At 46.4% G+C, this 57671-nt stretch carries 48 protein-coding genes, 1 pseudogene and 1 other annotated feature (1 of these 50 running past the window's edge); of the genes and pseudogenes, 33 read left to right on the forward strand and 16 right to left on the reverse strand.

From position 1 onward, the window contains the following. The 3 genes and pseudogenes from QZZ36_RS05405 to rfbC form a co-directional block, all read left to right on the forward strand. Positions 1-191: pseudogene (locus QZZ36_RS05405) on the forward strand (dTDP-glucose 4,6-dehydratase); the annotation flags it as partial. A 3-nt stretch (positions 192-194) separates the two neighbouring features. After that, on the forward strand, positions 195-1082 hold the full coding sequence (rfbD, locus tag QZZ36_RS05410) for a dTDP-4-dehydrorhamnose reductase (protein ID WP_295078018.1): 888 nt from the start codon (positions 195-197) through the stop codon (positions 1080-1082). Beyond that, positions 1082-1690, forward strand: a complete 609-nt coding sequence (gene rfbC / locus QZZ36_RS05415) for a dTDP-4-dehydrorhamnose 3,5-epimerase (RefSeq protein ID WP_295078021.1) — start codon at positions 1082-1084, stop codon at positions 1688-1690. Before rfbD ends, rfbC begins: the two co-directional genes overlap by 1 nt. A 42-nt stretch (positions 1691-1732) precedes the next feature. Here the strand turns inward: rfbC and QZZ36_RS05420 are convergent, their stop codons facing one another. Next, complete coding sequence (locus QZZ36_RS05420) at positions 1733-3034, reverse strand: GGDEF domain-containing protein (RefSeq protein WP_295078024.1); 1302 nt, start codon at positions 3032-3034, stop codon at positions 1733-1735. A 498-nt stretch (positions 3035-3532) separates the two neighbouring features. On the opposite strand from QZZ36_RS05420, the gene QZZ36_RS05425 reads away from it, so the two are divergent. The 3 genes from QZZ36_RS05425 to QZZ36_RS05435 are packed head-to-tail and all read left to right on the forward strand — an operon-like array spanning position 3533 to position 6142. Next, positions 3533-4534, forward strand: a complete 1002-nt coding sequence (locus QZZ36_RS05425) for an ATP-binding cassette domain-containing protein (protein WP_295078027.1) — start codon at positions 3533-3535, stop codon at positions 4532-4534. Beyond that, the gene (locus QZZ36_RS05430; RefSeq protein ID WP_295078030.1) at positions 4531-5334 is read left to right on the forward strand and encodes an ABC-2 family transporter protein; all 804 of its coding nucleotides are present in this window, start codon (positions 4531-4533) and stop codon (positions 5332-5334) included. Before QZZ36_RS05425 ends, QZZ36_RS05430 begins: the two co-directional genes overlap by 4 nt. Positions 5335-5338: 4 nt before the next feature. Then, positions 5339-6142: an ABC-2 family transporter protein gene (locus tag QZZ36_RS05435; RefSeq protein ID WP_295078033.1), complete on the forward strand. Its 804-nt coding sequence runs from the start codon at positions 5339-5341 to the stop codon at positions 6140-6142. A 59-nt stretch (positions 6143-6201) separates the two neighbouring features. On the opposite strand, the gene QZZ36_RS12940 is transcribed toward QZZ36_RS05435, so the two are convergent. After that, a complete protein-coding gene (locus QZZ36_RS12940) occupies positions 6202-7284 on the reverse strand; it encodes an NADAR domain-containing protein (protein WP_365685733.1) in 1083 nt (360 codons plus the stop codon). A 546-nt stretch (positions 7285-7830) separates the two neighbouring features. Between QZZ36_RS12940 and QZZ36_RS05450 the strand changes: the two genes are divergently transcribed. The 4 genes from QZZ36_RS05450 (at position 7831) to QZZ36_RS05465 (ending at position 13900) form a co-directional block, all read left to right on the forward strand. After that, a complete protein-coding gene (locus QZZ36_RS05450) occupies positions 7831-10200 on the forward strand; it encodes a glycoside hydrolase family 11 protein (RefSeq protein ID WP_295078036.1) in 2370 nt (789 codons plus the stop codon). A gap of 281 nt (positions 10201-10481) precedes the next feature. Next, entirely contained in the window at positions 10482-11510 is a 1029-nt protein-coding gene (locus tag QZZ36_RS05455) for a 3-deoxy-7-phosphoheptulonate synthase (RefSeq protein ID WP_295078039.1), read from the forward strand. Positions 11511-11760: 250 nt separating this feature from the next. Beyond that, the gene (locus QZZ36_RS05460) at positions 11761-13242 is read left to right on the forward strand and encodes a polysaccharide biosynthesis tyrosine autokinase (RefSeq protein WP_295078042.1); all 1482 of its coding nucleotides are present in this window, start codon (positions 11761-11763) and stop codon (positions 13240-13242) included. Next, on the forward strand, positions 13232-13900 hold the full coding sequence (locus tag QZZ36_RS05465) for a CpsB/CapC family capsule biosynthesis tyrosine phosphatase (RefSeq protein WP_295078045.1): 669 nt from the start codon (positions 13232-13234) through the stop codon (positions 13898-13900). Before QZZ36_RS05460 ends, QZZ36_RS05465 begins: the two co-directional genes overlap by 11 nt. Positions 13901-13962: 62 nt before the next feature. On the opposite strand, the gene QZZ36_RS05470 is transcribed toward QZZ36_RS05465, so the two are convergent. Further along, on the reverse strand, positions 13963-15570 hold the full coding sequence (locus QZZ36_RS05470; RefSeq protein ID WP_295078048.1) for a CotH kinase family protein: 1608 nt from the start codon (positions 15568-15570) through the stop codon (positions 13963-13965). Positions 15571-15733: 163 nt separating this feature from the next. Continuing rightward, a complete protein-coding gene (locus tag QZZ36_RS05475; protein WP_295078051.1) occupies positions 15734-17425 on the reverse strand; it encodes a bifunctional diguanylate cyclase/phosphodiesterase in 1692 nt (563 codons plus the stop codon). Between the two features lie 373 nt (positions 17426-17798). Here QZZ36_RS05475 and QZZ36_RS05480 point away from each other — a divergent pair, with 373 nt between their 5' ends. After that, the gene (locus tag QZZ36_RS05480; protein ID WP_295078055.1) at positions 17799-19889 is read left to right on the forward strand and encodes an Mbeg1-like protein; all 2091 of its coding nucleotides are present in this window, start codon (positions 17799-17801) and stop codon (positions 19887-19889) included. Between the two features lie 39 nt (positions 19890-19928). On the opposite strand, the gene thiM is transcribed toward QZZ36_RS05480, so the two are convergent. The 3 genes from thiM to QZZ36_RS05495 all read right to left on the reverse strand — a co-directional run bounded on the left by thiM (position 19929) and on the right by QZZ36_RS05495 (position 21906). Beyond that, the gene (gene thiM / locus QZZ36_RS05485) at positions 19929-20741 is read right to left on the reverse strand and encodes a hydroxyethylthiazole kinase (protein ID WP_295078058.1); all 813 of its coding nucleotides are present in this window, start codon (positions 20739-20741) and stop codon (positions 19929-19931) included. Positions 20742-20743: 2 nt separating this feature from the next. After that, positions 20744-21250, reverse strand: coding sequence for an energy coupling factor transporter S component ThiW (gene thiW / locus QZZ36_RS05490; protein WP_295078061.1), 507 nt, complete (start codon positions 21248-21250; stop codon positions 20744-20746). Between the two features lie 191 nt (positions 21251-21441). Further along, a complete protein-coding gene (locus tag QZZ36_RS05495; protein WP_295078064.1) occupies positions 21442-21906 on the reverse strand; it encodes a hypothetical protein in 465 nt (154 codons plus the stop codon). A gap of 347 nt (positions 21907-22253) precedes the next feature. Between QZZ36_RS05495 and QZZ36_RS05500 the strand changes: the two genes are divergently transcribed. The 11 genes from QZZ36_RS05500 (at position 22254) to panD (ending at position 33263) form a co-directional block, all read left to right on the forward strand. Continuing rightward, positions 22254-22976, forward strand: a complete 723-nt coding sequence (locus tag QZZ36_RS05500; RefSeq protein WP_295078067.1) for an ABC transporter ATP-binding protein — start codon at positions 22254-22256, stop codon at positions 22974-22976. Next, entirely contained in the window at positions 22969-23838 is an 870-nt protein-coding gene (locus QZZ36_RS05505) for a metal ABC transporter permease (RefSeq protein WP_295078070.1), read from the forward strand. Before QZZ36_RS05500 ends, QZZ36_RS05505 begins: the two co-directional genes overlap by 8 nt. A gap of 147 nt (positions 23839-23985) precedes the next feature. After that, positions 23986-24531 carry a cupin domain-containing protein gene (locus tag QZZ36_RS05510; protein WP_295078073.1) on the forward strand — a complete coding sequence of 182 codons (546 nt, stop codon included), beginning with the start codon at positions 23986-23988 and terminating at the stop codon, positions 24529-24531. Positions 24532-24570: 39 nt separating this feature from the next. After that, positions 24571-26247 carry an AMP-binding protein gene (locus QZZ36_RS05515; protein ID WP_295078076.1) on the forward strand — a complete coding sequence of 559 codons (1677 nt, stop codon included), beginning with the start codon at positions 24571-24573 and terminating at the stop codon, positions 26245-26247. 137 nt (positions 26248-26384) lie between these two features. Further along, on the forward strand, positions 26385-27107 hold the full coding sequence (locus QZZ36_RS05520) for a sigma-70 family RNA polymerase sigma factor (protein ID WP_295078079.1): 723 nt from the start codon (positions 26385-26387) through the stop codon (positions 27105-27107). Further along, positions 27104-28390: a hypothetical protein gene (locus tag QZZ36_RS05525; protein ID WP_295078088.1), complete on the forward strand. Its 1287-nt coding sequence runs from the start codon at positions 27104-27106 to the stop codon at positions 28388-28390. The genes QZZ36_RS05520 and QZZ36_RS05525 overlap by 4 nt, the downstream gene beginning before the upstream one ends. Positions 28391-28638: 248 nt before the next feature. Next, positions 28639-29676: a hypothetical protein gene (locus QZZ36_RS05530; RefSeq protein ID WP_295078091.1), complete on the forward strand. Its 1038-nt coding sequence runs from the start codon at positions 28639-28641 to the stop codon at positions 29674-29676. A gap of 357 nt (positions 29677-30033) precedes the next feature. Further along, positions 30034-30996, forward strand: a complete 963-nt coding sequence (locus QZZ36_RS05535; protein WP_295078093.1) for a hypothetical protein — start codon at positions 30034-30036, stop codon at positions 30994-30996. A 183-nt stretch (positions 30997-31179) separates the two neighbouring features. Further along, a complete protein-coding gene (gene panB, locus QZZ36_RS05540) occupies positions 31180-32019 on the forward strand; it encodes a 3-methyl-2-oxobutanoate hydroxymethyltransferase (protein WP_295078096.1) in 840 nt (279 codons plus the stop codon). Between the two features lies 1 nt (position 32020). Continuing rightward, on the forward strand, positions 32021-32869 hold the full coding sequence (gene panC / locus QZZ36_RS05545) for a pantoate--beta-alanine ligase (RefSeq protein ID WP_295078099.1): 849 nt from the start codon (positions 32021-32023) through the stop codon (positions 32867-32869). 10 nt (positions 32870-32879) lie between these two features. After that, the gene (panD, locus tag QZZ36_RS05550; protein WP_295078103.1) at positions 32880-33263 is read left to right on the forward strand and encodes an aspartate 1-decarboxylase; all 384 of its coding nucleotides are present in this window, start codon (positions 32880-32882) and stop codon (positions 33261-33263) included. Positions 33264-33316: 53 nt separating this feature from the next. On the opposite strand, the gene QZZ36_RS05555 is transcribed toward panD, so the two are convergent. Beyond that, a complete protein-coding gene (locus QZZ36_RS05555; RefSeq protein ID WP_295078106.1) occupies positions 33317-34162 on the reverse strand; it encodes a Rossmann-like and DUF2520 domain-containing protein in 846 nt (281 codons plus the stop codon). A 292-nt stretch (positions 34163-34454) separates the two neighbouring features. On the opposite strand from QZZ36_RS05555, the gene QZZ36_RS05560 reads away from it, so the two are divergent. From QZZ36_RS05560 to QZZ36_RS05570, 3 genes are all read left to right on the forward strand, one after another. Further along, on the forward strand, positions 34455-35021 hold the full coding sequence (locus tag QZZ36_RS05560; RefSeq protein ID WP_295078108.1) for a sigma-70 family RNA polymerase sigma factor: 567 nt from the start codon (positions 34455-34457) through the stop codon (positions 35019-35021). A 4-nt stretch (positions 35022-35025) separates the two neighbouring features. Next, on the forward strand, positions 35026-36525 hold the full coding sequence (locus QZZ36_RS05565) for a hypothetical protein (RefSeq protein ID WP_295078110.1): 1500 nt from the start codon (positions 35026-35028) through the stop codon (positions 36523-36525). A 130-nt stretch (positions 36526-36655) separates the two neighbouring features. Then, positions 36656-37915, forward strand: a complete 1260-nt coding sequence (locus tag QZZ36_RS05570) for a hypothetical protein (protein ID WP_295078112.1) — start codon at positions 36656-36658, stop codon at positions 37913-37915. A 133-nt stretch (positions 37916-38048) separates the two neighbouring features. Here QZZ36_RS05570 and QZZ36_RS05575 read toward each other — a convergent pair whose 3' ends face one another. Continuing rightward, on the reverse strand, positions 38049-38252 hold the full coding sequence (locus QZZ36_RS05575; RefSeq protein ID WP_295078115.1) for a hypothetical protein: 204 nt from the start codon (positions 38250-38252) through the stop codon (positions 38049-38051). 360 nt (positions 38253-38612) lie between these two features. Here QZZ36_RS05575 and QZZ36_RS05580 point away from each other — a divergent pair, with 360 nt between their 5' ends. Further along, on the forward strand, positions 38613-40040 hold the full coding sequence (locus QZZ36_RS05580) for a GGDEF domain-containing protein (RefSeq protein ID WP_295078118.1): 1428 nt from the start codon (positions 38613-38615) through the stop codon (positions 40038-40040). A 186-nt stretch (positions 40041-40226) separates the two neighbouring features. After that, complete coding sequence (locus tag QZZ36_RS05585) at positions 40227-41642, forward strand: sensor domain-containing diguanylate cyclase (RefSeq protein WP_295078121.1); 1416 nt, start codon at positions 40227-40229, stop codon at positions 41640-41642. A gap of 142 nt (positions 41643-41784) precedes the next feature. Here the strand turns inward: QZZ36_RS05585 and QZZ36_RS05590 are convergent, their stop codons facing one another. From QZZ36_RS05590 to QZZ36_RS05605, 4 genes are all read right to left on the reverse strand, one after another. Next, positions 41785-42267 (reverse strand): GNAT family N-acetyltransferase, encoded by a 483-nt coding sequence (locus QZZ36_RS05590; protein WP_295078124.1) that lies wholly within the window; start codon positions 42265-42267, stop codon positions 41785-41787. Positions 42268-42429: 162 nt separating this feature from the next. Further along, a complete protein-coding gene (locus QZZ36_RS05595) occupies positions 42430-42960 on the reverse strand; it encodes a flavodoxin domain-containing protein (RefSeq protein ID WP_295078127.1) in 531 nt (176 codons plus the stop codon). Between the two features lie 36 nt (positions 42961-42996). Then, positions 42997-44262 carry an O-acetylhomoserine aminocarboxypropyltransferase/cysteine synthase family protein gene (locus QZZ36_RS05600; protein ID WP_295078130.1) on the reverse strand — a complete coding sequence of 422 codons (1266 nt, stop codon included), beginning with the start codon at positions 44260-44262 and terminating at the stop codon, positions 42997-42999. Positions 44263-44289: 27 nt separating this feature from the next. Next, entirely contained in the window at positions 44290-44799 is a 510-nt protein-coding gene (locus QZZ36_RS05605; RefSeq protein ID WP_295078133.1) for an HD domain-containing protein, read from the reverse strand. Positions 44800-45130: 331 nt separating this feature from the next. Here QZZ36_RS05605 and gdhA point away from each other — a divergent pair, with 331 nt between their 5' ends. The 4 genes from gdhA to QZZ36_RS05625 all read left to right on the forward strand — a co-directional run bounded on the left by gdhA (position 45131) and on the right by QZZ36_RS05625 (position 48508). Further along, positions 45131-46498 (forward strand): NADP-specific glutamate dehydrogenase, encoded by a 1368-nt coding sequence (gene gdhA, locus QZZ36_RS05610; RefSeq protein WP_295078136.1) that lies wholly within the window; start codon positions 45131-45133, stop codon positions 46496-46498. 251 nt (positions 46499-46749) lie between these two features. Then, a complete protein-coding gene (locus tag QZZ36_RS05615) occupies positions 46750-47373 on the forward strand; it encodes a cytidylate kinase-like family protein (protein WP_295078139.1) in 624 nt (207 codons plus the stop codon). 53 nt (positions 47374-47426) lie between these two features. Then, positions 47427-48134 carry a DUF421 domain-containing protein gene (locus QZZ36_RS05620; protein ID WP_295078142.1) on the forward strand — a complete coding sequence of 236 codons (708 nt, stop codon included), beginning with the start codon at positions 47427-47429 and terminating at the stop codon, positions 48132-48134. Then, positions 48131-48508 (forward strand): DUF4363 family protein, encoded by a 378-nt coding sequence (locus tag QZZ36_RS05625; protein ID WP_295078145.1) that lies wholly within the window; start codon positions 48131-48133, stop codon positions 48506-48508. Before QZZ36_RS05620 ends, QZZ36_RS05625 begins: the two co-directional genes overlap by 4 nt. A 163-nt stretch (positions 48509-48671) precedes the next feature. On the opposite strand, the gene prfB is transcribed toward QZZ36_RS05625, so the two are convergent. Further along, on the reverse strand, positions 48672-49790 hold the full coding sequence (prfB, locus tag QZZ36_RS05630; protein ID WP_295078148.1) for a peptide chain release factor 2: 1119 nt from the start codon (positions 49788-49790) through the stop codon (positions 48672-48674). A 339-nt stretch (positions 49791-50129) separates the two neighbouring features. Further along, positions 50130-50369: a binding site (T-box leader), on the forward strand. 191 nt (positions 50370-50560) lie between these two features. On the opposite strand from prfB, the gene QZZ36_RS05635 reads away from it, so the two are divergent. Beyond that, positions 50561-53182, forward strand: a complete 2622-nt coding sequence (locus QZZ36_RS05635) for a valine--tRNA ligase (RefSeq protein WP_295078152.1) — start codon at positions 50561-50563, stop codon at positions 53180-53182. 73 nt (positions 53183-53255) lie between these two features. Here the strand turns inward: QZZ36_RS05635 and QZZ36_RS05640 are convergent, their stop codons facing one another. Beyond that, positions 53256-54725 (reverse strand): trypsin-like peptidase domain-containing protein, encoded by a 1470-nt coding sequence (locus QZZ36_RS05640; RefSeq protein ID WP_295078155.1) that lies wholly within the window; start codon positions 54723-54725, stop codon positions 53256-53258. A 398-nt stretch (positions 54726-55123) separates the two neighbouring features. On the opposite strand from QZZ36_RS05640, the gene QZZ36_RS05645 reads away from it, so the two are divergent. Continuing rightward, on the forward strand, positions 55124-56395 hold the full coding sequence (locus QZZ36_RS05645; protein WP_295078158.1) for a hemolysin family protein: 1272 nt from the start codon (positions 55124-55126) through the stop codon (positions 56393-56395). A 29-nt stretch (positions 56396-56424) separates the two neighbouring features. Here the strand turns inward: QZZ36_RS05645 and QZZ36_RS05650 are convergent, their stop codons facing one another. Continuing rightward, positions 56425-57671, reverse strand: partial view of a protein kinase gene (locus tag QZZ36_RS05650; RefSeq protein ID WP_295078161.1) — the 3' portion only. 70 nt of this gene lie beyond the right edge of the window; 1247 of the gene's 1317 nt are visible here — the last part of the coding sequence; its start codon lies beyond the right edge, outside the window; its stop codon occupies positions 56425-56427.

Here is a 57671-nt window from a genome sequence, read left to right on the forward strand (position 1 = left end):
ATATGCGCTACGCAATAGACCCTACAAAGATACACAACGAGCTTGGCTGGCTGCCTGAGACAAAGTTCGAGGACGGCATAAAGAAGACTATCAAGTGGTACCTTGAGAACCGCGAGTGGTGGGAGACAATCATCAGCGGCGAGTATCAGAACTACTATGAGAAAATGTACGGAAACCGTGCAGAGGTGTGAGGAATGAAAGCATTTGTAACAGGCGTGGGCGGACAGCTCGGACATGACGTAATGGACGAGCTGGCAAAGCGCGGCTATGAGGGCGTCGGAAGCGATATCCTTGAGTCAGTGGATACAAAATATCCCTACGTAAAGCTTGATATAACAGACGCGAAAGCAGTAGATAAGGCGATATCAGAGGCAAAGCCTGATATAGTTATACACTGCGCTGCATGGACAGCTGTTGATGCGGCTGAGGACGAGGAGAACCAGCCCAAGGTAAGAGCAATAAATGTGGACGGAACGCAGAATATAGCCAATGTCTGCAAAAAGCTGGGCTGCAAGATGATATATATTTCCACTGACTACGTTTTCAACGGTCAGGGAACAGAGCCGTGGAAGCCGGACTGCAAGGACTACGCTCCGCAGAACGTCTACGGACAGACAAAGCTTGACGGAGAGCTTGCGGTAGCGAATACCATAGACAAATACTTCATCGTCCGTATCGCATGGGTGTTCGGTGTAAACGGAAAGAACTTCATCAAGACCATGATAAACGTGGGAAAGACCCACGACGAGGTGAGAGTTGTCAGCGACCAGATAGGAACTCCCACATATACCCTCGACCTTTCAAGACTTCTTGTGGATATGGCAGAGACCGAAAAGTACGGCTACTACCACGCCACAAACGAGGGCGGCTATATATCATGGTATGACTTTACCGTTGAGATATACAGGCAGGCAGGAATGTCAACAAAGGTAACTCCTGTTACTACAGCAGAATATGGACTCTCAAAGGCAGCAAGGCCATTCAACAGCAGGCTGGACAAGTCAAAGCTTGCCGAGAACGGCTTCAGACCCCTTCCGTCATGGCAGGACGCACTTGCAAGATATTTAAAGGAGATACGGTAATGGGACAGATAACAGTTGAGAAGAACGTGGGAGGCATAGAAGGTCTTTGCGTTATAACTCCTGCTGTACATGGTGACAGCCGCGGCTATTTCATGGAGACCTACAGCCAGAGAGATATGGAAGAAGCCGGCATTGATATCGTATTCGTACAGGACAACCAGAGCTGTTCCACAAAGGGAGTGCTGAGAGGACTGCACTTCCAGAAGCAGTACCCTCAGACAAAGCTGGTGCGTGTTATAAAGGGAAGAGTGTTCGACGTAGCGGTCGATCTCAGAAGCGGAAGCGGGACCTACGGAAAGTGGTACGGAGTTGAACTCACTGAGGAGAACAAGAAGCAGTTCCTGATACCAAAGGGATTTGCACACGGATTCCTCGTACTCACTGATGTGGCAGAGTTCTGCTACAAGTGCGATGACTTCTATCACCCCAACGACGAGGGCGGACTTGCGTGGAACGACCCTTCCATAGGCATAAAGTGGCCCGAGCTCACAGGAGAGTATCCGGGCAGTGCTGACAGTGAGGGCTATGCTCTTGAGGACGGCACCAAGCTCAATCTTTCCGATAAGGACAAGAAGTGGGATACCCTTGGTAATACTTTCAGGTTCTGAAAATAAAAGGAACAGCATTTGCTGTTCCTTTTTATTATGCTGTTATACTGATTTTACGCAGTTTCTGCCGCTGGATTTTGCGTTGTAAAGCGCACGGTCCATGCGGTTGAAGGCATCGTCGAAGGTGTCGGCGGTGTTCAGTGTGGTAACGCCTATACTGCAGGTTATCTGACCGATATTGCCGAATTTTTCGGCTGCAACGGTGCTGCGTATATCTTCTGCGATTTTCTGCGCTTCTTCGCTGGATGTATCATACCATACGATTACAAACTCTTCACCGCCCCAGCGTCCGAGGACCGCATCGCGTCCGTTTATGTATCCTGATACTATATTCGTGAACTGTACAAGAGTTGCATCTCCTGTGGCATGTCCGAATTTATCGTTTACGTGCTTGAAGAAGTCGATATCAAGTATCATAAGAGAGATGTCATTGTTATGTGCCTTTTTCATGGTGATGGCGTTGCCTATCTCGGTCTCCATTCTTCCGTGGTTGAAAATTCCTGTAAGAGAGTCTCTCGATGCGAGCTGCTCATATTTTTTCAGCGTCTGGAGAAGCTCAATGGAGTTTTCATGTATGTTCTGTACCATGAATACAAATCGGAAGTCGTCGGCGTTACTTGTTTCAGCACGGCAGAATATGAGCTTTACCCATATATACTTTCCTTCAAGGTTCATCATAAGACAGTCGAAAGATGATGTGCGTCCCGGAGCGAAGTTCTTTTTGAGATATTCGGGATCAGTCCTTTCAAGGAAGAGAGGCTTATCCTTCTCGTCGATCATATTTACGATCATCATTCTCCATTCGGAGTATTTCAGCTGCTGGTTCATTACCTCGTCGGATATTTCGGTAACGCTTATGCTGCTGGTTGTATCCTTCACGAGGTCTATATACATCGAGAAAAGGTATGTATTCTGTATCGCAGCTACCTTTTTCGTTGTTAGCTCCTCGTCGATGAACATACTCTTGTCCAGCTCGTCGAGAATGAAAAGGTATACCTCTCCGTCTTCGATAGGATATATCGTCATCTGGACTATGTGAGTGATATCGTCAACGCTTATATTTATTCTTTTGCTGTATTTTCCCTGAAATTTGCCTGATGTTGGCATGAATACATGATAGCCCTCAGCTACGGTCTCGTCACTGTTGTTGAAATGATACCAGAGCTTTTCGATAAGGTCTTTATAAATTCCCTTGTCGGGGATAAATTCAGAAAACAAACCGCTTTTATGAAGTGCTATGTATTTATTTGCTTCGCCGTCAACGATAAGTACCGCGTCAACATTGTTGTTGATAAAGTCAACGGCATTTTCGTAAGAATACTTTTCAATATCAAAATTACTCATATGGCAGTCTCCTCCTAAAGATGTAAAATATTATACAGACACTGGCAGAAAAGCTTATACCGGTCTGTTTTTTATGAATAACGATCCCAAAAAGATCATTATATACCTATATTATAATATCATATTTTTTTAAATTAATTGGGAACAAATTGTGAACACGACAGAACGCGAGGATTATTTGTTGTTTTTGCTAATATCAGAGTGCGGGGATTGTTGAAATTGACTACCGTTTTTTTTCAATAAAATACAAAAAAGCTCCTGTCTGCTTTATATGTGCTTCATTGTTATAAATTATTTTTTTACTATTGTTCGGGTAGTTTTATGATTATATTGACGAACAGGAGAAAAAATGATACAATATGATGATAGAAAAACAGCAGGACATTTCAGGGGGATAAGATATACCGGTGAAAAGATGTATTTGGGAGCATCTGACAGGGAAGTGTGCCGCAGCGATCACGTTCAGATGATATTGAATGAAAGAGAGGAACAAAGAAGATGTCAGCAATAATAGAAATAAAAAACGTAACTAAGGAATTTAAGGTGCTGAACCGCCGCGAAGGTCTGAAGGGCAGTATCAAGGACCTCTTTTCAAGGAATTACAAAACGGTGCGTGCAGTAGACAACATAAGTCTTACTATAGATCAGGGCGAGATCGTAGGATACCTCGGACCCAACGGAGCAGGCAAGTCAACAACTATAAAAATGATGACGGGCGTTCTCGAACCGACCTCTGGAGAGATACTTACAAACGGTATAGTTCCCTATGCCAACCGCGCTAAAAATGCACAGGAGATAGGAGTGGTCTTCGGACAGCGCTCACAGCTATGGTGGGCTCTGCCGCTTGTTGAGTCCTTCAAGATACTGAAGGATATATACTGTATAAGTGATGAAAACTACAGCGGTATGATGGAGCTTTACAGTTCGCTGGTGGATATAGAGCCACTGCTTCACAAGCCGGTGCGTCAGATGTCACTGGGACAGCGTACCCTCAGCGATATCCTTGCGGCTTTCCTGCATGACCCTAAGATAGTTTTTCTGGACGAACCCACCATAGGTCTTGATGTTTCGATGAAATCAAAGATACGTAAGCTTATTCAGGCGCTGAACAGGGAAAAGAACACAACCGTCATACTGACTACCCATGATATGGGCGACGTTGACGCTCTGTGCCACAGGATAGTAATTATCGACAAGGGAAAAATGCTCTATGATAACGATATCGAGCACCTTAAAGGCTTTTTCGGCTCGTACCGCACACTGAAAATACGCACCGACGGTGAGCTCTCCGCTCAGGCTGAGAGCATAAAGAAGGAGTTCCCGGACTTTTCCGTAACGGCTGATGAAGAGTGGATATCCGTACTTGTGGACGAGGAAAAGTCAAAGGTGATAGATGTTCTCGGACAGCTGCAGAAATCCCATAAGATAAAGGATATGCAGCTTGAGGAGATCTCCACCGAGGAGGTAATAAAAAAGATATACGAGGAGGGTGTGGCATGAAGCTGAAAAAATATCTCACCCTTACCAAAGCAGGCATAATGGAGTCGCTGCAGTTCAGGCTGGGTACATTCGTCCTTGCTGCGGGCAATATCCTTTACCTTATTGTTGTGTACTATCTGTGGAAAGCTATATATGCTTCTGTGGGCGGCGGTACAGTCAACGGAATGTCTTTTTACGATACCCTTATTTATCTTGTGCTTGCGACTGCGCTTTTCAATTTCATGGAGATGTATACCGTCTGGGAAATGGGAAGATCGATACAGTCCGGAAAAATAGTCCTTGAACTACTGAAGCCCATGCCTTGCAGGAGCTATCTGTTCTGGTCTTATTCAGGTTCGTTCGTCACGAATTTTTTCCTTACATTTCTGCCTACCTTTATAGCTGTTACCATAGTTACTCACGGTGCCGTACATCTTGGAGCAAATCTGGTGTTTTTTGTTGTTTCTGTAATAATGGCGATATCGCTCAATTACAGCATTGACTTCATCGTAGGTACGATATGCGTGTACACTGAGTCGATATGGGGCATAAACATCATGAAACAGGTGATCGTAATGCTTCTTTCAGGTGCTGCTATCCCTCTTGCGTTTTTTCCGGAACCATTCAGGACAATAACCTATTATCTGCCGTTCCAGTCAATATATAATGCGCCGCTTTCAATACTTCTCAGCGCTCACCCTGAGCCTGAAAAGCTTGCGGCAACTCTCGGCACTCAGCTTATATGGTGTATCGTCATGTCAGCAGCCGGCAAGCTGTTCTGGAAGATATCCCTGCGGAAGATAACTGTGAACGGAGGCTGATGATATGAAAAGTAAGGGTTTAAGATTCTATCTCAGGATATACTTCAAGATACTTGCTCAGGACCTGAAAAGCAAAATGAGCTACCGTGCGGATTTCATCATCTCTACGATCGGAATAATATTCACGAATATCGCAGGCTTTGTAAGCTTCTGGATACTGTTCCGCAGCTTCCCTTCAATAAAAGGCTGGAGCTATTATGAGATGCTGTTCCTGTACGGATTCTCTCTGGTCGCCATTACTCCTACACAGTGCCTCTTTGACAATAACTGGAGCCTGAGAATGGCTGTTTACTCAGGAGATTTTATAAAATACTGCTTCAGACCGATAAATATATTCTTCTATTATCAGTCAGAGGTGTTCGATATCAAGGGGCTCGGACAGCTGGCGTTCGGTATCGGTACGCTTATCTATTCATGGAACAGGATAGGGCTCGGATTTACTCCGCTGATACTCCTGAAAATGACTGTATTTCTTCTGACGGCTTCACTGGTAATGATAGCCATGCAGAACGCGGCGGCTGCCACCTGTTTCTGGATCATGAATTCATTCTATGTCCTTGATTTTGTAATGCGCTTCCATGATTACGCAAAGTATCCCATAACCATATTCAGTTCGGTATTCAGGTTCATATTCACATTCATTATGCCTATAGCGTTTATTGCTTACTATCCGAGCCTTGTTATACTGAGACCTGACGACGTGCCGCTGCTTTCGTGGCTGTCGCCGTTTGCGGGGGCTTTCCTGTTCTGGGTGAGCTACAGGATATGGATGCACGGAGCTCTGAAATACAACGGAACAGGTTCCTGATATACTATATAATATAGTAAAAAAGCTGTGGAAGAATAACCGTTCCACAGCTTTGTTTTTTATTCGTGAGCTTTCAGCATATCCCGGACTTCCATAAGCGCGAATCCGAGAATGTTCTGTCCGGACCACTTGTCGGCGTATTTTCTGCTGTCGTCCCGCAGGTCTATGCCGCAGGCCCATATTTTATCCTTTACGGCACACTCTACAAGATAAGCGTCGCCGGTATCAAGGAGCTTCTTTTTTAGCTCGGTGTTCTGCGAGAATTTCTCATACAGCCCCTTTAACGCAATGAGCTGTCGCTTTCCTGCCCATACATTATCTATGTAGTTCTGAGCGTTCCTGCCGATATTCTTCTGCTCGGCAACATCGTCGGTGGAGAGTACGTCCTTTGCGGAAATGCTGTCCCCGAAGCAGAGACACTTGTTATACATTATATACTGCTCCATTGAGGTGAACTTTATCCCGTCAACTGTGAAATCAGACAGGTACCAGTTGCTGAGGAAGCCAAACTGTTCGTCGGCATTGTGGAAGAAGCAGGCGTCATATACCTGATCTCCTATATACAGTTTTTCATAAACGGGACTGTCATTATCGCCGGTGTTTTCAGCCTTGCAGCCGCATGAGGATATGCTGAGCTGTTTAATTATATCGTTTCCCATATCGTAAAGTTCGTCAAGAATAACTGAAAATACCACTTTGATATCTGAATTTTCATTCTTCTGGAAATCACAGCAGGCAGTAAGAGCAGTTTCCCATGCCGCCTTCTGAGGGTAGCCGTATATTCCCGCTGATACCAGCGGAAATGCTATGGACTCACAGCCGTTTTCCTTTGCCACCTTCAGCGACTCATAGTAGGTGCTGTAAAGCAGCTTCTCCTCATCCTGATCGCCGCCGCGCCAGATAGGACCTACAGCGTGGATGACATATTTTGCTTTCAGCGCAAAACCGGGTGTGATAACAGCAGAACCCGTATTGCAGAAACCGATCTTATCGCAGGCGCTTTTCAGCTCGGCATAGCCGGCAGCTGAGAAAATAGCTCCGCATACGCCGCCGCCTGCTGAAAGGTGGTTGTTTGCGGCATTTACTATAGCGTCGGTATCAAGGCTTGTTATATCGGCTTTAACGATAGATATATTTTTCACTGTATTTCCCTCCGTCTCTGACACATCATAATAATTCCTCCGGTATGGCCGGAGTCAACGGGCGGCAGAGCGTCCGTCGGATTTACAATTATTATACCATTCAGGCTCAGGAAAATCAATAGCCTGATTGCAGTTGGCTCAAAAAAATTGTTAGTCAAACACATCATGACATGAAATATCCACAAAAATACGGGCAGGTTCAGAGCTGTGCAATGTGATTATTCTTTATGGCATATTTGAGAAAAAATAAACAAACTGTTATATAAAATTTATATATCAAATTTTTGATATAAAAGTCCTTTCACAGTTAGCATACTGATTTATCACGATTTATCCACAGAAAAGCCATAGTTTTAACTGTAATTTTTTGCCTGAAAATTAAAGATACATAAGCAACTTTTGAATAAATTGCATAATAAGCGCAAATTTTGACTTGTTATTTGAAATTGGTCAGTATATAATGAGTTCAGATAAAAAAGATCAATTGGCTCATCGGGGATTACTGAAATCATTAATTTGCTTTAAAAAAACAAAGGAGTGATTGAAGTGAAATCAAAAATCAAAAAGGTCATCAGCGGTACTGTATCCGCATTGATGATCGCCTCCTCAATCCCGAGCGTAGCATCGGCTGCTGATCAGCAGACCAGAGGCAACATAGGCGGCTACGACTACGAGATGTGGAACCAGAACGGTCAGGGTAATGCTCAGATGAACCCAAGTGCAGGTTCGTTCACCTGCTCATGGAGCAATATTGAAAACTTCCTGGCTCGTATGGGAAAGAATTTCGACAGCCAGAAGAAGAACTACAAGGCTCTCGGCGATATCGTGCTCACTTATGACGTTGAGTACACACCAAGAGGAAATTCGTATATGTGTGTATACGGATGGACAAGAAATCCTCTTATGGAATACTATATCGTTGAAGGCTGGGGCGACTGGAGACCACCCGGAAATGACGGTGAGAACAAGGGCTCTGTAACTCTCAACGGAAACAAGTACGATATCCGTAAGTCAATGAGATACAATCAGCCTTCTCTCGACGGAACCGCTACATTCCCACAATACTGGAGCGTGCGCCAGACAAGTGGTTCAGCAAACAACCAGACAAACTATATGAAGGGCACTATCGATGTATCCAAGCACTTTGACGCATGGTCACAGGCTGGTCTCGATATGTCCGGTACTCTCTATGAAGTATCACTTAATATTGAAGGTTACAGATCCAACGGATCTGCTAATGTAAAGAGCGTAACTGTTGTTACTGACGGCAGCGGTGCAGGTGCATCAAGCACTTCCGAGGCAGGCGGCGGTAATGTTGGCGGCGGCTTCGATATGGGCGGCGGCCAGGGCGGCTTTGATATGAGTCAGTTCGGCGGCGGAAACGGCGGCGGATTTGACATGAGCCAGTTCGGCGGCGGCAATGGCGGCGGATTTGACATGAGTCAGTTCGGCGGTCAGGGCGGCTTTGATATGAGCCAGTTCGGCGGCGGAAACGGCGGCGGATTCGACATGAGCCAGTTTGGCGGCCAGGGCGGTTTCGACATGGGCGGCAGCACAGGCGGCGGCAGCGTAGTTACTACAACAACTACAACTACAAAGCCTGTAACAACAACTACTACGACTGTTACAACTATCAAGCAGGCAGATCCCAAGGAAGAGCTCAATGCTAAGGTTTCCAAGTGGGGCGACGCTAACGGCGACGGCACTATCGATATGGGCGACGCTGTAGCTATCCTTCAGGCACTCGCTAACCCCAACAAGTATAAGCTTTCAGATCAGGGCGCTGCAAATGCAGACGTTTATGAGGCTGGCAGCGGACTTACTGCAAACGATGCAAATTCTATCCAGCTGTATCTCTTAGGTCTTATAAAGACACTTCCTGAGAGCTATGCATCAAATGTAACAGCTACAACAAAGGCAACAACAACTACTACTACAACTAAGGCTACAACAACCACAACAACTACAGCTGTTAATAACGGCGGTCAGCAGGGCGGTTTTGATATGAGCCAGTTCGGCGGTCAGGGCGGCTTCGACATGAGCCAGTTCGGCGGTCAGCAGGGCGGCTTCGACATGAGCCAGTTCGGCGGTCAGCAGGGCGGCTTCGACATGAGCCAGTTCGGCGGTCAGCAGGGTGGTTTTGATATGAGCCAGTTCGGCGGTCAGCAGGGCGGTTTCGATATGAGCCAGTTCGGCGGTCAGCAGGGCGGCTTCGATATGAGCCAGTTCGGCGGTCAGCAGGATGCTGGTCAGCAGACAGGCGGCAACGGCGGTGCTCAGGTACAGTCAGGCAAGAAGCTCTGCGCTATCTCATTCGATGACGGTGCAAGCGCACAGAGCAAGTCAGACCCCGGCTACAGAATAATCGACGCTCTTATCAAGAACAACATGACAGCTACATTCTTTATCGTAGGTGACTGGATCAAGACAAACGACCAGATCAAGTATGAGTACCAGAACGGTATGGAAGTAGCTAACCATACACAGTCACATCCTCACCTTGGTTCAATGGGCGCATCCCAGATCAGAAGCGAGTGGGAGAACTGTAACAGCAAGCTCAAGGGCATCATCGGCACAGAGCCTTCACACCTTATGAGACTTCCTTACCTTGAGAGCAACGCAACAGTTCAGTCAGCTCTTAACGATGTACCGCTTATCAGCTGTGCGATCGATACTCAGGACTGGAACAATGCTTCCAAGGATCAGATCGTAAATACAATCAAGCAGGCAGCACAGAACGGTTCACTTGAGGGTGCTATCGTACTTTGCCACGAGAACTATGCTACAACAGCAGCAGCTATGGAAGAGGTTCTTCCCTGGCTCGCACAGAATGGTTACCAGAACGTAAACATCTCTGATATGGCAAAGGCTCACGGCAAGACACTTGCAGGCGGTCAGGTTCATACAAGAGCTTGATCGGATTCAAGAATATAAATAACGTGCCGATCGCTGTATCGGTGGTCGGCACACTTATTTAAGATTTCTCCAATTTTTAATATCCCCTGAAAGGCAGTCGGTAATAATCGGCTGTCTTTTCATTTTATATGGCAGCTTTTTTGTATCATATGCCGTATTTGAACAGCGGTGCGGCTGTTATTGTTGATTTCAGATAATTAATGTGATATACTAAGGATATATTAATCGTTAATGGTCAGACATTTAAGGAAGAAATAAGGATAAACAAAGAGGGTCATGCTATGAATATGAATTTTAAATGCAAATTACCGATACCTGCAGAAGTCAAGGGACAGTATCCTGTTTCGGAGGAGCTTCAGAAGGTTATCAATGCAAGAAACGCCCAGATAGCAGATGTTATCAGCAGCAAGGATGACAGGCTCATGCTTATAATCGGTCCCTGTTCCGCCGATAACGAGGACAGCGTAATGGACTACATTATGCGTCTCCGCGGCGTTCAGGAAAAGGTAGAGGAAAAGATCCTCATAGTACCGAGAATATACACCAATAAGCCAAGAACTACCGGAAAGGGCTACAAGGGTATGCTCCATCAGCCTGATCCGAGCCAGAAGCCGGATATGTACAAGGGTATTGTCGCTATCCGTAAACTGCACCTTCGCGCTATAGCTGAAACAGGCTTTACCTGTGCTGACGAGATGCTCTACCCGGAGAATCACCGTTATCTCAACGACCTTCTCGGATATGTTGCTGTGGGCGCACGATCTGTTGAAAATCAGCAGCACCGCCTCACTGCAAGCGGACTCAATATCCCTGTAGGAATGAAAAATCCCGTAAGCGGAAGTATGCCTGTGCTCATGAATTCGATCGAAGCTGCACAGTCAGGGCATACCTTCCTTTACCGCGGCTGGGAGGTAAGCACCAGCGGCAATCCTCTCGCTCATGCCATACTCAGGGGCTTTGAGAATAACCACAGTCAGTGTATGCCGAATTACCACTACGAGCACCTTGAACTCCTTCATGGACTTTATGTGCAGAAGGGCTTCGAGAATCCTGCCGCGATCATAGATACCAACCACTGCAATTCCGGCAAGCACCCCTTTGAACAGCCAAGGATCGTCAAGGAGGTCCTCAGCAGCCGCAGATACAATGAGGATATCCGCAAACTGGTCAAGGGCTTTATGATCGAAAGCTACATCGAGGACGGCTCTCAGAAGATAGACGAGCACATCTACGGAAAGTCCATAACCGACCCCTGTCTCGGCTGGGAAAAGACAGAAAAGCTTATACTCGAAATAGCTGACAGAGTATGATCTTTCCTGTGGGATAAGCGCATGATATGAAAATAAAGAGCGGTTTTTTACCGCTCTTTTTATTATTTGTGAAAAGCAGCTTCCATAATTAATGAATATATATGCTATTTGCGCAAATAATGCGGTTCTTCCAAATATTTCTTGACTTTGACGGTGCAATATGATACAATAATCAAGGTATGGTCCTTTTTGGAAGGAATATTATTAACTCATTTATTTCAATCTGTATGAGTAAAGGATGTAATGGAGAATGAATAATACGTATACAATCAAAGACATTGTCAAGCTTTTGATGAGCAAGATATGGCTGATACTGCTGTTTATGATCCTGGGCGGTATCGCAGCGTTCGGTATGTCAAAATTCATGCTGCCGCTTATGTATGAATCACATATAACCATGTATGTGCAGAGCTATCAGGGCGTTTCCGAAACGGCAAGCAACGTCAACAACATAAGCAACTCAAAGCAGCTCGTTAATACGTATATGGAAGTGCTGAAGGACGATGCTGTGATGACTTCCGTCGGAGAGATTCTTTCTAAGAATTTCAGCAACTCGACTCTTTCAGAGTGCTTTTCTTTATCAAACGGAAAGGTTTCTCCCGCTTCTATCCGCAGTACGCTGAATATCACCTCTGTAGTCGATACTTCGGCTGTCAAGGTCTCTTCTGTTACACGTAATCCTGAAGTTTCTGCGGCTGTCTGCAATTACCTTACACTTGTTGCTCCGAAATATGTTCAGCAGGCTGTAGGCGTAGGTTCTATAAATACTATCGACAAGGCAAAGGTATATACCAGTCCTGTCGCTCCTAAGGTAATGAAGAATACCGTTCTCGGTGCTGCAGCTGCTTTTCTTATCATCGTACTCATTATTTTCCTCATAGACTTCTTTGACAATACTGTCAAGGAGACAGATAAGATCACCAAAAAGTACGGAAAAGCCATTATGGGTGAGATACAGCAGTTCAGTGAAGCAAGAAAGCACAAGGGCAAGCCCAAGAGCGCTCAGGCTGACGGCAGAGCTCTCATTACAGATCAGAATATTCCCTTCAATGTTGCAGAAAGCTATAAGTCGATACGTACCAACGTAATGTTTGCAATGGGTACTTCGGACAAAAAGATAGTCGCTATTTCAAGCCCGAATCCCGGCGACGGAAAATCGACCTCCGCTGCTAATATCGCTATCGCTTTTGCTCAGACCAACAGCAAGGTCCTCCTCATCGACGCGGATATGAGAAAGCCTGTACAGCACAGGGTATTCAAGGTAAAGAATTCTGAAGGTCTTTCAACTCTTATCATAAAGAAGTCCACACCTGCAAGGTCAATAAAGGAAAGTGTTATGAAGAACCTCGACCTGCTTCCGTCAGGTCCTACTCCTCCTAACCCGTCCGAGCTGCTTGCTTCGGAGCAGTTTGCTTCACTGCTTGAACAGTTTGCCATTATGTATGATTATATCATCATAGATACTCCGCCTCTCAATGTTGTGAGCGACGCTATGGTAATGAATGAATCAATAAATGGTATCCTCCTTGTTTTCAAGCACGGTCAGACCACTTATGACGATATCGACAACTGCATGAAGCAGATGGAACTCACACATACGAATCTTATCGGCTTCCTCATGAATGAGGTCGCTCAGAAGCGGTATTCGTCATACTATTCAAAGTACAAGGACTACGGATACGGCTCGGCAGACAGGTCTTCTAAGAAAGGCGTAAAGGAAAATGCTGACTGATCATCATTGTCATATCCTTCCAAAGATCGATGACGGCTCCGACAGTGTGGAGACATCACTCAGAATGATCCGTACAATGAGAGAACAGGGCGTTGAAAGAATAGTTGCTACTCCTCACTTCTATGCTCACAGAGAACACGGCGTGAAAGCTTATCTCGAAAAGAGACAGCACGCCTATGATAAGCTCGTTCAGGAGGATCCTGAAAACGCGGATATCATTCTCGGAGCTGAAGTCGCGGTGGAGCATGGTATCAGCAAGCTCCCGGATATAGAAAAACTCTGCATAACCGGTACAAAATATATTCTCCTTGAGTTTCAGTATACATCATTCGGTAAATGGATGCTTGAAGAAGTAAACGATATTGCGTTTGAATACGGTCTTGTTCCGATACTTGCGCATATCCACAGATACCTTGAATATTACACCAAGTCAGAACTGGAGGAAGTCCTGAAGACAGAGGCTGTATTCCAGTTCAATAATGAAGCCTTTGAAAGCTTTAAGGAAAAACGCTTCGTAAAGTCAGTGATAAAAAGCGGATATCCTTACATTTTCGGCAGCGACGCCCATAATATGGGCAGCAGGAAACCAAACTGGGATATGCTGCAGAAAAAGGCAAAGCCGGAAATACTCAGAAATGTTGAGGATATTTTCGGGTGATTAAACAATACAGCAAAGAAAAAGCCATAAAGAAGTATTTACTTCTTTATGGCTTTTGATGTTTATTTATGCCATTGCGAATTGAGGAACGCTATTCGTTTATTGAGCCAGTCATAGAGATAATCCGCACATTCCTTTTCGTCACGGCATTTTTTTGAGCCTTCCGAAAGCTCGCTTGCAATGATCTCATTATCCTTGATATTGTTCCATGTGTCGTAATTCTTGTTAAAATCCCCTGTAAAGGCATCGCTGTCAGCTTTTACCATTTGGCAGACACGGGCGAAAACACCATTGTCATAGGCTTTTGTCCATTTTTTCTTTATCATGTCCTGATACCAGTCCTCATAAGCGAGCAGTGCGAACCAGGGATTTATGGAATCCATTCCCATGCTCGGATCGGGTATGATATTTGCTGCATGGAAGCCCTGACCGTCCTCAGAGTACGGTCTGTTGCCCATTGAGGAGTCGAAGTCCCATGGAGCCTCAAAGGTGAGCTTTTTGGTATGCTCAGGACTGAAATCTATATCCATGTAGAAGCTTGACCAAGCAACGTCTGCGTCACAGGCAAGCTCGCTGATGATGTACATATCGACAAGCGAATCCAGATCAACGACCTTTTCTACTGCCTGCTGCGGAGTAAGCTCGCTGCTTTCGGAAATACTGTCGTTGTTCTCATCGAATACGAAGGCTTTATGGTTGTAGCCAGCCTCGTACATTATCCTGTATACGTTATTTATGTATTTCGCTATAAAATCGTGCTGTTCCTGAGAGTATACATCGCTTTTTATTGTGATGCCTACTACGGGTATCATATATTCGGACGCCTTGGGGATACACTTTATAGTCCGTCCGCTGCCTCCGTTTCCGTCGAAGGGCGTGAGGGGAGCGTTGTCGGCATAGTCGAGAGAGAAGCCGTGAAGCTCGTCTTCGTTGGTGAAATAGCCGTCAAATTCAAGGAAATAGCCTATATCAGTACCTGTATAGTCCTTTTCGGGCTTTGTCACGTTTACTCTGTCCTCAGCGACCTGCTGTGACTCTGTAAGGAGATAGAGCCCGCGGTATTCGCCGTTTATCTCTACCTGAACGAGCTTGGCGTCGGCAGCGTATAGTCCGTCCGCGCCGAGTATCTGGCGTGAAGCGTAAAGCGCAGCCTTGTTCCTGAGCATGGAGCCGTCCTTGTATTCGGCGAGCAGGAGCCAGTTCTTGAATTCAGCGCCGTTATTCAGTCCGAGGAGATTCTGCTTTTCGGTGAATTTTATTTTCAGCGGCTTTTTGGGATACGTCGTTGTCCAGTTGCCGCGTACCTTGACCTGACCGTCAGACGCAGCCATAAGCTCGTTTCCGTCAGAGCCTTTCAGCGTGATCGTGCAGTCCTCATAATAAGGAGCCGGAGGATCAAACGGCGGCTCGACCCACATTTTCATGAGCTCTGAAACGTGTTCCGCTATGGGCTCGTTAACGAAATCCATGACGTTGGGATCGGTGCTCTTTGTCTGTATGGACAGCACCGGCAGGGGAGCGGTCTCAGGGGTATACGAATCTGCGGAAGTAAGAGTTGATTCATAAGATACCGTTGGTTTTGAAGAGTTATTGCTGTTCTTTTGGGCAGTGCAGCCGAAGAGCATTACTGCCGCGGCTGAGATAGAGCATATTTTTTTGATCGTATTCATAATCATACCTCATAATATAAGAAAAGAATGTACATTCATTGTAGCATATTATTCCGCGAATGGCAATAATTGCCGGAGATAGTCACTGTATTGTAAACCGATTGTAACACTTGCTACAAAACCATAACAAAAAGCGGAGCATTGCTCCGCTTTTATCATATTATCATGTATCTATCTTGTAGAAATGCTTATCCATTCTTTGCTCGAACTCATCAAGAGGCAGTGGCTTGTCAAACAGGAAGCCCTGTGCGAAAACGCAGTTGTTGTCGCGGAGTACCTTTACCTGACTGGAGGTCTCGACTCCTTCCGCTACACATTCAAGACCGAGATCCTTAGCCATAGCCACAACGTATCTGAACATCACGCTTCTTGTGCTTTCAGATCCTTCGGCGTCCATAGGCAGAAAGCTCCTGTCAACTTTAAGGACGTTCCACGGTATATCGCGTATCAGATTCAGTGAGGAATAGCCCATACCGAAGTCGTCTACCGATGTGTAGATACCTTTCTGCTGAAGGCTGCTTACGACTCGCTTCAGGTCACGGAACTCAACGTCGGTCGTGGTCTCGGTAAGCTCTATCTCTATATACTCATGGGGAACATTGTTCCTGTCGATGACTTCTATGATATGTTCAAGCAGATCAACGTCCATCATGTGCTTGCGTGAAAGGTTTACAGATATTCTTACGACCTTTCTGCCCTCGCCCAGCCAGCGGCGTATATCCTTGCAGACGTGGTCAAGCATATAGAAATCAAGGAGACATATATCAGAGTTTTGTTCAAGGATAGGGATAAATTCCATTGGCGGAATGATCTTTCCGTCCTTGAACCAGCGGCAGAGCGCTTCTGCGCCGGCAAGTTCTCCGGTCTCGATATCTATTTTAGGCTGATAAAATACCTTGAACTCTTCGTTTGCGAGAGCAAGCGGGAAGAGCTGCTGTATCTGCATACGCTTTTCCTTGCCGATCTCCATCTGTTCGTCGAAGAAGACAACACTGTCCTTTCCGCCGAGCTTTGCAGCCTGCGAGGAGGAAAGTATCCTGTCCATTATATCGCCGGGAGTGTCAAAGGTATAGCCGGGAGGCATACGGAATACTCCCGTGCTTCCGGAGAGCATTATGCGCTTGCCGGTGACGTTGTCGTATACGACAGGCACTCCTTTCAATATGGGGAGTATATCGTCAAGAAGCTGATCCTCAAACGCAGCGACGAAGTTATCTCCGCCGACTCTGCATATAATACCCTTGTTTCCTATGACATTTTCGATCATATCAAAGTAGTTGCGCATAGCGATATCGCCGGCGCTTCTGCCGATGTCGCGGTTTATGAGGGTATAGTGACGAAGATTGTAGTATATTGCAGTATGACCGCCGAGGGAATGCTCCTCATTAAGCTGTTCGAGATACCTGAGAAACGAGCGCACATTGCGGTAGCCTGTATCGTCGTAGAATGTGAACTTTTCAATTACGCCTTCAAGTCTGTACCGGCTTATGAAGCTCAGCAGCATCCTTATTATCAGGCGCAGCTTGCTCTCGTCCTCTTCTGAAATGGGAGGAGCGTCCTTTGACATGGCAAAAGTACCCTTTATTATAGCCATTGATCTGGTATGTATGCGTTCACACAGTATCACATCGCCCGAATTTCCGTCGTCATAGCCTATGATAGTTTCTCCCTTGTTCTGTTTTTCAAATGTAATGCTCTGATAGAACTCGGAAACGGCTCTGGAAATATGGAATTCCTTGCAGAATTCGGCTACAGCGCGCAGAACAGCGTACTTGTCTATGCGGTCTGTTCCTGTCATGGCTCTTACGAGCTTTTCCATGAGCAGATGGAAATGTTCATCTCTTTCATTTAACATATAAATCTCTCCATTCCGATCTCAGAAAGAGATCAAAATCGAACCCCTTAATGTCATTATAACATTAAATTATTAATAAAGCAAGTCGTTTGGCGGCTCTGAAGCCTTAATTTGGAAACTTGCTGATAATTAGAAAAAAGATTTTTTAATCAATAGTAACAAATGCATAATATTTGGCTTTAAAATTTTAATATAACGTCGAATATCATGCTGCTTTTGCTATAAATGTATAAAAACAATTGACAATAAACATATATAAGTGTATAATAAAAATATATTTGCCGCAGTAAGGTATGTTGTATTAATATCATTTTACATTATACAGCAGGACTGCTGTATGATCACGATTAGGAAAAACAGGGGGTAAGAGGTCATGGCGGATTTTATTGAAAGCTTCGGTATATCAAGGGAAGCGAGAATTTCTATAATACTCAATACATTCATGTATATCGACAAATGTACGAAGTGTGATACAATGCCTTCGCTGAGGACGGTTGTTCAGGAGCTTATCAGGGATGATTCCCTGAATGACGAGCAGATGGCGGCGCTGAACGTGATGCGCAAGTGCATGAGGATAATGCAGGATTCGGAAGTCTGGGACTTCAGGGTAATAAGCTTTTCGGAGCATATGGAGGAAAAGTACAGGGGAGCGTATGCGGCGGCTTTCAAAAAGGCTGATGATTCGGAGATATATGTGGTCTTCCGCGGCACAGGAAGCGGACGCTGGTACGACAACGGGGATGGTCTGTCAAATGAGCGTACAAGATATCAGCTTGCGGCACTTCTGTACTTCAATAACCTGATGAGATCTGAAAAATGTTCGCCAAATGCAAGGCTGATAGTTACAGGACATTCAAAGGGCGGAAATCTTTCGCAGTATGTGACTCTTGCTTCTGAGTACGGAACAAGAGTAAAATACTGTATCTCCTTCGACGGACAGGGCTTTTCGCCGGAGTTCCTCAGAAGTATCAATTATCCCAACAGCAGCGCGATCGAGCGGTGCAACAGAATGTATTCCATATGCGGTGACAACGATTACGTCAATGTGCTCGGAAAAAAGGTAATTCCGGACGATCAGACTGTTTTTATAAAGACAAGGACAAGACTGACTGACCTTTACGGCGCTCATTCCATTATACCTCCGGGAACAAGGGAGGTTGACGCTCACTGGTGTGATTACCTCTTTGATTTCAGCGCGAACAGATTCAACGATCAGACATCAGACGAGCAGCGTGAGCTGGCAAACTGCGCAAAGGCTGTAAGCATGAACGCGATGGAGATGCCTCACGATGAGAGAGAGGACGTTTGCAGGACTCTTATGACGCTTGCCGAAAAATTCATAGGCGGTAATAATTCATCTGGCGGTCTTAACGGAGAAAAGGCTGAGCTGGAAGAAAGCGTCGGATTTGTGACTAATCTTTGCGAGATAATCCGTCCGCTGACACTTCGCCTTACAAGCAAGATCAAAAATGATGTGATATACTCGCTTCTGGTAGTGCCTGCCGGAAACGGTGCGGATCCGAGCATGGGTTCGGCTCCTATGGATAAGAAGATAAAGTATATACTGTCCGATCCGGAAATAATGAAGCTATACTATCTTGGAGCCTCCGTAGCGCTGGAAAGCTTCGCGGAAAATGTGACGCAGGCAGGTTCGGCTTTGAGTCTGGGCGGCATTTCAGGCTTCAGCTCGAAGATCGAAGAGCTTGTAAGCTCCTGCGATAACGCTGTAGATGCCGTCAGCTCGTCCTGCGAAAGCTCTGATAACGCGCTTTCAGGCTATATCTCCGAATTCTTTTCAGTGAGAGACAGGTTCCTTAAACAGTCAGGCGGCAGCAACGGTGATATGGGTACGTCTTACAGTGAGTGGAAAAGCTATTTCACATATCAGGACGCCGAGGGCAGGAAAGTCACAAGAGTAAGCGGCAATCAGAGATCGGTGCTTGGCAGTGACAATGATGATGTGATCCGCGGTTTCACGACAAATGACACTATCCACGGCTACGGCGGAAATGATGTGCTTTACGGCGGCCCCGGCAACGACGCTGTCTACGGAGCAGGCGGGAATGACGTGATATACGGCGAAGAAGGTGACGACGACCTGTACGGCGGCAATGACTCTGATATTATATACGGCGGACCGGGCAATGATCTTATACGCGGCGGAGGCGGCAGTGACACTCTTTACGGCGGACCGGGAGATGATATTTACCTCTTCAGCCCCGGCTGCGGAAGAGATGTTATAAGCGACAATGAGGGCTGCAATACCATTATGTTCAGCAAGGTGCAGCCTTCTCAGCTGAGGTCTTCGATAAACGGCAGCGGAGAGCTTGTAATAGAAATGCAGGGGACTTCCGACTGCATAAGGATACAGAATTATTCTTCCGGAAGATACAGATTCGTCTTCGACGATGATAGCTATATCCTTACGGGACAGGGAAGCGAGCTTGCTTTTACAAGACAGTAAAATAACGGCACAGCCGGTACCGGCTGTGCCGTTTGTGTTCTATAGTTTTTCTATTCTTGCAGCGGTATCCATCTTTTCGGTGCTGAGCCGGTATACCGAGTCTATCATACGGCTTCGGCAGCCGGCATTGCCCTCATAAGGCAGAAGATGTTCTGCTGCGGTCTCGCCGCATACGTCCATAGCGGCTACCGCTGCTGTGGCGGCTTTGAGCATATCCTCCGAAACAGCAGAGAAAGCTCCCATAAGTGCCGAGAGCATACAGCCGCAGCCTGTAATACTGCCCATTATAGGGTGTCCGTTTCTTATACAGTAAGCTGAGGAGCTGTCGGCAACGATATCTGTTTCGCCTGTAACAGCGATGACTGCGCCTGTTTGTGCGGAGAATTTCTCAGCAAGGGCAGCGCATGAGACTATTGAACTGTCGCTGACGATATCGGCTGTATCAACGCCGTGGCTGTGGGAGGTCGTTCCCGCAATGCTCCTTATCTCTGAAAGATTTCCGCGTATGATACTGAGTTTAACTTCTTTCAGAAGCTTTTCGGCAAAGTCTGTGCGGAAGCGTGATGCGCCTGCGCCAACGGGATCAAATATCACCGGGAGTCCGATTTCATTTGCTTTTTTGCCTGATATCAGCATAGCTTCAAGTCTTTGCGGAGAAGGTGTGCCGAGATTTATCACAAGCGATTTGCAAATGGCGGTTATCTCTGCGCTTTCATCTGGGCAGTCAGCCATTATCGGTGAAGCTCCGCAGGCAAGAAGTATGTTTGCACAGTCATTGGCTGTGACGTAGTTGGTTATACAATGTACACGCGGCTTGCTGCGCCGCACTTCTTCAATGATATTGTCAAACATGGTCAGTTATTTTCCGGCTTGAGGACTTTTGCCTTTTTGAGCCCTTCGATTATCACCGCTGACAGGACCGCGCCTGCGGCAGTTGATATGAGAAATGGTATGACATAGGCGTAGAATGCCACGTCTGCGGCGCTTACGCCCATTAAAAGCACAGCTACAGGATATGCGCAGAGTCCGCCGAGTACGGCTGTGCCGAATACCTCTGCGATATATGTCAGCCACGTATTCTTCGTCCTGTGAAAAACTATGCCGCACAGGAGCGCTCCGAACATACTTCCCGGAAAAGCCATAAGGCTGCCGAGACCGAGAAGATTACGTATCAGACTTGTTGCAAAGGCAACTCCCACACCGTAAAACGGTCCGAGCAGAACTGCACAGATAATATTGACCATATGCTGTACAGGAGCGCATTTGCTGCCGAATACCGGAAATGAGAAAAAGCTGCCCACAACTCCCACGGCGCAAAGCAGACCTGCAAGCGCTAATTTTCGTGTACGGATGTTTTTCATAGTTTACACTCCTTCGGAAAATAAAAAGGGGCATTTCGGAGAATGTCCCTGCAAATTCAAAAGTATTATAATAAGAATAAGTGTTGGCATGATGATGATTTTGTGTCTGATATGTGATAAAAGTTCCCGTTCAGCCGTTAGCCCATAGTAAAAAGCCCCGGAGCAATGCTTCGGGGCAAAACTTATTTATATCAGTTCTTTCTGAAAAGCTCTCTGAGCACGAGTCCTCCGCCGGCAGCCACAAGTCCGAACATTACTATGAATACATATGCGTTGGTCGTGCGCCAATGGAGATGAGTGGTCATCATTACGCTGAGGAGTACGATCACTATTCCGATAGAGAGCACTACCCAGCCGAATATCTTTCTGTCCATAAGGAAGAGCATTGCGATACCTATAACGATAGGAAGCATTATCAGTCCGTTTGGAAGGCCAAAGCCGCCTATCCTGAAGAAGTAACCGCCGTAGCCCCATGAACTTGTGACCTCGATATTCTGGAATATCATGAATAAGCCGCCGCCCAGCATGAGCAGCCCCACAAAGAATTTCAGCAGACGATTTCCTTCATCTTTTGAAGAAGCACGAGCGCCGTCCCTTGTTTCAAGGAGATCCTTGTACATTTTATCGAGCTCTTTGTCTTTTGTTGTTTTTGGCATAATACCGCCCCCCTATATCAAATTTACAAGGATATTATACATTAAAAGTAATATATTGTCAAGTATACCACCGAAAAAATCATCATTTTTTCACCTTGCCACTGCGGTCAGAGCAGTGAAATCTGCATGAAATTTACGGACAGCTATTGACATACGAACTCAAATAAAGTATAATATGATTTGAAATTGATTATCAAATTCAAATGCCGATAATACTTCAGGCACAGTCCGCCGATAATTTATATCTGATGCAGCAGCTGCGTTAATTGCAGCTGCTTCTCTTACGGTCTGTGCAAGCTGAACAGTATACTATTATATATGATCCTGTAAAGAAGGTGCTTGACTGAATGGGCGCATTACTGAAATGCGAAAACGTGGCTCTAGGCTATGAGGGCGACGTTATCACAAAAGATCTTGATTTTACCGTGAGCAGCGGTGATTATCTTTGTATAGTCGGCGAGAACGGCTCCGGAAAGAGTACGCTTATCAAGGCTCTTCTGGGACTGAAGCCGCCCCTCAGCGGAAAAATTGAGCTCTGCGGCGAAGTCGGAAAGAACGAGATAGGCTATCTCCCTCAGCAGACTCTTGTACAGCGTGATTTTCCTGCCTCGGTGCGTGAGATAGTGCTGTCAGGCTGCATGAACCGCTGCGGTCTCCGTCCTTTTTATAATAAGGAAGAGAAGAAGCTCGCTCATGACATGATGAGGAGACTTGATATCGAGCCCCTGACAAAGCGCTGCTACCGCGAGCTGTCAGGCGGACAGCAGCAGCGTGTTCTCCTCGCGAGAGCGCTTTGCGCGGCGAGGAAAATGATACTTCTTGACGAGCCTGTAACTGGTCTTGACCCCAAGGCTACAAACGAGATGTACGAGCTTATAGACAGTCTCAACAAAAAGGACAAGATCACCGTCATTATGGTATCCCACGACATGAACGCAGCCGTAAGATACGCCTCGCATATACTCCACATCGGCAGAAAGCAGATGTTTTTCGGTACTAAGGAGGACTACATGACCAGCAAGATAGGTCAGGCCTTCCTTTCAGTAATGGGAGGTGAGGAAAATGAGTGAGATGTTTGACAAGCTTCACAGTTACTTTCAGCTGCCGGCAGTAAGATACGCCCTTATAGTAGGACTTCTTATAGCTCTCTGCTCGTCTCTCCTCGGAGTTACCCTTGTAATGAAGCGCTTTTCCTTCATCGGTGACGGACTTTCACACGTTGCCTTCGGAGCGATGGCAGTCGCCACCATAACCGGCGTCACAAACAATATGCTCATAATCATGCCAGTCACTATCATTTCCGCGGTACTGCTCCTCAGGACAGGAAACAATACAAAGATAAAGGGCGACGCGGCAGTTGCAATGATATCCGTGGGAGCTCTGGCGCTTGGCTATATGATGATGAATATAGCCGCTCAGAAAGGCAGCGGCAGGACCTCCAGCAACGTCACAGCCGACGTGTGCAGCACCCTTTTCGGCTCCACCGCGATACTTACTTTAAAGCCTGCCGATGTATGGATATGCATAGCGATGTCAATAATAGTAGTATCGGTATTCCTTGTATTCTACAACAAGATATTCGCAGTCACCTTTGACGAGAGCTTTGCAAAGGCAACAGGAGTACGTTCAGATGCGTACAATCTGCTCATAGCGGTAGTCATCGCAGTAATAATAGTGATAGCAATGAACTTCGTAGGCTCTCTGCTCATATCGGCACTGATAATATTCCCGGCTCTTTCGGCGATGAGGGTGTTCAAGAGCTTCCGCAGCGTAATAATATGCTCTGTGGTAATATCCCTTTTATGTGCCTTTTTCGGCATAATAATCTCCATACTTGCGGGAACTCCCGTGGGTTCTACAATAGTTTCCGCGGATATCACGGTATTCTTTATTTTCTGCATTATATCCTTTGTACTGAAGCGCGGGAAATAAATGAAATTGTAAAAAACGTCAAAACACTTTCACTTTTTAAAGTGAAAGTGTTTTCTTTATCATAAATAGTCCTTTGTCTTGACAAAGCAGACATTTTTGTGATATCATTATTAATGTATACATTATTTTCAAAAAGGAGGTTGCGCTATGGAAGCCATTAACGAGATCGCAGCACGTATCCGCGAGCTGCGCGAGGTGTGCGACTACACACAGGAAAAGCTTGCACAGGAGCTCGGACTATCCGCAGAACAGTATGCAGGCTATGAAGAGAACGGTGATTTTCCCATAAGCGTCATCTATGAGATCGCAAACAAATTCGGAGTCGATTTTAACGAGCTGGTCACAGGAGAACCCAGCCGTATTGATACATTTCAGGTCGTCCGCCGCGGCAAGGGCAGAAGCATAAGCCGTTTCCCCGGATACCGTTTCAAGGATCTTGCCTTCCGCTATGCGGATAAGGTCATGCAGCCCCTTTTGGTCACACTTGAGCCCTCTGACGAGCCGGCAAAGCTTGTAAGCCATTCCGGTCAGGAGTTCAACCTCGTCCTGAAAGGTACAATAGCCGTAGTATTTGAGGATCAGGAGATAATCCTCAACGAAGGCGATTCTATATACTTCAACCCGACATACCTCCACGGACAGCGCTGCGTTGGTGATTCCAAGGCAAGGTTCCTCACAATGATCGCTGAATAATATGCCTGTTAAGGCTAAAACAAAGGAGTTCTTAATATCATGCTTTTAGACCGATACCTTCCCCGTATAGATTTTGATTCATACGAGGATTTCAAGGAAAATTACCGTGTTAATGTTCCTGATGATTTCAATTTCGGCTGGGATATAGTTGATGAATGGGCTAAACAGGAGCCCGATAAAAAAGCGCTTGTATGGCTCAGTCACGACAAACAGGAAAAGACATTCACTTTTACGGATATATCCAGGCTCTCAAACCAGACCTGCCACTACTTCCGCAGTCTTGGTCTCAAAAAGGGCGACGTTGTGCTTCTTATACTCCGCCGCCGCTGGGAATACTGGGTAATAGCCACCGCTCTCCATAAGCTGGGCGTTATACTTATCCCCGGAAACCTTCTTTTCACGACCCACGACATCGCTTACCGCGGCAATATGGCTGAGATATCCGCCATCATCGCCTGCGACGACGAATACATAAGAGGACAGATAGACGCAGCCGCTCCGGAGATAAAGACTCTCCGCAAGAAGATAGCTGTAGCAGAGCCCCGTGAGGGCTGGGACTTCTTCGAGGACGAGATAGCAAAGTATCCCGATACCTTTGAGCGTCCCACCGGTGAAGAGGCTACAAAGGTCAATGATACCATGCTCATATACTTCACCTCAGGCTCTACAGGTATGCCAAAGATGGTATGTCATAACTTCGCACACCCGCTTGGTCATATCGTTACCGCCAAATACTGGCATCAGGTACAGGAAAACAAGCTCCATATGTCCATATCCGACTCAGGCTGGGCTAAGTTCGGCTGGGGCAAGATATACGGACAGTGGATATGCGGCGCTATACAGTTCGCATACGACTTCACGGGCAGATTCAACGCAAAGGATATCCTTGAGGTAATCAGCCATTACAAGCTGACCACCTTCTGCGCTCCGCCTACTATGTACAGATTCATGCTTCAGGAGGATATGACAAAGTACGATCTCTCCTCCATACAGAACTTCTGCAACGCCGGCGAGCCCCTCAACCCTGAGGTATTCAACCGTATCTACGAGCTCACGGGCAAGAAGATGCGCGAGGGCTTCGGACAGACAGAGGGTACCGTACTTATCGCTAATTTCCCGTGGATAGACCCGAAGCCGGGCTCTACAGGAAAGCCTTCTCCGCTTTATAATATCCACCTTCTCCGCGCTGACGGAACAGAGGCTGACGACGGCGAAGAGGGAAGCATAATGGTATGCGGTATTGATAAGGAGCGTCCCACAGGTCTGTTCTGCAAATACTACAAGAACCCTGAGCTGACAGAGGCTGTTCTCGGCGGCAAGAACTACGACACCGGCGACGTTGCATGGCGTGATTCAAAGGGCTATTACTGGTTCGTAGGCAGAAACGACGACGTTATCAAATGTTCCGGCTACCGTATAGGACCATTCGAGGTAGAGAGCGCTCTGCTCACTCACCCTGCTGTAGTCGAGTCCGCTATAACAGGAGCTCCCGACCCAATAAGAGGTCAGGTCGTAAAGGCTACAGTCGTACTCGCAGAGGGCTATACTCCCTCGCCTGAGCTCACAAAGGAGCTGCAGGATCACGTAAAGCGTGAAACAGCGCCTTACAAGTACCCCCGCGTTATTGAATATGTAAAGGAGCTTCCCAAAACTCTCGGCGGCAAGATCAAGCGTGCCCAGATACGTCATCAGGACGAGGAAAACTCCGCAAAGTGACACAATTTAAAGTCCGATCAGAATGGTCGGACTTTTTTGTAAACTAAAAAATTAATTTTTTATAAAACTTTTTTGCATTACCCCGTTTTGCATTCGGGGGGCTGCGTATACTATTATTAATATTGGGGGTGGCAAATATGACTTCTGATGTACATCAAATCATATCCCAGGTCTATAAGGCTAAAAAGGACAGCCACGCAGCAGATGAACTCATATCTGCTTATATGCCCTTTATAAAGTCTGAAACTGCCAGGTTTCTTAACCGTCCGCCCGATCAGAGCGATGATGAACTTAGCATTGCTATGTTTGCATTTTATGAAGCGATAAAGAATTATTCACGACTACGCGGTTCATTTCTGAAATTTGCCGCATTACAGATAAAGAATCGCCTGATAGATAATTACCGAAAAGAGAAAAAGAATAAAGGTCAAATATCACTGGACGTTAATGACGATGACAAAACCGACCTGAAAGAAACGATCCGAGATGAACACGACGATTACGCAGAAAACGAACTACGAGATGCAACAAAACAGGAGATCGAAGAGCTTTCGGCACAAATGACAGAATTCGGCGTCACCATGAGCGACGTCGCGGAGAATTCGCCCCGTCAGAGGCGTACTCTCGAAATATGTCAGAAGGCCGTATCATACGCAAGAAACAATCCTGAGATCCTCGATGACTTTCTCAGAACAAAGCGCGTTCCGCTGGCAAAGCTCGCAGAAGGCGCAAATGTGGAAAGAAAGTCTCTTGAAAGACACCGACGCTATCTTGTCGCCGTACTGCTTATATGTACCAACGGTTACGAGATAATGCGGGGCCATATAATGCAAGTATTAAAAGGTGGTGAGAAAAAATGAAATATATCGTTATGGAATGTCACGAAGGATACGCTTTACTAATGGACGAAGAATCACGCGTCGTAAAAGCAGCAAACCTCAGATACGAAGTAGGACAGCATATCACCTCTCCGGTGCTGATGAAATGCGCTGATGAGGGTGAAAGAAAGATCAGCTTCTATGTCACAAGATTTGCCGCAGCCGCTGCTTGTCTTGCACTTGCGGTCTCAGCAGGTTCATTCTATTATTCACGAAATTTCAAAACTCACTCTACCGTCTTAATATCTGCCAAAGCAAATATCCGTATGGATCTTAACAAAAAGGGAGAAGTTCTCAGTCTCAGCGGCGGAGATTCCAAGGCCAATGAACTGCTCAAGGATTATGTACTTAGCAGGAAGGACAAGATCACCGTTGCAAAAGAGATCATTGAGCTCGAAACCTCAAAGGGTTATTATTCCGAAGACGATGTACCCGATCTTTATATAAAAGCTGAAGATACCGAGGAATACAATTCGTTGAAGGAAGAATTTGAAACAGGTTTCAACGATACCCAGATAAATGTTTACGAATACGGTACTCCGCTGGCAAAGGTCCCGGAAGCTCCGGCACCTCCGGCAAGTCAACCGGTCAAGGATGAACCCAAACCGGATGCTCCTCAGCCTCCGGGCAATGAGGCGGATTCACCGGCGCCTCCGAAACCGGCTGAAAACGGCGGTCCGGCTGCGCCTGCGGCGCCCGGAAATCCCGCGGCACCGGTTCCTCCAGGAGAATCATCTCCTCCGGCAGCGCCTTCCGTTCACGGAAATGATCCGGTAAAGCCGGCTGATGACGGAAAAAATACAGTCAAGCCAAATGACAAGGCTGATCCGCCAAAGCCCGCTGAGCCAAACGCTCCTCAGCCTCCGGCACCCAAAAAGACATCTTATATGTCTGCACCCTATGAGGCTGCAGATGCCAATACGCTTCTTACCGCGCCTGCCCCTCCTGCAGCGGCTGCGGATATAAATATAGAAGAACCCCGGGAGACACTTCCCGGACAGGGAGTAAACAGCTTATTGCCTGAACCGGAAGTTCCGAAAGCAGCAGCACCTGCTCCGGAACAGGAAAGCTATACTCTGAAAATATCGACAACAGCTCCGGGTCCTGAAACAGCAGACGAAAAAACAGAACATCTGCAGGTACAGGAAGCGGCGTCGGTCAGAGTCAGGGTATTAGCTTTGCAACCAAATAATACAGCACCAAAAACCGGAACAAAAGCCCCGGCACCAGAAGCTGCACCTAAGGTAAAAGCACCTGCCCCCTGAGCAACCATCCCTTTAATCCCCCCCTTCCCTTAGAAAACATGAATTTCGATAAGAAGAAAGGCACTGCTCAGCAGTGCCTTTCTTCTGTTTTAAGCCTTATACGGGCAATTCAAAAAAATATCTCATTTTTTTCAAAAAAAATTCATAATTACCCCGCTTTTTAAAATCCCTTTTCGTATCCTGTTTATGTAAAGCAAATAAAGCTTATATCTCCAAAAGGAGAAATATAATTTAAAGGAGTAATTCAAATGAGAAACAAGAACCGTGTTCTCGCTGCAATCGCTGCAATGTCAGTTATGGCATCAGCAACAAGCATCAGCGCTTTCGCAGCTGAGGCAAACGAAGAAGCAACTACTGAATCTGTTGTATCAACAGCTATCGAAGAAGTTGCTGAAGAAGCTGAAGAACTCATCTTTATCGCTACAAACGATGCTGCTGAAGAGACAGCAGAAGATGCTGCTGAAGAAGCAGTTGTTGAAGAAGAGACAACTGTTGCTGAAGAGACAGTAGCTGAGGAAGCAGTAGTTGAGGAAGCAGTTGTTGAAGAAGAAACAACAGATGCTGAAGAGGCTGTTGCTGAGGAAGAGGTTGAAGCTCCTACAGCTCCCGTTCCTCCTGTTATTGTTGATGTAACAGATATTCTTGAGCAGATCCGCAGCTTCATCGAGGCTACAGATTTAGAGATCCTCAACGATACAATCATCGAGAACTGGGATCAGATCGAGAAAGTTGATATTCACTTCCATGCAAATGAGAAGCCCGTTCCTCCTGTTCCTCCTGTAGCTGAGGAAGCTGAGGACGCAGAGGACGCTACAGAGGCATCTGAGGACGCTGAGTCTGAGGAAGCTGAGAAGCCCGCTAAGCCTCTCGGACCTGTTCACATTGATCTTACAGACCTCTTTGCTGAGATTCGTGGCATGATCGATATGGACAAGATCGATTTCATAGATGACGAAGTTAAGGAGCAGATCCTTAATGCTAAGGATATCCACGCTGACGTACACTTCAAGCACGTTGCTCCGGAGCCTCCGACTCCTCCTGTTCCGCCTGTAGAGGACGAGAACGCTGAGAAGCCTGAGCCTCCTACACCTCCCGTTCCTCCTGTAGAGGACGAGAATGCTGAGAAGCTTGAGCCGCCCGTTCCTCCTGTACACGAGGAGCTTGCTAAGCCTGAGCCGCCCAAGGGACCGACTCACATCAAGATAGGTCAGGACGAACTCAGCGCAGCAATCGCAGCAGGTGCTTTCAATATACCTGGTGCTCAGACAGCTGAGGCTGCTGAATAATTAAATGAACAGTTGAAAAACTGATTCATATATGATTTGCCCTTGCCTGCAAAGGTATTCCCCGAAGGGCAGGTCACTTCACAATCCAATCCCAATCCCCTTATCCTCTTTTACCCCTTTTACCCGCTTGATATCTGCACATCTCGGTAAAAGCGCGGATAATCAAGATCTAACATGATAAAAGGACACGCCGCAGAATTTATTTTTGCGGCGTCTTTTTTTATTTCAGGAGCTGTATACAACTAAAAAACGGCTGCTTTTTCTCCGCGTGCCTTGCTATTTCTGAAAAACTATGATATAATTAATATGCTTATTATTTCTGCCGTGATATATGGCAAGTATTAAGGAGGACAACCAATGAAAGTAAGGTTCCATCTGCCTGATTTTGCAAGGCTTTTTAAATTCAACGTCGTATTTCTCTCTATGCTCGAAAACAGCCCCGAACTCTTCCGCGAGGGAGTTGAGATAGCGTCAATATATGGCATATTCCCGCCTTCACTCTGGAACGGCGGACGGGTTATGCACGGTATGTGCCAGAAGGACTTTGTCAGGGGAGTTACCAAGCATTTCAACAGCAAGGGCATACCACTCCGCTTTACCTTCACCAACCCCATGCTCGAAAAGAAGCATCTCAGCGATGAATTCTGCAATATGGTAATGCACATCGCCGACAACGGAATGAATGAATGTATCGTGGTATCTCCCATACTTGAGGACTACATAAGAAAGAACTATCCCGGCTTCAAGCTCACAAGCTCCACCTGCAAAAGAATAACCGACCCGGAAACTCTTTACAAGGAAGTCGAAAAGGATTACCATATAGTTGTCCTCGATTACGACCTCAACAACAAGTTCGATATCCTCGAAAAGATACCCAACAAGGAAAAGTGCGAGATACTTGTAAACGCCTGCTGCAATCCCGGCTGCGTGAACCGTTCTCTCCACTATCAGACAATAGGCACCGAGCAGATAGCCTATGCCAACCACGTAAGGAAATACCCCAATGCTCCCTTTGATTCTGACAGGTTCGCAAAGGAGCACCCGGAGGCAAAGGCTGTATTTGAATGTAAGTGTGAGCACAGGAGCCTTTATGACATACAGTCTCTCAGCACACACATAACTCCTGATGATATATGGAACAAGTATGTTCCCATGGGCTTCAACCAGTTCAAGATAGAGGGCAGGACCTTTGATATGTTCAATCTTATGGAACACTACCTCTATTACATGGTGAAGCCGGAATGTATCGGTCAGGCAAGACTTATATTCCTGCGCAACCTCAGCCTCAACGGAGCTATTATCATACCGGATCAGGCTTGATAGACAGTATATCACAAAAAAATGCCTCCCTTGCGGGAGGCATTTGTATTAGTATATGAAATTTCAAAGCATATCCGAAAAACTCCTGCCCGTTAACATATTATTCATATTCTGCTGATATAATATCAATGTATCTTATCTGAGCTTTCAGAAAGGTAACATCTTTTAAGGAGAAAACTGAATATGAAAAACACGGTCTCAACTCTGCTTGAGCAGAAGCAATCGGGCGACAGGATCACGATGCTTACTGCCTATGACTCGACCACAGCCGCTATCATGGACGAATGCGGCGTCAACGCCATACTCGTCGGGGATTCCCTCGGTATGGTGATGCTTGGCTATGAGAACACGCTTCCCGTCACTATGGAGGATATGATACATCATACCGCCGCAGTATCACGGGGAGCAAGAAACGCCTTTATCGTAGCCGATATGCCATTCATGTCCTACCAGACAGACGTCCGGGACGCCGTCATCAACGCCGGCAGACTTGTAAAGGAGGGCGGCGCGAACGCTGTAAAGCTGGAGGGCGGCGCTGAGGTATGTCAGCAGATACGGGCGATCGTAAACGCTTCAATACCTGTTGTTGCTCACCTCGGACTTACACCGCAGTCGGTAAACGCTTTCGGCGGCTTCAGGGTACAGGGCAGAAGCCTTGACAAAGCAAGGAAGCTCATAAACGACGCTCTGGAAATACAGGAGGCAGGCGCCTGCGCGGTTGTGCTTGAGGGTATCCCCTCAAAGCTTGCGGAGATAATCACACAAAAGCTTGTTATCCCGACTATCGGTATCGGCGCTGGCAGCGGCTGCGACGGACAGGTGCTGGTATATCAGGATATGCTCGGACTGTCAACAGGTCACACGCCAAAATTCGTAAAGCGCTTTGCAGATGCGGGAGCCCTCATGCGCAAAGGCATTTCGGAATACATCTCTGAAACGAAGTCGGGAGCTTTTCCCTCGGAGGAGCATACCTACTCCGCGGAAGAAGATGTGATAGAACAGCTTATGAAGGAGTGTGGCTGATATGAGGATAGTAAAAACTATAGATGAAGTGCGCAGACAGGTAAAGGAATGGAGAGCTCAGGGACTTACCGTAGGGCTTGTCCCTACAATGGGCTATCTCCACGAGGGACACGCAAGCCTTATCGATGCTTCACACAGGGACAATGACAGGACAGTGGTATCGGATTTCGTAAATCCCATGCAGTTCGGTCCGGCGGAGGATCTTGAAAGCTATCCACGTGATATTGAACATGACGCACAGCTCGTTGAAGCTCACGGCGGCGATATCATATTCGCTCCTGAGCCTGAGGAAATGTATCATAAAGGCTTCTCTTCCTTTGTTGATATGACTGTTCTCACAGAGGAGCTCTGCGGTCTTAGCCGTCCCGTACACTTCCGGGGAGTATGCACCGTGGTATCGAAGCTGTTCAATATAGTACAGCCTGACCGTGCCTACTTCGGTAAAAAGGACGCACAGCAGCTTGCTGTTATCAGGCACCTGGCAGATGACCTGAATATGGATATAGAGATAATCGGCTGTCCCATAGTCCGCGAAGCCGACGGACTTGCGAGGAGCTCAAGGAACACCTATCTCAGTGAAGCCGAAAGGAAGGCTGCTCCCGTGCTCTCACAGGCAATAGCTCTCGGAGCGGATATGGTCAGAAAAGGGGAGAAAAACTGCTCGGTCATAATCTCCGCCATGAAAAAGCATATAGATGCCGAGCCCCTTGCCCGTACCGACTACGTAAAAATAGTTGACTGCGATACGATGCAGCAGATAAGCACTCTCGACCGTCCCGCGCTCTGCGCCATAGCGGTATATATCGGCAGTACACGCCTTATAGACAATTTCTTCACAGAGGACGTATGAGGAGGCTGCAATGGAAATATCAATACTCAAAAGCAAGATACACCGCGCTGTTATAACTCAGGCTGAACTGAATTACGTCGGCAGCGTCACTATAGACGAAGAGCTCATGGAAGCCGCAGGACTTTACGAATATGAACACGTACATATAGTCAATGTAAACAACGGCAGCCGTATAGAGACCTACGTTATAGCAGGCAGGCGCGGCAGCGGAGTTATATGCCTCAACGGAGCGGCGGCACGCTCCGGACAGAAGGGCGACCCGGTGATAATCATGTCCTACGCGGCGATTACACCGGCAGAAATAAAGGCTCACCGCCCGAAGGTAGTCTTTGTGGGCGAAAGAAACGAAATAATCAGAGTTGCCGATTATGAAAAGCATGGATTACTGATGTAATGATACAGAAAAAGTCCGGGAGCGATAAAATGTCACCGCTTCCGGACTTACTGTTATTTCAAAAGCTTTTTCATTTCAGAATAATCATTTTCAGGGTGCTTATACTGAGCTATTTCGACCAGCTTCCTTGAAACCGCCCGGTACATTTCCCTGTCGGTATCATTATCCATGCACTGTATATGCCTTGCGACGGTCTCAATGTCGTTTCTTTCCACAGGGCCGGTCAGTGCCTCCTGCGGACCTACTGCCAGTATACGCCTGATATTGCTCATTATCAGCGGCTCAAAGGCTTTGAGTGCCTCAGTCTCTGAAAATCCGCATTTTTTCATGAGTGAAAGGCTCTTTGCCGCAAGAGCGCATACCAGATTGCTTGATATGGCACAGGCTGCGTGGTATTCGCTCTTCATACTGCCCGGAATAATCCTGATATCGTTTCCGAGCCTTCCGAAAAGCTTTTCCCAGTCGCCGAGATGCTCTTCGCTTCCCTCTATGCAGAAGAAAGCGCTCTGCAGCTCCTTGAAGGACTCATACTTGCTGCTTATGGGGAACAGGGGATGTATGGAATAGCCGCTTGCGCCGTATTCGCTGATATCAGGAAATGTCTCTTCCGCGGACATTGCTCCGCTGCAGTGACAGATACATTTTCCCTCTATCCCCATTTCCTTTATGCTCTCATAGACCTCCGCCACAGAAGTGTCAGGCACCGTTATGAAGATAACGCCGCTGTCCCTGACTATATCTGCAAGCTCATAATATACCTCGCTGCCAGTGAATTTTGCAGCCTCGGCGGCAGACTGCACATGAAGGCTGTAATAACCGGACAGTGGTATCCCGTTTTCGGCAAAATATCTGCCGAGGGAAAAGCCGACCTTTCCCGCGCCGATAAATCCTATGTTCATTTTAATATCCTCCTGTAAGCTGATTCATAATTCCTAAAAATTATAGCACAACATTATTTATTATACAAGCAATTATATATGTTATATATCAAAAATCATACTATTTTCATAAAATGATACAGTCTTTCGTTTGCGCGGAAGATACGGCAGTATGTATTTATTCTTGAATTTGTCCGAAAAATATGCTATCATAGTCACAGTTCCTATTTCACTTCCGAGTATATATAACAGAGCGTGACAAATGCATTTGAATGCTTCGCAGCAGTGCTGCGCGGTATCATGGAGGAATAAAATGACCGACCAGCAGGTAAGGGAGCTCCTGAAAAGCTCTCCGCAGACAGCCCACAGGCTTGTTTTCAACGAATACTACAGCTATGTCTATACGATAGTCTTCAATCGCCTGAGAAGCTGCGCTTCAAGGGAGGATATCGACGAATGCGTCAGCGACGTTTTCTCGGATGTATTTATAAAATACAACTCGAACAGCGCATACAGCGGCGATATAAAGGGCTTTATAGCATTTATCGCCAAACGGCGCAGTATAGATATGTTCCGCAGGCTGTGCTCAAAGAAAGCCGATACTCTGTCTATCGACGGTGACGAGGCTATGCAGCTCTCCTCTGACGAAAGAGTTGACGAGCTTGCCGAAAGAGCGGAAACAGGTCATGCTCTCCTTGACGCGGTAAGGTCCCTCGGTGAACCCGACAGCACGATAATAATACAGAAATACTACTACGGAAGGAATTCCGCGGATATAGCCGGTATGGTGGGTATGAAGCCTGCCGCGGTGCGGAAAAGGACAAGCCGCGCAATGGACAAGCTGAAAAAGCTGCTCACGGATATCGGCGAAGGAAGGTGATGTCATGAATTTAAAAAAAGAGTTCGATGTACTTGAAGATACCGGGCAGAGCGTAATTGACAGACTGGCTTCGGAATTTCCTCCCGCTGATGAAAGTGAAAAGGAGAGAATATTCAGTATGAGCGAAGGAAAGTTCAATAAGCATTTCAGCGAGCTCCCTGAGGATGGTGAGAATACCGTCAGTGGCGTTGAAGTATATAAAAGACCGGTATGGCAGAGGATAGTCAGCACAGCCGCCGCGGCAGTCCTGATAGCAGGCGGCATTACAGGCGGAGCCTTTGCAATGAAGCGTTTCAGGAGCGCAGCCAATGTTGCGTCAGACGCCGGAGCGGAGGACACAGCTCAGCAGGATCAGAAAAAGATCGCACCATTCGGCGATTTTGCCGAGCTGGAATATCAGCTCTGCGATCTCAGTGATGAAGGCAGGCAGGATATAATCAACAGGATACAGAATGACACTTTGTCTCAGGTACTCATCGACGAAACAGAAGAAATAAAGAGCTATTTCGGGCTTGTGGGCGGAAAGGAAATAAGCGCCGACAAGCGCGAAAAGCTTGCGGAGTTCTTCAATAATTATGATTACAGCGATTCTCAGTTTGAGTTTAACGATGAAGACGGGACCCCCTATATCGGCTCAATAGCAACTGTAACATTTGAGCCGCAGGACAGTTTGTCAGCTGTTGACGATTCAAAAATTACTCCTGAATCCTTGTCAAAATACTCGTCATTCAAATTCTTTAACGAAGAAGAAAGTGACTGTAAATACTGCTTCTGCTGGCAGAGCGACGATGAGGTAAGGTATCTGGGCTTTTACACTCTGAAAGACGGAACAGGTATAATTAATTACACCCATTTCCATTACGCGGAAAAATACGGACAGCTCGTTATGACGGATGATAAAATATCAGTTGAGGGCTGGAAGGTAGACTATGACCTCTTCACATCAACTATTGAGGATATTCTTGCAGATGACACAGAAGAGACCGAGGAGACGACAGCTTATACTCCTGCATCGGACATAAGCTTTACCGACGAACGCTTCTTCACCGAGAATAACTGGGGATATTGTGTAGATGGACAGAATCAGGATTATACACAAATGGATATAGCCGCGATCTGCACACGCCCTGACGGCAGCGAAGGCATGAGCAACATGGCGGAGATACTGTACAACAACAGTCTCTCAGATGAACAGGCTAAGGAAATAGCAGCTATCCTCAGTGAATGTGAATGGAGACGCTGCGAGGAATCAGACAAATATCCCATGGTACCGAATGAAAACAGTGTTCAGTTCACCGCTAAGACCACCGACAGTTATCTCTCTATGATAATTGCCTATAACGAGCAGCCGTTCGCAATGTTCAGCTCGGTAAGATTTACCGAAAGTAACGGCAAATACTATGAGTCATACTCAGGAGTGCCTTATGCTTTCCTGGAAGAAAGCCTTATCTATTTTTGCAGCGATCCTGATATAGTACAGAAAATATCAGCTGTCCTTTCATAATAATTAAACTTCTTGCCGCCTTTTTCACAAAAGGCGGCGTTCTTTGTTAACAAAATATACCTTGAATTTCAACATAATATATGATATAATTACTTTACAATAATACACTATGTTGGGATGGTGAAGTAATATGAAAAAAATTACTGCTTTGCTCCTTGCTGTTTTTACAGCAGTTTTCTGCTGCTCATCCTGCAGCGGATCATCAAATAACGGTACAGAAGGCACTACTGAACCAGCTGCCTCGGATACCGGAAATGAAGAGGTTACTTCCGAGGATACTACCGCTGACGAGGAAACTACGGAAGAGCCTGAAGAAACTACAACTGCCGAAGCTACTACAACAGAAGCTTCCACAACAGAAACCGCAACGACTGAAGATACAACTGATGAAACTCGCGATAATGCAGCTCCCTTCGGAGATTTCTATGACGCCGGATATAACGGTGATTATTCCTATGGCGGCAGCGAAAGCGAATTGCTCACATTCTCCGCAGGAAGTCAGAACTACAGCTTCAGCTACGGAAAGAATTACAGCGATGAAAAGCGTATCAGACTTGCTGAATTCTTCAACAGATGCGAATGGAAGCCGAAAAACGTGTCCGGAGATGTTCCGCCATGGCTCGCAAACGATCAGTTTATCCAGTTCATGGCAAAGAAAGGCGATGAGATAGACTTCATCTCGCTTAGAAAGGATACATCGAGCCTCACTTATATCCACTCAGCATATGAGTACGAGCCGTCAGGCAGCTCGAACACGATCAAGCTCATATCTCCTGAAATAACAAACTATGCGATCGACTATAACTATATGGAGTCAAATATTTCCGATATCCTCGGTATGGGAATGGTCGTAAGCGAGGACGATTTCTCGATCCTTGATGATTCAGAGCTTTATTTCAATATGTCGCCGTATTATCATCCTGAAAACATGACGCTTTATCCGGAGGACGCAGGCGATTCCTTCGGCTCATTCGAGATACCGAACTATGGAGCGTTCAAGGTAGAAAAGAACACAGCAGGCGCTATAAATCTTCTGAATTCACGCAAATATACCAAGATAACGAATGAGAGCGAGATACCCTCACAGAAGACAGGCGCAGATATTGCCAAGTGCTACAAGCTCGGCGGAAATCCAAAGATAACTGCAAAGAGCGACAGGACATATGACCATGTCATCATTATGTGCAACAGCACAAGAGGCTACTATATCATAAATATCGTCAGCGGAAGCGATACAGTGGTTTCATGTGCGAAATACAGGTTCCGTACTGAGGGCGACAGAAAGATCTGTATCAATATGGACGAAGTAAAGAGCGGCCATAATATCGAATGGTTCAGATGTAGCGGCGACCTTGCAGGCGATATAAGGAACGCTGTAGAAAAGAAGTAAATCAAAAGACAAGCCGGTTTCCATTAAGGAAGCCGGCTTTTTGAATTGTGCGGCAAAATAAAAGCGAAAGACGGAACAGACCAAAAAATCCGGGGCTTTCGCCCCGGCACAGAACAGATATCAAGACCGCTTACTACTGTCTGCTTGCACGTTCACGCTGCATCATGCGCTTCTGGCGCTCCTGCTCGGCAAGCTGCTTCTGACGTTCCTCTCCTCTTCTTATCTGCTCCTGATAATAAGTGGCGTCAGCCTGCTGTTTATGCCTGGTGGTAAAAAAGACTATTGCAGCAACTGCGACCAGCAAAACGACGCCCATGACAATAAAAACCGGGTCCATAGAATTTCCCTCCTTTTTCTGAAATTTTCAACATAAATTCTACTCTAATTTTATCACATCGGACGGAATGGTTCAATTTATTTTTATTACAAAATTTGAAACTGTTAATTGTGCATTTGTAATAAAGTTTTTATATTTTAATAAATATTTGCCTAATATGATAAAATACAGGCAAGAATACAGAAAAATATATTAACATAAAATTGCAAATAAAATGCTCAAATGTGTTTTCCTCCCTTTCGGAAATCATTCATCTTTATTGCATTCACATAAAATTAACTGGACATTTATATAAATTTATGATATAATATAACAGGAGTAAAGGCGTGTTAAAAACTCGTCTATGGAAGGAGTCTTTTTATGGATTTTCAAGCATTTGTAGATACATTCTCAAATATGACGTGTATAATCTCAATAGAAAAATTACCTAACGGTCATTACGGAAACATCCGTCTTGTTGCGGGAAACAGAGCTTATGTTGCTTCTATTGAAGATACCAAGAATAACATGATCGCAAATCAGATGGTCAGCAATAAGTTCATTCCCGACTCACCCTATGAAAACTATATCCCGAAAGATCTCAATTTTGAGGACAAATGCTACCGCTGTGCCGTCCTGAAAAAGCCTTCTCATGAGTATATCCATCCCGACAGATATTCATTCTGGCTGGATATGTATTTTATGCCCCTTGAATCTGATGAACCTAACAAGTTTTACTGCTCATATTCGCAGCAGGTAACCATAAAGGCTGATTCGGGAATGATGTCCAATCTTTCCGCAGAGACTTCTTCTGCTGTCCTTGAGACCTGTATCAAGCTCAGAGGAACAAAGAATTTCAAGAATACCATGGAAGAGGTAATAGATGACATCCGTTCTATCTGCGGCGCAAAGCTCAGCTGTATACTGCTTACAGACGAGCAGGAGCGCAGATGCTCAGTGCTCTGTCAGTCTTCCGCTCCGGAGGTACACGTTATACCTATGGAAGATTATATCGAAAAATGCTTCGATAACTTCTATGATATAGTAGAAACCTGGAAGGGGACCATCGCGGGAAGTACCTGCCTCATCATCAAGGATAAGTATGATATGGGCGTACTGCAGGAGCGCAATCCTGTATGGTTCGAGTCGATGCAGGGAGCGGACATAGACAGCCTCGTATTGTTCCCGCTGGAGTATAATGATATACTTCTCGGTTATATATGGGCAATAAACTTTGATGTCAACAATACCATGAAGATCAAGGAGATACTTGAGATAACCTCCTTCTTCCTCGCTTCCGAGATATCGAACTATCAGCTCTTCAACAAGCTTGAGATAATGAGCTCGGTAGATCAGCTCACCGGCACCTATAACCGTAACGCCATGAATAACCGTATCATACGCTTCGTTTCCGAGCAGGATCCCAAGCCGAACTGCTACAGTGTTGTATTTGCCGATCTCAACGGTCTGAAGCAGGCAAACGATAACAACGGACATATCGCAGGTGATACTCTGCTGAAAAACGCAGCTCTGAAGCTCATGGAGGTATTCCCTGAATGTGAGATATACCGCGCAGGCGGAGACGAATTCATGATAATCGCTGTCGATATGCCTGAACAGCTCATCACAGACCGCGTGGAAAGGCTGAGAAAGGAATCGGAAGATCCGGACAGTATCAGCTTCGCCCTCGGAACATTCTTCGATGACAAGGGAGAGGATATCCGTGTAGCAATGCGTACCGCAGATGAAAGAATGTATGCGGACAAGGAGCGTTACTATGCTAAATTCCCCGAACGCAAGCGCAAATAAATAAAATATATTATTTAAGCTCCCTCACAGACGAGGGAGCTTCTTGCATTATTAACATAAAATTCACTGGACATCGCAAAAATTATATGATATAATATAAATGCAGAAATAATATGCCATATTTCAGTATGTGCCGTTCCGGTACATCTCTTCTGCGTTAATTCACTATGGCTGAAAGGAGTTGCCATGAACTATCAGGATTTTGTAAACGGCTTTGAACTTACCACTTGCATTATCTCCGTAGAAAAGTTCCCTAACGGCGGTTATGGAAATATACGTATCGTTGCAGGTAACAAGCCATATATCGACTCTATAGAGAATCCCTTCAACGGCGCTTCTGCTCATATGCTCAACAATAAATTTGTTCCGAATTCTCCTTATGAAAAGTATATCCCAAAGGATCTGAATTTTGAGCAGACCTGCTACCGCTGCGCTTTTGAAAAAAAGCCTATTCATACCTACCTCAGACCGGAACGCTTTGCCTGCTGGCTCAATCAGTACATCATGCCGGTGGAGTCAGACGATCCCAATATAGGCTACTGTTCATATACTCTGGATATAACTATGGAAGCGGACACCGAGATAATGACACACGTTTCCGCGTCAACTGCTTCAAGCGTACTTGAGACCTGTATAAAGCTCCGCGGAAGCAATGATTTTAAACAGGCTATAAATGACGTTATTAAAGATATCTGCAAGCTCAGCGGCGCTCAGAAATGTGCATTGCTGCTCACCGATTTCAAGGAAGGCACCTGTTCGGTGCTTGCGGAATCCACTCCTGACGACGCAAGAAACTCTATAGACAATTATGAATCGGACAAATCTTTCTTTGAAGTAGTAAAAACATGGAACGATACTATCGCCGGCAGCAACTGTCTTATTCTTCAGGACAGTCAGGATATGGATATACTCAAATCACGCAATCCGCTGTGGCATCAGTCGCTCGCAGACGCAGACGTTACAAGTCTCGTGCTTTTCCCGCTGAATTATAACGGCGAAACACTCGGATATATCTGGGCGATCAATTTCGACGAGTCAAAAGCCTCAAAAATAAAGGAAACTCTTGAACTCACCACATATTTCATCGCGTCTGAGATAGCCAACTATCAGCTCCTGAAACGTCTGGAGATAATGAGCTCCATAGACCTGCTGACAGGTATATATAACCGTAACGCTATGAACAACAGGGTAGACAGGTATATTGCAGGTACAGACCCTATGCCGAGGTCATACAGTGTTGTTTTCGCCGACCTGAACGGTCTGAAGATAATGAACGATACGGAAGGTCACGGAGCAGGCGACAGGCTCCTGAAAAATGCGGCTTCAAAGCTCAGTGAGATGTTCTACGACAGTGATATCTACCGTGCAGGCGGCGACGAATTCATGATTATCGCCGTTAATGTACCGGAGGACGTCATAGAGGAACGTATTGAAAAGCTCAGAAAGGATTCGGAAGATCCTGACAATATCAGCTTTGCCATAGGCGGCTATTATGATGACAAGGGCGGCGATATACGTTTTGCGATGCGTACTGCCGATGAAAGAATGTACGCCGACAAGGACCGCTATTACAGTAAATTCCCGGAGCGTAAACGCAAGTGACGTTCAGCCACCTTCGCAAAGTCAGCTTTTTATGTATCGTATAATAAAAGAGCCGGTGTACATGACGGATATCCATACAGAAGTTTTGCCCCGAAGCGTTTTAATGCACTTCGGGGCATCGTATTTTTCCTGTTCAGTTAAATCAGAAGTTATTACGGCTATCAATGATGTATTTCATGTCATGATATTTTGAAACGACATCTTCAAAGCCCAACGATCTGTAAAGGGGATATCCTGCGTCTGTCGCTTTCAGTTCCACATAGTCCAGACTATGATCCTGGGCTTCTGCAAGAAGTAATTTCATAAGCTCTCCCGCGATCCCTCGTTTCCGGAACTGCGGCTTGGTATATACATTCAGAACCGCACCTGTTTTCCCGTTGATAAAAGTAGGATTGGAAGGCTTTTCTGATATATATAGAAAGCAGCAGCCTGCAATGGTATTTTCATTTCTGCATACAAATGCAAACAGATCATGATCGAGGTGCTTTTGAAAATAGTCAGGGAGCTTATCCGCGATCAATGCTGTTTTGTCCTGTGGTATCTCACCGTAATCCTCTGATAAATAAGCGATTCTTAACGCAACTAAATCTGCTATATCCTCTGTATTTGCTTTTTCAAATATCATAATACACCTCTAAATTCTGATTTGGTTTATGTTAGTAATGATTTTAGCACAACACCGCTGCATTGTCAATATAAAAGCCATAGTACCTCTGACGATAGATCAGAAATACTATGGCTTAATATTTTTATTTAAGTAATGTCCTTAATTCGCCGGCTTTTGATTTTATCCGTTTATATATGCCACTATGGGCTTGATGTATTTGGGATCTGTGCTGTCAAAGGAGTGGGAGATATATTCAGCCCTTTCGGTCTCCTCTTTAGTATTGCCTTTCTTGTTTTTGAGCATTGCCACGTATGCCTTCATCAGCATTCTTGTGCCAAGTGACATTTTTTCATATGCAAATCCGCCCTCGCAGTAAAATGCCTTTGCGTACTTTTTCTGCTCGGCGGTAAGAGATCTGTCCAAAAGTGCCTGTACGCCGGAATAACCCGCCGGACTTGAACCCACTCCGAATATAGCGAGCTTCTTGTTCTTCCATGCAGCGATGTGCTTGGTGAACCAGTCAGCCTTGTGTATTTTTTCAACTGATACCCAGCCGCCGTAGATCACGGCGTCGTACTGATCAAAGAAGCTGTCGTCCTTCTTGAAAGCTTCCTTTATTGTCATTGTGTCTGCGTTGAGTTCTTTTGCGAGCCATTCGGCATATTTCTGAGTGAAACCTGTTTGTGAAGAATATACTACGATCGTTTTCATAATTGATACCTCAGTTTGTAAAGTTGTTTAGTGTATTTAGATAGCTGCGAATGCCTGTTTGAGATCGTCGATTATGTCGTCAACATTTTCAAGACCTACTGAGAAACGGATAAGTCCTCCGTTTATTCCGCAGGCAACGAGCTGTTCGTCTGTGAGCTGACGGTGGGTCGCGCTTGCGGGGTGGAGTACACAGGTACGGATATCCGCAACGTGAACTTCGTTTGAAGCAAGCTTGAGAGAATCCATGAATTTAATGGCTGTATTTCTGCCGCCTTTGATAATGAAGGATATAACTCCGCTTGTACCGTCGGGGAGATACTTCTTTGCGAGCTCGTGATACTTATTGCTTGCGAGTCCGGGGTAGTTTACGGATTCAACCTTTTCGCTGGATTCGAGATACTCGGCTACCTTCATTGCGTTCTCGCAGTACTGCTTCATACGGATATGGAGCGTTTCAAGACCGAGATTAAGGTAGAATGCGGACTGTGCTGAAGGATAGCAGCCGAAGTCTCTCATGAGCTGCATCCTTGCCTTTATGATATAGGCTGCCTTGCCGTATGTCTTTGTATATACCGTTCCGTGATAGCTCTCGTCGGGCTCTGTGAATTCCGGGAACTTGCCGTTTGTCCAGTCGAAATTGCCTGAGTCAACGATAACTCCGCCGCCCTGTACGGCATGGCCGTCCATATACTTTGTTGTGGAGTGAACGATTATATCAGCTCCGTGCTCGAAGGGTCTGCAGAGTATAGGGGTGGGGAAGGTGTTGTCGATGATGAGCGGAACACCGTTCTTGTGAGCGATATTTGCGAACTTCTCGATATCGAATACAGCCAGTGCGGGATTGGCGAGGGTCTCGCCGAAAACAGCCTTTGTATTGGGCTTGAAAGCTGCCTGTATCTCCTCTTCGGGAGCGTCTGCGTCAACGAATATGCACTCGATACCCAGCTTTTTGAGGGTATACGCAAAGAGGTTGACAGTGCCTCCGTAGATAGTAGCTGCGGAAATGAAGCTGTCTCCTGCCTTCAGGATATTCAGGAGAGAGAGAAGAGAAGCTGCCTGGCCGCTGGAAGTACACATGGCTCCGATACCGCCTTCGAGGGCGTTGATCTTTTCCTCAACCGCCATAACTGTGGGGTTCTCAAAGCGTGAATAGATAAGGCTCTTGGTAGGATCATCGAATACAGCCGCAACATCGTCTGTTGAATCATAGACGTAAGTAGTGCTCTGTACGATAGGGACTACTCTCGGCTCGGTATTCTTTGGGGTGTAGCCTGCGTGCAGGCATTTGGTTTCAATCTTCATTGTTGGGGTACCTCCGTTAAATATATGTTACTGTGCTTTCCCTCGTACTATCCTTTGTACCTTTGGCACGCAGAACTCAAGGACAGCGCAGTATTTGTCTATAATAGTGATTATGTATGTCTCCTTGTATTTCGGCATCGGTCTTGTGGCGGGCCACATATGCTTTTCTATCATGTCCCGTTCGAGCATTGTGATATCGGTCACCTCCGCAGCGTTCGCGCAGGCCTCCATTGAATGCTTCCTGCTGTGGGAAGCCTGCCCCCTGGACTTTGTGGAGTTGTACTCTCTGCGGTCATAGTAGAAAAGGTCGTGGAGAAGTCCGGCCCTTGCGGCTGAACGGGCGTTAAGGCTGAATCTTCTGCAGACTATGTAGCTGTAGTATGAAACATTGAGACAATGCTGAAAACGAGTGGTAGAGACATGGTGTGTGATGGCTTTGAGCTCCTGCAGCTGCTGACAGTCTATTATATCTTTTACGCAGTCATAGTAGCTGTTTCCTGTGAGCTCCTTTGATGAGCATATCGCTTTTAACATCATACTGGTCTCCTTATATAATGATTCCCTCTCATTATACGGTTATGCCGTTATGAATATTATACAATACAATCAATAAAAAATCAATATAAATTCCAAAAAAACTGCTTGCATTACCAAAAACAGTGTGGAACAGCCGGGACATGGAGGGGAGATTGTTGAAAAAAATATAGACAGTATGCACAAACTTATGCTTTAAATTTGTGCGTTGGGGATTAAAACGAAGAAATTTGCAAATTCACAGCAATAAAGTATTGCAAAATCAGCACAGTAGTGCTATAATCAATATTGTACTGCGGTCAATGCAGAATTTAACAAAGGAGGTTTTTTAACAATGGCGTTAAAAAATCAGTATCTTATCGATTTATTAGAAACAGTTAAGAAGAGAAATCCCGGCGAGCCTGAGTTCATCCAGGCTGTTACAGAAGTTCTTGAAACACTTCAGCCTGTTGCTGAAAAGAGACAGGATCTTATCGATGCAGGCGTTTTCGAGAGAATCGTTGAGCCTGAGAGACAGGTTATGTTCCGTGTACCCTGGGTCGATGACAACGGCAAGGTACAGGTAAACAGAGGTTTCAGAATACAGTTCAACTCTGCTATCGGACCTTACAAGGGCGGTATCAGACTTCACCCCTCAGTATACCTCGGAATCATCAAGTTCCTCGGTTTTGAGCAGGTATTCAAGAACAGCCTTACAACACTTCCTATGGGCGGTGCAAAGGGCGGTTCCGACTTCGACCCCAAGGGCAAGAGCGACGCTGAGATCATGCGTTTCTGCCAGAGCTTCATGACAGAGCTTTGCAGACACATCGGCGCTGACTGCGACGTTCCCGCAGGCGATATCGGAACAGGCGGAAGAGAGATCGGCTTCATGTTCGGTCAGTACAAGAGACTCCGCAACGAGTTCGTTGGCGTTCTTACAGGTAAGGGTCTTACATACGGCGGTTCACTCGCAAGAACAGAAGCTACAGGCTATGGTCTCTGCTACTTCACAAACGAGATGCTCGCTGCTAACGGCAAGAGCTTCAAGGATCAGAAAGTTGTTATCTCTGGTTCAGGAAACGTTGCTATATATGCTACAGAGAAGGCTACACAGTACGGCGCTAAGGTAGTTACTCTTTCCGATTCAAACGGTTATATCTACGATCCCGACGGAATCGAGCTTGATCTCGTTAAGCAGATCAAGGAGGTTGAGCGCGGCCGTATCAAGGAGTACATCGGCAGAACTTCACACAAGAACGCTGAGTACCACGAGGGCAGCGTTTGGACACTCAAGTGCAACGCAGGCAGCATCAAGCTTGACATCGCTCTTCCTTGCGCTACACAGAATGAGATCAACGGTGACGCTGCTAAGGCTATCGTTGCAAACGGCGGTTACGCTGTAGCTGAGGGCGCTAATATGCCTTCAAATCCTGACGCTATCGAGACATACCTTTCAAACGGTGTTCTCTATGGTCCCGCTAAGGCTGCAAACGCTGGCGGCGTTGCTACATCAGGTCTTGAAATGAGCCAGAACAGCGAGAGACTCAGCTGGACATTTGAAGAAGTTGACAATAAGCTCCACGGCATCATGAAGTCTATCTTCAAGGCTTGCGATGAGGCTTCCAAGGAGTACGGTATGCCCGGCAACTATATGGCAGGCGCTAACATTGCAGGCTTCCTCAAGGTTGCTGAAGCAATGAAGGCTCAGGGCTGCGTTTGATTGATACTGATACGATCTGTCAGTAACAGCAGTAAAGTAAAGAATGTCTCCCGTTGTAATATCCGACGGGAGACTTTTTATATAATGCACAATTAATAATACTTTGAATTGGTGAAAACATAGAATTTTAACTATTTAAACAATTATTATCGTTGACGAGGTTGAAATATGTGCAAAATGTGATATAATGTAAAATATAGTTATTATATCAATATTTGTAATAAGAATTTTGCCATGGGGGTAATCAACTAATGAAAAAAAACATAATTACTATCGAAAGACAATACGGAAGCGGCGGCAGTATAATCGGCAAGCTCGCTGCGGATAAACTCGGAATCAATTGCTATAACAGGCAGATACTTGAAATGACAGCCGAAAGATGCGGTATTGCTCCCGAATATCTTGAAAACGCAGAGGAGAATGTCCCTACAAGCTTTCTCTATTCGCTGCTCCTGTCAGCAAACCCTGCAAGAACTATGGAGGAGAATCTTCCTCTTTCAGATAAGGTGTTCCTTATGGAAAGCCGTATCATCAATGAGATCGCCGAAAAAGAAAACAGCTTCGTTATCGTTGGAAGATGCGGCAGCTATATCCTTGAGGAAAAGGGCTGCTTCAATGTATATATCTATGCTGACCCTGCGTACCGTGTCAAGCGTGCGGTATCAGAATACGGTGTCGGTGAGAACAAGGCTGAGTCTATAATGAAGAAGGCTGACAAGCGGCGTGAGACATTCTATAATGTCAATACCGGCAGAGTCTGGCAGGACAAGGATCAGTATTCCCTCTGTCTTAACAGCGGAGTGCTCGGAGACGAGCTCTGCGCCGAGATCATAGTAAAGGCTTATCGGGAGTACAATGAACGATTTAAGGACTGATAAAGTATAATAAAGCTCCTTTGCGGAAGAATAACCGTAAAGGAGCTGTTTTCATGTGCGTTGTTCTTATTCGTTCTTTAATGCTTTATTTACTGGTAATATTCGCTGTGAGACTAATGGGAAAGCGTCAGCTCGGAGAGCTTCAGCCCTCGGAACTGGTGATAACCATACTTGTATCAAATATAGCCACTCTTCCCATAGAAGATGTCAATATCCCCGTTATAGTCGGTGTTACGCCGATACTGTCCCTTGTGTGCTTTGAGGTCATAGTTTCATGGGCTGACCTTCGCTTTCCCAGGCTCAGGCGACTTATTTCCGGAAGTCCGAAAATAATTATCAGGGACGGCTGTATTGAACGTGATGTCATGCGGGAACTGCGCTTCTCTGTGGACGACCTGCTCATGGCTCTGAGAAGCAAGGATATATTTGACCTTGATGAAGTGCAGTTCGCTATCGTCGAAACAACAGGCAGCGTTTCCGTAATGAAAAAGCAGACCGAGGATACCCCGACACGGAGCGATACCGGCATAGCTGCGGATATTGCCGATCCGCCGGTGCTTATAATCTCGGACGGGATTTTCGTGGGAAAGGCTATGCAGTCCTTGAAATTGAGCAGAAGTACCATTGAGATGCTTCTTGGAGCATACAATATAAAATTGAGGGACGTTTTTATAATGACCGTTGACAGCTCAGGAAAATGCTTTGTGGCGGACAAGCAGGGAAGTACGCCGCAAATATTGTTTCTCGGAGGTAAAAAATGACAAGGGTAAGGATCAGTGCAGGCGTGCTTTTACTTCTTGTGCTCGCAAGCGCTTTTATGAGTTCATGGGTGAACCGCCGCTGTGATGAAATGCTTTTCGATATCAACAGACTGAGCATTGCTGCGGAAAATGGTGAGTGTGAGATACTTGCAGACGGAACAGATGAGCTTAACAGAAAGTGGGAGAGATTCCGTGACAAGGCTTCTGTGCTGCTGAAATACGACAAGCTGGTGGAAGCGGACAGGATAAGCGCAAGGATAGTCAGGCTTGCGGATAATGACAGCGAAGAGCTGAAAGCCGGTCTCGCAGAGCTCAGGGAACTGCTTGAAATGCTGAAAAGCGGCGAAACGCCGAGCCTTACCAGTATCTTTTAGCTGAAAGCGCAGAGAGCCGAGTTGCCATTTACGGCAAGATATAAAAAAGGGCGGAGTGTTCCGCCCTGTAGTTTACTATGCATATTTAGTTTATGACTGTACAGTCGAAAGTTCCCTTTGTTTTTAGGAAAAAACTCTCAACTCTCCACTCTTGACTCTCAGCTTACTTTTCAAGTGTTCCGTGTGAAAGAGACTTCAGGTAAGCATTTATAAAGCCGTCAAGGTCGCCGTCCATAACAGCCTGTATATTACCGTTTTCAAAGCCTGTACGGTGATCCTTTACAAGTGTGTACGGCATGAATACATATGAGCGTATCTGCGAGCCCCATGCTATCTGGTTCTGAACGCCCTTGATATCCTCGATCTTTTCGAGGTGTTCACGCTCCTTGATCTCAATGAGCTTTGAACGGAGCATCTTCATTGCGTAGTCCTTGTTCTGGTACTGGCTTCGCTGTGTCTGACAGGAAACTACGATACCGGTGGGCTTATGGATAAGACGTACGGCAGAGCTGGTCTTGTTTACCTTCTGACCGCCTGCGCCGCTTGAACGGTATACTTCCATTTCAATGTCCTCTGGACGGATATCCACCTCGATGGAGTCATCTATTTCGGGCATAACTTCAAGAGCGGCAAAAGAGGTGTGTCTTCTTCCGGAAGCGTCAAATGGAGAGATACGCACAAGTCTGTGAACTCCCGATTCAGACTTCATATAGCCGTAGGCGTTGTCACCCTCGATAAGTATGGAAGCTGACTTCATACCTGCGTCGTCGCCGTCGAGGTAGTCAAGGAGTTCCACCTTGAAGTCGTGGCGTTCAGCCCAGTGGTTGTACATACGGTAGAGCATTTCCGCCCAGTCCTGAGCCTCGGTGCCGCCTGCGCCTGCGTGGAAGGTGAGGATAGCGTTTGCGTTGTCATACTCGCCTGTGAGCAGGGTAGAGAGCTTTTCGTCCTCCAGCTTTGTCTTGAAGGACTCAGACTCGTTCTTTATCTCTTCGATATCGCTTTCGTCCTCGGCTTCTATGGAAAGCTCGATAAGAGTTATGATATCCTCAAGATTGTCGTTGAGCTTGTTGAACTTCTCGATCTTTCTTTCAAGGGATTTCTGCTCTTTCAGAACCTTCTGGGAGTTTTCAAGGTCGTCCCAGAAGCCTTCCTTTGCGGTCTCGTCACCAAGCTCCGCAACTCTTTTCTTTGCGGCTTCTATATTCAGGACGTCTGCAAGCTCCGCCATTTCTTTGCGGTAGCCGGTCATTTCGACTCTGAGTTCGTCAAGTATTATCATGGTTTCAAATCCTTTCAAACATAGATACATACATTATATCATAGTTTTGGACTGAACGCAAGTGGAAATTCGATTTTTTTACGGGCATTTTTTAGCCTTTAGCTGTTAAGACTAAGAGCTAAGAACTAAGTAGGGAACGCCGCCCTCGGCGTTCCATTTGTTACGTAATATGTTTCGCGGAACTGCGGGGGCGCCGTTCCCTACACATGGTTTCGGCATACATAACGGTTACGGGACACGGGCGGATAATATCCGCCTCTACTACTCTCTACTTTCTGTTCACTACTAATTTTTTTGGTCTTGACAAACAGGATTTTATCGTGTATAATAGTAAAGTATTCAAAGGCGATGATGAAGAGGAGTACGCAGGACCCCCGATTTTCAGAGAGCTGCCGGGCGGTGAAAGGCAGTATGACGAACCTGCGGAAGTAGCTTCGGAGCTTCGCGTGCCAACGGCTCAGGCTCAGTAGTATGCGGCGTGTTCCTCACGTTACAGGGGAAGAGGTTTTGCGACCTCGCAGAGTGCGGGAGCATATTCCCGAATTCAGGTGGTAACACGGACAATCGTTCGCCCTGAGCCGACAATGCGGCTTTGGCGGACTTTTTTTATTGTAAGTTGAGAGTTCAGAGTTGAGAATTGAGAGTTATGGTGCCGTCAAAGACGGAATATTTAAATAGATCTGCGGAAACAGATACAATAACTTTCAACTCTCCGCTTTCAACTCTCAACTCATGACCGAAAAATGATTTCTAAAGGAGAATTGATCACGATGGCAAAGGAACTTGCAAAGGCTTATAATCCCAAGGACTTTGAGGATCGTATCTATGCGGCATGGAACGACAAGGGCTGCTTCCGTGCAGAGGCTGATCCCAAGAAAACGCCCTACACTATAGTTATACCCCCTCCGAACATAACAGGACAGCTCCACATGGGACACGCTCTCGACGAGACGCTGCAGGATATCCTTATCCGCTGGAAGAGAATGAGCGGCTACAGCGCACTTTGGCTTCCCGGCACCGACCACGCCGCTATCGCTACAGAGGCAAAGATAGTTGAGGCTATGCGCAAGGAAGGCGTTACCAAGGAGGACCTGGGACGTGAGGGCTTCATGAAGCGTGCATGGGAGTGGAAGAAGCAGTACGGCGGACGTATCGTTGAACAGCTCAAGAAGCTGGGCTCTTCCTGCGACTGGTCACGTGAGCGCTTTACTATGGACGAGGGCTGCTCAAAGGCTGTAAAGGAAGTATTCATAAAGTACTACGAAAAAGGTCTCATCTACAGAGGCGAGCGTATAATCAACTGGTGCCCCAAGTGCCGCACATCGCTTTCCGACGCTGAGGTAACATATGAGGATCAGGCTGGTCATTTCTGGCACCTCCGCTACAAGATAAAGGACAGCGACGGTTACCTTGAACTGGCTACAACACGTCCGGAAACTCTCCTCGGCGATACAGCTGTTGCAGTAAATCCAAAGGACGAGCGCTATACAGCTCTTGTTGGCAAGACAGTGATACTTCCTATCGTACATCGTGAGATACCGATAGTTGCAGATGACTACGTTGAAATGGATTTCGGTACCGGCGTAGTTAAGATAACTCCTGCTCACGACCCCAACGACTTTGAGGTAGGTCTCCGTCATAATCTGCCCGTTATAAACGTAATGAACGACGACGCCACTATCAACGACGATTATCCCGCATACGCAGGCATGGACCGCTATGAGGCAAGAAAGAAGATAGTTGAGGATCTCGAAAAGGAAGGCGCTCTCGTAAAGATAGAGGAGTACAGCCATAACGTAGGTACCTGCTACCGCTGCGGAACTACCGTAGAGCCTAAGGTATCAACTCAGTGGTTCGTTAAGATGCAGCCCCTTGCAGAGCCGGCTATAAAGGCTGTAAAGAACGGCGATACAAAGTTCGTTCCGGAGCGCTTCGACAAGATATACTTCCACTGGCTGGAAAATATCAAGGACTGGTGTATCTCCCGTCAGATCTGGTGGGGACATCAGATACCCGCGTTCTACTGCGACGAGTGCGGCGAAATGGTAGTTACAAAGGAGAACAGCGCGGTTTGTTCCAAGTGCGGAAAGCCCATGAGACAGGATCCAGATACTCTCGATACATGGTTCAGCTCGGCGCTGTGGCCATTCTCAACTCTCGGCTGGCCTGAGAATACAGAGGACCTTAAATACTTCTACCCCACAAATACCCTTGTAACAGGTTATGATATCATATTCTTCTGGGTAATAAGAATGATGTTCAGCGGTCTGGAGAACATGGGCAAGGTTCCTTTTGATACAGTTCTTATCCACGGTCTCGTTCGTGACGCGCAGGGACGCAAGATGTCCAAGTCTCTCGGAAACGGTATCGACCCTCTTGAAGTCATCAACGAGTACGGCGCTGACGCTCTCCGCTTCATGCTGGCTACAGGCAACTCTCCCGGAAACGATATGCGCTATATCGACGACAAGGTAAAGGCTGCCCGTAACTTCGCAAACAAGCTCTGGAACGCTTCACGTTTCATTATGATGAATCTCCCGGAGGACTTTGAGTTCACTGGACTTCCCGCAGAGCTTGAATTAGAGGACAAGTGGCTGGTCAACAAGTTCAATCAGCTTGCAAAGGAGGTAGGCGAGAACCTTGAAAGATATGAGCTGGGCGTTGCTTCACAGAAGATATACGACTTTATCTGGGACGTATTCTGCGACTGGTATATCGAGCTCACAAAGCCACGTATACAGGCAGGCGGCGAGACAATGGCAAAGGCTCAGGCTGTTCTTGTATGGGCTATGCAGGGTATGCTGAAGCTTCTTCACCCATTCATGCCGTTCATCACTGAGGAGATATGGCAGGTACTCACAAACGAGAAGTCCATGATAATCCTCGAAACATATCCGACCTATGACGCTTCCATCGACTTCAATGCCGAGGAGAAGGCATTCGAGAAGATAATCTCGGCTATCAAGGCTGTAAGAAATACACGTACAGAAATGAACGTACCTCCGTCTGTAAAGGCTAAGCTCTTCATCGAGACCGCCGACAAGGAGCTCTTCAACTCCTGCGCGGTATTTTTCGAGAAGCTCGCTTCCGCTTCCGCAGTTGAGACAGGTGATAAGTTCGATATCCCCGATTCCGCAAACGCTGTTACAGACTCGGCTCGTATATTCATTCCTATGGACGAGCTTGTTGACAGTGAAAAGGAGATAGCACGTCTTGAAAAGGAAAAGGCAAAGGTCCAGAAGGATATCGACTTCCTCAGCGGAAAGCTGAATAATCAGGGATTTATCGCAAAGGCTCCGGCTCAGCTCATAGACGCTGAAAAGGCAAAGCTTGCAAAGGCTGAAGAAAAAATGGCCAAGATAGAGCAGTCTATCGCAGCATTCAGAAAGTGATACAAAGAAAAAGCTCCCAGAACGGGAGCTTTTTCTTATTTTATTATTATAAAGGAGTTGAAAATGAAGATACTTAGTTATCTGTTTCTGATCTGCGCTTTTTCTGAGTTGTTTCCTCTTCTTCGTCTGCCTCGGAATCGCTGTTTTTCTTTGACTTTTCCTGAGTCTTTTCTTCAAGTGTGATCTCCAAGGTCTTTTCATCACCGTTTCTTACGACTGTTACCTCTACCTTGTCGCCTGCGGATAAAGCGTTCAGTTCAGCAAGCAGGTCGGAATCCGACTTTATCTTCTGACCGTTGAAGGAAACGATTATATCGTTTTCCTTTATACCTGCCTTTTCAGCTGCGCTGCCTTCATTGACCTTTGCTACGAATACTCCTACAGGGAGATTGTACATCTGTGAAGCTGTCTCAGTAACATTGCGGCAGGAGATTCCCAGCTGTGCCTTGCCTGTAACATAGCCGTATTTCATAAGATCATCAATGATGCTTGCCGTTGCATTTGAGGGGATAGCAAATCCGATACCCTCGATGGAAGCCTCAGACGAACCGTATGATGAGGACATCTTTGAAGAATTGATACCGATGACCTGACCGTACTTATTGATAAGAGGACCGCCGGAGTTTCCTGAATTTATTGCGGCGTCGGTCTGGATAAGGTTCATCGCCTTGTTGTTGATTGTAATGTGACGGCCGAGACCGGAGATCATACCGCCGGTTACTGTGTCCATCAGATCAAAGCCGAGAGGATTTCCGATAGCGATAACGGATTCTCCGAGCTTCAACTCGTCGCTGTTGCCGAATTCAGCGGCTGTAAGGCCTGTCTCGTCTATCTTTAATACTGCAAGGTCGCAGTCAACGTCGTATCCGATTACCTCAGCGTCATAGGTCTTTTCATTTTCAAGGAGAACAGAAACACTGTCTGCTTCGCCTGCACCGTATTCGCTGTCATAGATAACATGGGCGTTTGTTACGATATAGCCGTTTTCAGATATGATAACGCCTGTACCGGTACCCTTGTACTCCTGTGTTGAAGAACCGCTGTTTCCGTTTCTGCCGCTGCCGTAACCGAAGTCAAATCCGCCGAAGCCAAAGTCGTCGAAACCAAAGTCGGAGAAAGGATTTACCGACTGCTGTACTTCCATGGAGAATGTGGACTCAACACCTACTACTGAGGGGATCATCTTTTCTACGATCTCTTCGGTGGAGAGTGCGCTGCCGCCGACCTCTTCGGGCTTTATGATGCTTACAGCCTGAGCGGCAAGCGTATCGTTCCTGTTTTCCTTTGTATCCTTGCCGTTATCATCCTCAGCTTCCTGAACGGTAGCTGTGCTGCGGAGAGAATTCTCACGTGAGAATATGCGGTAGCCCTCGATGGAGCCTGCGGAAACGATTCCCATTGCAACTACGAATGCAGCGATCTTGAGGAATGAATGCTTTTTTTCTTTCTTTGCAGCAACGGGAGTATCTGTACTGAAGCCGTTGTAGCTCTCACCGTTCTGCTGATCTTCGTTATTATTGAAATTGTAATTGTACTCACTCATATTATCCACTTTCCTTTTCGTTTTTTTCTGAGGTCCTCCCTCAGCCTGTGATTATATTATATTCAGCCATTGTGATACTGATTTGCGGTAATTGTATAGCTTTTGAGAAGTTTTTGTGTAATTTTTTTCACATTTCTGCGGTCAATGTGAAAAATGTGAAAAGGAGATAACAGAAAACAGCGCGGTATATCACGTTTTTCAGCGCTTTTTATCCACGCGGCGGAAATCTGAGCGGAAATTCACGCTGTGACGGTATCATCACATTTCTCACATATTCGCAGTTACGGGAGTTATAACCTATGCAATAAAAAGGTATGCAAGTTTTTCTGAACTTGTCTTGCTATTTTCGGTAATGTATGGTATAATAAAAAATATTATTATATAAGGAAAGGAAATTTATGGACAATTCAGATATATGGAAGATAGTTCTCGTCATTGCGATGATGATATTTTCAGCCCTGTTTTCAGGTACTGAGACCGCTTTTTCCAGTGTAAACAAGCTCCGCCTCAAAAATTATGAGGCTCAGGGCAGCAAAAAGGCTAAAAAGGCTCTGAAGCTCGCCAACCGCTTCGATGAGGTGCTGACGGCAGTGCTTATAGGCAACAATATCGTAAATATCGCTACATCATCAGTGAGCACACTGTTGTTCATAAAATTGGTGGGAAGCAAGGGACCGGCTGTTTCTACTATAGTCGTTACTGTGCTTGTGCTGATATTCTGTGAGGTGCTGCCAAAGTCCTACGCCAAGAAGAACGCGGAGAAGCTTGCCCTTGCTTTTGCGCCGCCGCTGACCTTCCTTGTTACGGTGTTCAAGCCCTTTGTATGGCTGCTCAACAAGCTTTCATCTGTTATATCCAAGGGCGATGAAGCTCCGAGCGTAACTGAGGACGAGCTGAAGTATATGATCGACGAGATCGAGGAGCAGGGCGTTATCGAGGAGCAGGAGAGCGAGCTGGTCAAGAGCGCTCTTGAATTTGACGAGATTACCGTAAATGAGATACTTATTCCGAGAGTCAAGGTCATAGGCGTTGAGCTGGGCTCGACTATCGACGAGATAAAGGAGCTTTTCAGCAGGGAGATGTACTCCCGTCTGCCGGTATATGAGAAGAGCCTCGATGATATCAAGGGTATCATTACCAACAAGGCGTTCTTCAAGATGCTTATTGAGGGCGGCAGCGATATCACTCCTATAATACAGGAGGTACCGCATATTGCCGATACCAAGCTCATAAGCGAGGCTATGCGCGATATGCAGCGCTCAAAGGTACACCTTGCCGTGGTCATCGACCAGTACGGCGGCACAAAGGGCATAGTTACCCTTGAAGACATAATCGAGGAGCTCGTTGGCGAGATTTACGACGAGGACGACGAGATAGAGACCAATATAATGATGCTTGCTCCCGACAAATACGAGGTGGCAGGAGATATGAGCATAAGCGATATGCTGGAAATGCTCGACCTCGACGAGAATATGATAACTACGGATTATACCTCGGTCGGAGGCTGGGTGACCGACGTTATGGAGCATATCCCGGAGGCAGGCGAAACTGCCGAGTGCGGCATCTTCCGTATCACAGTCGCAGAAGTTAATGAGCAGACTGTGGAAAAGGTCATAATAGAGGTTCTCCCTGTTGATGACAATGAGGAAGAGGACGAGGATGAAGAATGAAAAAGGGACTGTATACAGTCCCTTTTTATTTATTCTACTGTTCCTTCGCTTCTGCCGATAGTGAGGACAAAGTCCTTGTTTATAGGCATAATGCCGTTAGGATCAACTGTTTTTACTGTATTGTCAGGAAGCTTTACGTTCCATGTCTGCTGTGTGAGATTGCGGAGAGCGTGTTTGCTGGGGTCCTTCTTGTTGCGGACTACCTCGCCGATGATCTTGTGGAAGTCGCCCTCGGTATCGCTTGCCATACCCTCGTACAGCTTGGCTCCGCCGAATGCAGGGAGCTCAAAGCGCTTGAACTTTATACTCTCGGTGCAGGTCAGCTGACCGCCGCAGTACATACAGCTTACCGAGTATTTGGGAGTTATGAATGTCTCCTTGCCGCAGTGAGGGCAGGGAACTGTCTCGCTCCTGAGCTTTACGAAAGCGTCGAGCCATGTCATTTCGATAACACGGTCATAGGGAGGCTGTACCGACTTCTTTCCGAAGGACTCTATGAACAGGTCACGGATATAGTCGGGATATATCTTCCAGAAGCGGAGAGTATTTGTATTCAGCTGATTGTTTGCAGCGTTGCGGTCGTCCTCAGGGTCGAGAACGAATACAGGGTCGGAGCCGTAGAATTTCTTTTCAAGCTCCGGCGTCATACATGGCGGAGTGGAATATTTTCCCTCCAGCGGGTGCTCTATGAATAGCATACGGAAGAGTATTACAGCCAGTGAGAAGCGGTCCGAGCGCTTGTCGGGAGAGCCGCCGAGGACTACCTCCGGAGCCATATAGCGCTGCTTGCCGGCAATGCCGAAGTTCACGCCGCGCTCAGAGACATTGTCGTTGTCGCATATAAGCACATCGCCGTTCTTAGGGTCGATGAAGAAGTTTCCGTTATTGAGGTCCTGATAGCTGTAACCGTCGTTATGCAGGGCGCGGAAGCCTTCTATTATATTTATAGCTGCGTTGCAGCGAGCGGTTATATTTGCGAAGCTTGCCTTCATGCGGCGTGTTTTAGGGTCCCACAGGAGAAAGCGTGTGAGCTCCTCGTATCCTGCAGGACGAAGAGGCATGATATAACCGAAGGAACCGTCTATCCAGTCTGAAAGCTCCTCTGGCCAGAGGAAAGCCTTGGTGGGAGCGCCTTTTTTTATGTTTGCCTTGAGGTTCTCATAGAATTCCTGAGGATTCTTCATCTTGTCAACGGTGGACTTGTGATACCATTTGAGCGCCATTTGTTTACCGTTGCACTCGACTCTGTATACGTTTCCCTGTCCGCCTCCGCCGA

It is taken from the genome of Ruminococcus sp., assembly GCF_016287535.1.
Classification (GTDB): domain Bacteria; phylum Bacillota; class Clostridia; order Oscillospirales; family Ruminococcaceae; genus Ruminococcus.

What these genes read in the sequence shown, in the direction of transcription:
- rfbD (WP_295078018.1), top strand. Translation starts at nt 195, where the DNA reads ATGAAAGCATTTGTAACAGGCGTGGGCGGACAGCTCGGACATGACGTA.
- rfbC (WP_295078021.1), top strand. Translation starts at nt 1,082, where the DNA reads ATGGGACAGATAACAGTTGAGAAGAACGTGGGAGGCATAGAAGGTCTT.
- QZZ36_RS05420 (WP_295078024.1), bottom strand. Translation starts at nt 3,034, where the DNA reads ATGAGTAATTTTGATATTGAAAAGTATTCTTACGAAAATGCCGTTGAC.
- QZZ36_RS05425 (WP_295078027.1), top strand. Translation starts at nt 3,533, where the DNA reads ATGTCAGCAATAATAGAAATAAAAAACGTAACTAAGGAATTTAAGGTG.
- QZZ36_RS05430 (WP_295078030.1), top strand. Translation starts at nt 4,531, where the DNA reads ATGAAGCTGAAAAAATATCTCACCCTTACCAAAGCAGGCATAATGGAG.
- QZZ36_RS05435 (WP_295078033.1), top strand. Translation starts at nt 5,339, where the DNA reads ATGAAAAGTAAGGGTTTAAGATTCTATCTCAGGATATACTTCAAGATA.
- QZZ36_RS05455 (WP_295078039.1), top strand. Translation starts at nt 10,482, where the DNA reads ATGAATATGAATTTTAAATGCAAATTACCGATACCTGCAGAAGTCAAG.
- QZZ36_RS05460 (WP_295078042.1), top strand. Translation starts at nt 11,761, where the DNA reads ATGAATAATACGTATACAATCAAAGACATTGTCAAGCTTTTGATGAGC.
- QZZ36_RS05465 (WP_295078045.1), top strand. Translation starts at nt 13,232, where the DNA reads ATGCTGACTGATCATCATTGTCATATCCTTCCAAAGATCGATGACGGC.
- QZZ36_RS05470 (WP_295078048.1), bottom strand. Translation starts at nt 15,570, where the DNA reads ATGAATACGATCAAAAAAATATGCTCTATCTCAGCCGCGGCAGTAATG.
- QZZ36_RS05475 (WP_295078051.1), bottom strand. Translation starts at nt 17,425, where the DNA reads ATGTTAAATGAAAGAGATGAACATTTCCATCTGCTCATGGAAAAGCTC.
- QZZ36_RS05480 (WP_295078055.1), top strand. Translation starts at nt 17,799, where the DNA reads ATGGCGGATTTTATTGAAAGCTTCGGTATATCAAGGGAAGCGAGAATT.
- thiM (WP_295078058.1), bottom strand. Translation starts at nt 20,741, where the DNA reads ATGTTTGACAATATCATTGAAGAAGTGCGGCGCAGCAAGCCGCGTGTA.
- thiW (WP_295078061.1), bottom strand. Translation starts at nt 21,250, where the DNA reads ATGAAAAACATCCGTACACGAAAATTAGCGCTTGCAGGTCTGCTTTGC.
- QZZ36_RS05495 (WP_295078064.1), bottom strand. Translation starts at nt 21,906, where the DNA reads ATGCCAAAAACAACAAAAGACAAAGAGCTCGATAAAATGTACAAGGAT.
- QZZ36_RS05500 (WP_295078067.1), top strand. Translation starts at nt 22,254, where the DNA reads ATGGGCGCATTACTGAAATGCGAAAACGTGGCTCTAGGCTATGAGGGC.
- QZZ36_RS05505 (WP_295078070.1), top strand. Translation starts at nt 22,969, where the DNA reads ATGAGTGAGATGTTTGACAAGCTTCACAGTTACTTTCAGCTGCCGGCA.
- QZZ36_RS05510 (WP_295078073.1), top strand. Translation starts at nt 23,986, where the DNA reads ATGGAAGCCATTAACGAGATCGCAGCACGTATCCGCGAGCTGCGCGAG.
- QZZ36_RS05515 (WP_295078076.1), top strand. Translation starts at nt 24,571, where the DNA reads ATGCTTTTAGACCGATACCTTCCCCGTATAGATTTTGATTCATACGAG.
- QZZ36_RS05520 (WP_295078079.1), top strand. Translation starts at nt 26,385, where the DNA reads ATGACTTCTGATGTACATCAAATCATATCCCAGGTCTATAAGGCTAAA.
- QZZ36_RS05525 (WP_295078088.1), top strand. Translation starts at nt 27,104, where the DNA reads ATGAAATATATCGTTATGGAATGTCACGAAGGATACGCTTTACTAATG.
- QZZ36_RS05530 (WP_295078091.1), top strand. Translation starts at nt 28,639, where the DNA reads ATGAGAAACAAGAACCGTGTTCTCGCTGCAATCGCTGCAATGTCAGTT.
- QZZ36_RS05535 (WP_295078093.1), top strand. Translation starts at nt 30,034, where the DNA reads ATGAAAGTAAGGTTCCATCTGCCTGATTTTGCAAGGCTTTTTAAATTC.
- panB (WP_295078096.1), top strand. Translation starts at nt 31,180, where the DNA reads ATGAAAAACACGGTCTCAACTCTGCTTGAGCAGAAGCAATCGGGCGAC.
- panC (WP_295078099.1), top strand. Translation starts at nt 32,021, where the DNA reads ATGAGGATAGTAAAAACTATAGATGAAGTGCGCAGACAGGTAAAGGAA.
- panD (WP_295078103.1), top strand. Translation starts at nt 32,880, where the DNA reads ATGGAAATATCAATACTCAAAAGCAAGATACACCGCGCTGTTATAACT.
- QZZ36_RS05555 (WP_295078106.1), bottom strand. Translation starts at nt 34,162, where the DNA reads ATGAACATAGGATTTATCGGCGCGGGAAAGGTCGGCTTTTCCCTCGGC.
- QZZ36_RS05560 (WP_295078108.1), top strand. Translation starts at nt 34,455, where the DNA reads ATGACCGACCAGCAGGTAAGGGAGCTCCTGAAAAGCTCTCCGCAGACA.
- QZZ36_RS05565 (WP_295078110.1), top strand. Translation starts at nt 35,026, where the DNA reads ATGAATTTAAAAAAAGAGTTCGATGTACTTGAAGATACCGGGCAGAGC.
- QZZ36_RS05570 (WP_295078112.1), top strand. Translation starts at nt 36,656, where the DNA reads ATGAAAAAAATTACTGCTTTGCTCCTTGCTGTTTTTACAGCAGTTTTC.
- QZZ36_RS05575 (WP_295078115.1), bottom strand. Translation starts at nt 38,252, where the DNA reads ATGGACCCGGTTTTTATTGTCATGGGCGTCGTTTTGCTGGTCGCAGTT.
- QZZ36_RS05580 (WP_295078118.1), top strand. Translation starts at nt 38,613, where the DNA reads ATGGATTTTCAAGCATTTGTAGATACATTCTCAAATATGACGTGTATA.
- QZZ36_RS05585 (WP_295078121.1), top strand. Translation starts at nt 40,227, where the DNA reads ATGAACTATCAGGATTTTGTAAACGGCTTTGAACTTACCACTTGCATT.
- QZZ36_RS05590 (WP_295078124.1), bottom strand. Translation starts at nt 42,267, where the DNA reads ATGATATTTGAAAAAGCAAATACAGAGGATATAGCAGATTTAGTTGCG.
- QZZ36_RS05595 (WP_295078127.1), bottom strand. Translation starts at nt 42,960, where the DNA reads ATGAAAACGATCGTAGTATATTCTTCACAAACAGGTTTCACTCAGAAA.
- QZZ36_RS05600 (WP_295078130.1), bottom strand. Translation starts at nt 44,262, where the DNA reads ATGAAGATTGAAACCAAATGCCTGCACGCAGGCTACACCCCAAAGAAT.
- QZZ36_RS05605 (WP_295078133.1), bottom strand. Translation starts at nt 44,799, where the DNA reads ATGATGTTAAAAGCGATATGCTCATCAAAGGAGCTCACAGGAAACAGC.
- gdhA (WP_295078136.1), top strand. Translation starts at nt 45,131, where the DNA reads ATGGCGTTAAAAAATCAGTATCTTATCGATTTATTAGAAACAGTTAAG.
- QZZ36_RS05615 (WP_295078139.1), top strand. Translation starts at nt 46,750, where the DNA reads ATGAAAAAAAACATAATTACTATCGAAAGACAATACGGAAGCGGCGGC.
- QZZ36_RS05620 (WP_295078142.1), top strand. Translation starts at nt 47,427, where the DNA reads ATGTGCGTTGTTCTTATTCGTTCTTTAATGCTTTATTTACTGGTAATA.
- QZZ36_RS05625 (WP_295078145.1), top strand. Translation starts at nt 48,131, where the DNA reads ATGACAAGGGTAAGGATCAGTGCAGGCGTGCTTTTACTTCTTGTGCTC.
- prfB (WP_295078148.1), bottom strand. Translation starts at nt 49,790, where the DNA reads ATGATAATACTTGACGAACTCAGAGTCGAAATGACCGGCTACCGCAAA.
- QZZ36_RS05635 (WP_295078152.1), top strand. Translation starts at nt 50,561, where the DNA reads ATGGCAAAGGAACTTGCAAAGGCTTATAATCCCAAGGACTTTGAGGAT.
- QZZ36_RS05640 (WP_295078155.1), bottom strand. Translation starts at nt 54,725, where the DNA reads ATGAGTGAGTACAATTACAATTTCAATAATAACGAAGATCAGCAGAAC.
- QZZ36_RS05645 (WP_295078158.1), top strand. Translation starts at nt 55,124, where the DNA reads ATGGACAATTCAGATATATGGAAGATAGTTCTCGTCATTGCGATGATG.